This is a genomic window from Flavobacterium sp. AK-301 (assembly GCF_058310215.1).
Window position 1 is genome coordinate 440289 of record NZ_JBZEES010000003.1, and the last position, 47131, is coordinate 487419.

The following is a 47131-nucleotide window of genomic DNA, read 5'->3' on the forward strand; positions in this document are numbered from 1 at the left end:
CTAAATTGGCAGGAAAAAAGGTAAACACTTTAATTTTTCCAAACCTGGAGTCTGCCAATATCACTTATAAAATGCTAAAAGAATTAAATAAAATAGATTCTATCGGTCCGATAATGATGGGAATGGACAAACCGGTTCATATTTTTCAGTTAAGAGCCAGTGTTGAAGAAATGGTAAATATGGTAGCTGTTGCCGTTGTTGATGCACAGGAAAAAGAAAAAAGAAAAAAGAAATAAACAGGGAGAAATTTTAACTTAAAATTTTATTCTATTTAACTAATGTTTGGGTTAATATATAATTATAATGATTACTGAAAGATTTTTGTTACTTTTGGGAATTCAGATAATTAAATAAATGATTGCACATATACAAGGTAGATTGATAGAGAAAACACCAACCGGAGTCGTAATTGACTGCGGTGGTGTTGGCTATCACATTAATATCTCACTACATACTTATTCATTACTTCCGGAATCTGAAAGTGTAAAACTCTTTACTTATCTTCAGATAAAAGAAGATTCTCATACTCTTTTCGGTTTTGTAGAAAAATCAGAGAGAGAAATTTTCAGATTATTAATATCCGTTTCCGGAATTGGAGCTAATATTGCAAGAACAATGTTGTCTTCCATTGCTCCACAACAAATTATACAGGCTATAGCAGTTGCTGATGTGGCTACAATTCAGTCTATAAAAGGGATTGGAAGTAAAACAGCTCAGCGTGTTATTCTTGATCTGAAAGATAAAGTATTAAAAGTATATGATTTGGATGAGACTTCAGTCCATCAGAATAATACAAATAAAGAAGAAGCATTATCAGCATTAGAAGTTTTAGGTTTCTTAAGAAAATCTGCTGAAAAAGTTATTGAGAAGATTGTTAGAGAAAATCCTAATGCGACAGTCGAAGAAATTATAAAACAAGCATTAAAAAACTTATAGCTTTTGGAAACATTTTATTTAAAAAGAATGAAGGGTATAAGCATTAGCAGTGTTTTTTTATTATCCCTTTTTTTTAATTTCAGTGTATTTGCTCAGGAAGAGGTTCAGGATAGCCTTAAGACCGGTTTTTCTGTTGGTAAATTAAAAGTAGAGAATCCTAAGAGTATACTTGAAGCTTATACCTATGATCCTGTAACGGACAGATATATATATACTAAAACATTTGATGGTTTTAATATCACCTATCCCATTATTCTCACACCAAAAGAATATGAGGAGTTGGCATTAAAAGAATCAATGCGAAATTATTATAAAGAAAAGCTGGACGCTATTGATGGTAAAAAAGAAGGTAGTGAAGAAAATAAGAGAAACTTATTACCGAGATATTATATTAATTCAGGTTTTTTTGAAACCATATTTGGCGGGAATACAATAGACGTTAAACCAACCGGTTCTGTAGAAATGGATCTTGGAGTCCGATTCACTAAACAGGATAATCCTTCATTTTCACCAAGAAATAGGAAGAGTATTACTTTTGATTTTGATCAGAGAATTAGTTTAGGGCTACAGGGTAAAGTAGGAACACGATTAGATGTTAATGCTAATTATGATACAGAGTCTACATTTGCTTTTCAGAATATAATGAAACTGGAATATGAACCAACTGATGATGCTATTGTACGTAAAGTAGAAGTTGGTAATGTAAGCTTACCATTAAATAGTTCATTGATCAGAGGAGTACAGAGTTTATTTGGTGTAAAAGCTCAGTTTCAGTTTGGAAAAACAACTGTTACAGGTGTTTTCTCTGAACAGAAATCGCAAACCAGAACAGTAGCAGCAGAAGGGGGAGGGGCAATTCAAGATTTTGACTTGTTTGCATTGGACTATGATTCAGACAGACACTATTTCCTTTCCCAGTATTTCAGAAACAAATACGATGAAGCATTAGAGAGTTATCCATATTTAAATACAAGAGTACAGATTACGAGAATAGAGGTTTGGATAACTAACAGACAGAATAGAGTCAATACTACGGATAATAGCCTTAGAAATATTGTAGCATTACAAGATTTAGGGGAAGAAAGATCAAGTAAAGTAGATGTATCCCAAATAATTGGTTTGGGAGCTATTCCGGCGGGATTCTTTACCGGACAGGTTGATGCACCTTCAAATAATACTAATAATAAATTTAATCCTGCTCTGATAGGTAATGGTGGTCTGCTGAATAGTAATATCAGACAGATATCTACAGCGAGTACAGGTTTCACAGGAGTTACTGTTAGTGAAGGGATAGATTATGCAAAACTGGAGAATGCTAGAAAACTGGCTTCCAGTGAATACACCTATCATCCACAATTGGGATATATCTCTTTAAATCAGAAATTAGGAAATGATGAAGTTATTGCTGTTGCCTATCAATATACTGTTGGAGGGCAAGTGTATCAGGTGGGGGAATTCGGTACAGATGGTGTTGAAGGTACAGTTGTAGATAATGGAGGTCAGCAGGATCAAACTGTTATTACTCAAAGTCTAGTCTTAAAATTATTGAAGAGTAATTTAACGAATGTAAATAAACCGATATGGAATCTGATGATGAAAAATATTTATCAGATTCCCGGAGGTTATCAATTAGAACAGGAGGGATTCAGATTTAATATTGTTTATTCGGACCCTTCCCCTTTAAATTATATTAATCCGGTTGCAGGAACTCAGTTACCAGATGATGTAGCACAAACACCGTTGTTAAAAGTCTTCAATGTAGATCGATTAAATTATAATAATGATCCTCAAAAAGGAGGAGACGGTTTTTTTGATTTTATTCCGGGAGTAACAGTAGATGTACAAAATGGTAGATTGATCTTTACAACAGTAGAGCCTTTTGGTAAACATTTATTCAAAAAATTATCGCCTCCTAATGCAGTAGGTGAAGATTATGATAATACAGCTTCTTATAACCCAAATCAGAAGAAGTATGTATTCAGGCAAATGTATAGAACTACTCAGACCGCAGCATTACAGGATACGGATAAGAATAAATTTGAATTAAAAGGAAAATTCAAATCTACTAATGGTGATGGTATTGCTATTGGTGCATTCAATGTGCCACAAGGATCAGTAAGAGTAACAGCAGGAGGAAGAGTTTTACTAGAAGGTGTTGATTATACAGTCAATTATCAGTTGGGTAGGGTACAGATCATTGATCCGGCGCTTCAGGGATCAAATACACCAATTGAGATTTCTCTTGAGAATAACTCTGTTTTTGGACAACAAGTCAGAAGATTTGCTGGGATTAATATTGAACATAAATTTTCAGATAAATTTTTAGTAGGAGCTACTTTTCTTAAAATGACTGAAAAACCTCTTACTCAGAAATCAAATTACGGACAAGAATCTGTTAATAATAGTATTTATGGTTTTAATACTAACTTCTCGACGGAAGTACCCTTCTTTACAAGATTGGTAAATAAGCTTCCTAATATGGATACAGATGTTCCTTCTAATTTTTCTTTTAGAGGAGAGATTGCTTATTTAAAACCCGATGTTCCAAAAGCAACCAAGTTTGACGGAGAGGCAACGATTTATGTAGATGATTTTGAAGGTTCACAAACCACTATTGATATGCGTTCTCCTTTTGCCTGGAGTTTAGCAAGTGCACCTATCGGTTTTGGAGGAGAAAAATCAGATGCAGATTTAGAATCCGGTTTTAAAAGAGCAAAATTATCATGGTATACAATTGATCCGACTTTCTATAGTCAGAGACCATCCGGTATTTCCACTGCTGATCTGTCTTATAACAGAACAAGGAGGATTTATAGTGAAGAGTTGTATCCTGTAACTGATATTGCTATTGGACAATCTACAGTAGTTCCTACTTTGGATTTAACGTATTATCCTAAAGAAAGAGGACCTTACAACTTTAATACGCTTGCAAACGGAAATGATTTGCCGACTATTGGTGTTGGTAATAACTGGGGAGGTATTATGAGATCAGTAAACTCAACCAATTTTGAGCAGTCCAATGTTGAGTATATTCAGTTTTGGGTAATGGATCCTTATTATGGAAACGAAAATGATCCTGATAATCCGGCAACTCCGAGCAGTCAGGGTGGTAAACTGGTTTTTAACTTAGGTCAGATATCCGAAGATGTTCTGAAAGACGGTAAGAAATTCTATGAAAACGGATTACCTGTAGACGGAACAAATCAAAATACAATTACAACACAGTGGGGTAAAGTGCCAATGTCTCAGTCTCTGATCTATGCATTTGATACCAATGAAGGTAACAGAGCGGCTCAGGATTTAGGTTTAAACGGACTTACAGACGCTGAAGAAGCACAGCTTTTCCCACAGTTTGCAGGATTAGCAGATCCCGCAGCAGATAATTATGAATATTTTTTAAGCGCTCAGGGAGATGTTATTCAGAGATATAAGAACTATAATGGATTACAGGGGAATTCACCTGTAAATGTTTCTAATAATAACAGAGGATCAACAACCTTGCCTGATGTGGAAGATATTAACAGAGATAATACGATGAATACTATTAATGCGTATTATAAATTTAGTGTTGATATTAAGCCGTCAATGGCAATAGGAGATAAGTATGTGTCCGATATCAGACTAACCTCTGCTAAAGCTCCGAATAGTGAAATTGTGCGTGCACGTTGGATTCAGTTCAAGATTCCGATCATGGATGCAACTGATGAAAATCGCGAAGGGGATATTTCCGATTTCCGATCTATTCAGTTTATGAGAATGTTTATGACTGGTTTTGAAGAACAGACCACTTTGCGTTTTGGTGCTTTAGATCTGGTTCGTGGAGAATGGAGAAGATATACAAATACATTAGATCCTTCAGATCAAAACGTAGCGGATGATAATACCGGTTTTGATGTTCTGTCTGTAAATATTCAAGAGAATGGGAACAGAGTTCCTATACGCTATGTGATGCCTCCGGGAGTTAGAAGAGAACAGTTATATAATAATAACAGCATTATTAATCAGAACGAACAGTCTTTGTCTTTAAGAGTTTACAAAAAAGAAGCAGTATTGCCGGGTCTCGGAGGTCTTGAACCAAATGATTCAAGAGCCGTGTTCAAAAGTCTGAATATGGATATGCGTCAGTTTAACCGTTTAAAGATGTTCCTGCACGCAGAATCTTTACCAATAATGTCTGCATCAAGTCCAAATGGAGAAACTTCTCCTTTACTGAATGATCAGATGATTGCTTTTATTCGATTTGGTAATGATTTTACACAAAACTTTTATCAGGTGGAGATTCCGTTAAAAGTTACTGCAGAAGGCGCAACTATAGATACTGATATATGGCCGGAAGATAATGAGATTGATTTGAAAATGTCTTTATTAACACAGATAAAGATTTTAGCAATGAGTGTTGATCCTACTACTTTACCGGCAGATGGAATTTTTTATAAGTATGAAGATGAATTAGATCGTTCTCTGGCTAATAAATCAAATAAACTGCGAATAGGTGTAAAAGGGAATCCTAATTTTGGCTATGTAAGAACCATGATGCTGGGTTTAAAAAACAATTACACAAAAGAAATTCGTGGAGAAGTCTGGTTTGATGAATTGCGTCTTGCCGGGATGAATAATAAAGGAGGTATGGCTGCAGTGGCGAATATGGATACAAATTTTGCAGATCTTGCAACTATTTCTGCTACCGGAAGAATGAGTACTATCGGTTTTGGTTCCATTGAGCAGGGACCAAATGAAAGAAGCAGGGAAGATGTAAAACAATATAATCTTGTTACAAATCTTAATATAGGGAAATTATTACCTAAAAAATGGGGGATCAACTTACCTTTTAATTATGGAATTGGTGAAGAAACGATAACACCTGAATATGATCCTTTTAATGAAGATATAAAGTTAAACCAGCTGATTAGTGTTACGGCAGATCCTGTAGAGAAAGCAAATCTGAAAGACAGAGCAATTGATTATACAAAAACAAAAAGTATTAACTTTATTGGGGTAAGAAAAGAAAGAGGAGCGGAACAGAAAACAAGAATTTATGACCCGGAAAATCTGACATTATCTTATTCATTCAATGAGATAGAACATCATGATTTTGAAGTAGAAAGCTTAGTAGATCAGCAATTACGTACTACTATTGATTATAGTTACAGTTTTGATCCAAAACCGATTGAGCCTTTTAGTAAGACAAAATTCATGAAGAAAAGTAGTTACTGGAAATTACTAAGTGATTTTAACTTTAATTATCTGCCTTCAAACCTTACATTCAATACGAATATTATAAGACAGTTTAATAAGCAGCAGTTCAGGCAGATTGATGTAGAAGGAATTGGATTAGCACCATTGTACAGAAGAAATTATATGTTCAACTATCAGTATGGATTCAATTATAACTTCTCTAAATCATTACGATTCAATTATACCGCTTCTACAAGCAATATCGTTCGTAATTATCTGGATGGTAATGGAGATCCGATAGATAGTTTTACAATCTGGGATGATTACTGGAACGTAGGAGATCCTAATCAGCATATGCAACAGCTGGTAATGAATTATGATATTCCTATCAATAAGATACCTGCGTTGGCTTTTGTTAAATCAACCTATTCTTATACTTCAGATTATAACTGGCAACGTTCTTCTTTACAAATGTCTAATATTAAGGGGTCAGATGGTATTTTTTATAATTTAGGAAATACAATTCAGAATGCTAATTCTCACAGATTGAATACCTCTTTAAATATGGATATATTCTATAAATACATAGGTTTGATCAAACAAAAGAAATCCCGTAGTTTCCGGAAAGATGCGAATAAAAACGCACAACCTTTACCAGGACAACGAATAGCAAAAAATAATGCTCAGCAGGATACTGAAGGGAATGTATTTTTCAATGGTCTGATCGGAGTAGTAACAAGTATTAAGAATATTCAGGTTAACTATACGGAGAATAACGGTACTGTTTTACCGGGATATTTGCCAAGTATCGGTTTTTTAGGGTCTTCTAAGCCGTCATTAGGTTTCATATTCGGTAGTCAGTCAGATGTTCGATATGAGGCAGCTAAAAAAGGATGGCTGACAAATTATCCGGATTTTAACCAGAACTTTACTAAGGTTACCAACAAATTGCTGAATGTAACTGCTCAGGTGGATTTATTTCCTGATCTAAAAATAGATTTGTCTGCCGACAGAAATTATTCAGAGAGCTTCTCTGAGCAGTATGATATAACAAATGGGGTGTATAACTCAAGAGCTCCTTACACTTCCGGAAATTTCTCTATTTCAACAGTTTTAATAAAAACCTCTTTTAGTAAAAGTGACCAGAATTCTTCCGCTGCTTTTGATGAAATGAGAAGTAACAGACTGACTATCGCAAATCGTTTAGCAACTAATCATTATGGAACAACTGCTTTCCCGGTTGATGCACAGGGATTCCCGGTAGGATTCGGTAAGAACAGTCAGGCGGTTCTGTTACCTTCTTTCTTAGCTGCTTATTCAGGGTCAAGCGCTTCCGGTATTTCATTAGGAGCTTTCAGAAATGTACCGATACCAAACTGGAGTATAAAATATACCGGATTAATGAGGTATCAGTTCTTTAAAGATATTTTTAAACGTTTTTCTTTACAACATGATTACAGAGCATCTTATACAATTAATCAGTTCAGGTCTAATCTGGATTATGATCAGAATCCAAATGGATTAGATGCAGGAGGAAATTTTCTGAATAAAACGATTATTTCAAATATTAATCTGGTAGAACAGTTTAATCCTTTATTAAGAGTGGATTTTGAAATGAAGAATTCCTTTAAATTTTTAGCGGAGCTCAAGAAAGATCGTGCTTTATCAATGAGTTTTGATAATAATCTTTTAACAGAAGTAAAAGGATTTGAATATGTAGTTGGTGTGGGATATCGATTTAAAGATGTAGTTATTAATTCTACATTAGCAGATAATCCGACAAATACGATTAAAAGTGATATTAATATAAGAGGAGATTTGTCATTAAGAAAAAGTGAGACAATAGTAAGGTATTTAGATTATGATAATAATCAGCTAGGAGGCGGACAAAATATATGGTCATTAAAAATAACAGCGGACTATTCATTTAGTAAAAATTTAACTGCAATTTTCTACTATGATCATTCATTCTCTAAAGCTGTAATATCTACTTCGTTTCCGATAACGAATATCAGGGGAGGATTTACACTGAGGTATAACTTTGGAAATTAATCAATAAAGATTTTAGATTTAAGAAAGTAAGATATATATTTGCTAAAATTAAGTAAACAACCAAAAAAATGAATATACCAGCCAATTTAAAATACACAAAAGACCACGAGTGGGTTAGTATTGAAGGAGACATTGCAACTGTCGGAATTACAGATTTCGCACAGAAAGAATTAGGAGATATTGTTTATGTTGAAGTGGAAACACTTGATCAGACATTAGCTAAAGACGAAGTTTTCGGAACAGTAGAAGCTGTAAAAACAGTTTCTGATTTATTCTTACCTCTTTCAGGTGAAATAGTTGAGTTTAATGATAGTCTGGAAAGTGATCCTGAAAAAGTAAATTCAGATGCTTATGGAGAAGGTTGGATGATAAAAGTAAAAATCTCCGAATCTTCAGAACTAGAAGGACTTTTATCTAGTGAAGCTTATAAAGAATTGATTGGTGCTTAAAAAAAGATATTTTTGGATAGCTATATTCTGGACAATTGTTATTACAATTCTAAGTCTAATAAGCTCTAGCGATGTTCCAAGTGTCGGAATTCCAAATATTGATAAATTAGTACATTTTATTTTTTATTTTTTATTTACAATTACCTGGTATTTGTGTTTTAGAACCAGTAATTCAAAAGGATTGAATAAAAAAGCGCTTTTTATTTCATGTATAGCAGCCATTTTTTATGGTATAACGATGGAGTTTTTCCAGTTGTTATGTACAACAAGCAGATCAGGAGATATTAAAGATGTTATTGCAAATACAACAGGCAGCATATGTGCCGTGTTGTTAATAATAGGTTATTATAACTGGAAGAAATCAAAGTAGAAAATTTAAAGTTAAAGAAGTGATCTTTGTGCCCATTTCTTTAACTTTAAAATAAATTCAAAATAAATGGATCCTGCATTCTGTGGGATTTTTAATTTTACAACTATGGAAATAAAACAATATTTAGACTCGACTTATCTAAAGACAGCAGAACAGGCTGGTTTAACTTATGATGAGAATAAGAAAGTAGTAACAGGCTTTATCAAAGAAGCCATAGAAGAGGATTTTAAATTAATTATGATCCGACCGGATATGGTATCTACGGGAAAAAAAATGATAACTGAAGCAAATTCAAAAGTTGTCGTTGGGACGGTTATAGATTTTCCGGAAGGAAAATCAGATGTAAAAGAGAAGATAGCAGAAGCAGAACAAGCGATCAAAGATGGTGTAGATGAGTTAGATTATGTTGTGGACTATGAAGCTTTTAAAAAAGGAGAAATTGATAAGGTAAAAAATGAAGTTTTACTTTGTACACAATTCGGTTTGTCCAATAATAAAGTTGTTAAATGGATTATTGAAGTGGCAGCATTGACTGACCATGAAATTGTTCAGTTAACTTCTCTTATAAAAAATGTAGTTGTTGCAAACTTCAAAGAAGAATCCTATAAAGATGTTTTTGTAAAATCATCAACAGGGTTTTATAAAACAGAAGGAGGTCTGCCAAATGGAGCTACAGTTCCAACAATCGTTCTGATGCTGGAAAATTCTTTTCCTTTACCTGTAAAAGCAGCCGGAGGAGTAAGAACTTATGAAGAAGCAGTAGAAATGATTAAATTAGGAGTAAAAAGAATAGGAACATCTTCAGCTAAAGAGATTGCTAACGGAGGAATTGCTGCCGGAGGTTATTAATTTTTAAAAGTTTAATGTGTGAATTACTTTAAGAGAGTTTTGAAAAAAACTTTTTTAGAGTATCTTTGCACGAGTTTTTAAAAATCTAATGAAAACAGCATTGAATACTTCTGTAAATACTTTTTCTCTAAAAACGATCTTCACTGATTTTAAAGAAATCACTAAGGCCAGACTGGCTGTTAGTGTTGTTTTTTCATCTATTGCAGGTTATTTGCTAGGTGTTTATGATTTGTCAGGCTTAAATTGGAAGATTTTACTGATGCTTGCTATTGGTGGTTATTGTATGGTAGGAGCATCAAATGTATTTAATCAGATTATTGAAAGAGATTTAGATAAATTGATGGATAGAACCAAAAATCGTCCAATCCCTTCAAAAAAAGTATCGCCAACAAATGCATTTATTTTAGCTTGTATATTGACTGTTACAGGTCTTGTTATTTTATATAATATCAATCCTAAAACAGCAATGTTCGGTGCTATTTCGATTTTTTTATATACAAGTGTTTACACGCCTTTAAAAACAGTTACGCCATTATCTGTTTTTGTTGGAGCTATTCCAGGAGCTATTCCATTTATGTTAGGTTGGGTAGCTGCTACCAATGATTTTGGTATTGAGGCAGGAACATTGTTTATGATACAGTTTTTCTGGCAGTTTCCTCACTTTTGGGCTATAGGCTGGTTTCTGTATAATGATTATGAGAAAGCAGGGTTTTTCATGCTACCAACAGGGAAAAAGGATAAAGTAACAGCGTTACAGATCATTCTGTATACTATCTGGTTAATTGTTGTTTCTGTATTTCCTGTATTTGGGTATACAGCAAGGTTATATATTACACCGATTTCTGCAGTAATTGTTTTTTTACTGGGGTTATGGATGCTTTATTACGGTACAAGACTATATAGGTTAAGAACAGCTAAAGCAGCAAGAACACTGATGTTAGTAAGTGTTTCTTATATTACATTATTACAAATAGTATATGTGTTGGATAAATTTTTAAGATAATTATGGAGATGGAAATTAGTGCAGATCAACAGTATAAAGAAAAAACAGAAAGATCATATAAGATGATTCTATTGTTTGCTATGATTAGTATAGCAATGATGTTTGCAGGTTTAACAAGTGCTTATGTTGTGAGTAAATCCAGACCGGATTGGCTGAATGATTTTAAACTACCATCCGCATTTGTTATCAGTACTTTTGTGATTCTTGCTAGTAGTTTTACTTTTCACATGGCAAAAAAAATGATCAGAAAAGATGAAAGAAATAAAACAACTTTGTTTTTATTACTTACATTAGTACTCGGGATAATTTTCGTTGTGTTACAGTTTGTCGGGTTTGGACAGGTTGTAGAACAGAATTATTTTTTTACAGGAAGTGAAAGTACAGTTACAACTTCATTTCTTTATATAGTAGTGTTAATGCACTTAGCCCATCTTTTCGGAGGCTTAATATCTATTCTGATTATAATTTATAATCATTTTAAACAAAAATATAATTCAACACAAAACCTTGGAATTGAGTTAGGTGCGATGTTTTGGCACTTTCTTGATTTTTTATGGGTTTATTTGTTTTTGTTTTTATATTTCTTTAGATAAGAAAAAAACGTAAATTTGAGAACTTTTTAACTAATATACTTTTATGGGAGCTACAGTTACTAATACAGGTACTGAAAATAAGACTTGGGGCGGCGGAACCGAGCCAATGGGAACAAGTTATGGTAAGCTGATGATGTGGATTTTCATCTTGTCAGATGCTCTGACCTTTTCCGGATTTTTAGCTGGTTATGGTTTTTCAAGGTTTAAATTTGCTGAGATTTGGCCAATCGCCGATGAGGTATTTAACCACTTTCCTTTTATGCATGGAGTAGACGCTCCAATGTATTATGTTGCGTTTATGACATTTATTTTGATTTTTTCTTCAGTAACAATGGTATTGGCAGTTGATGCCGGTCATCAGATGAAGAAAAGCAAAGTGACAATCTATTTATTTCTGACAATTTTAGGAGGTTTAATATTCTTGGGTTCTCAGGCTTGGGAGTGGAAAAATTTCATTAAAGGTGAATATGGTGCAGTAGAAACAAAAGGAGGAAGCATTCTTCAGTTTGTTACTACAGACGGGACAAGAGTTGCTTTAGGAGACTTTGCTGCTTCAATCCCTCATGAACGTGTTAATGATTCAAGAAACAAAGGAATCTGGTTTACAAAAACAGCCCCGGTAGCATCTTATACTATTGAAGAAGTAGTAGAAGGTTTCAAAGCTCATCCTGAGGTTTTAGTAAGAACAGAGTTCTTAACAAAAGATAAAACAAAAACAATACTTACAAGAGAAGAATCTCTAAAAAGATTACAGGATGTTACTTATGTTGTAGAAGGGGCAAATCTTGTGAGAAACGAATACGGAAATAAATTATTCGCTGATTTCTTTTTCTTTATTACAGGTTTCCACGGTTTTCACGTAACAATCGGAGTAATATTAAATATTGTCATTTTCTTTAATGTACTTATAGGTACTTATGAAAGAAGAAAAAGTTATGAAATGATTGAAAAAGTAGGGCTATACTGGCACTTTGTCGATTTAGTTTGGGTGTTCGTATTTACATTCTTCTACTTAGTATAATTTATTCTTTTTAAAACATATATTATGGAACATACAGCACATGAATCTAATGCCAAAAGAATTTGGTTTGTTTTTGGACTATTATCAATAATCACTATCGTTGAAGTGATTTTTGGTATATTTAAACCGGATTTTTTATTCTTACACTCATTTTTACATTTGAGTTTATTAAACTGGTTATTTATTATATTGACAATTGTTAAAGCATATTATATTGTATGGGCTTTTATGCACATGGAAGGAGAAAGATCAAGCCTGAAATGGATGATCGTCGCGACATCAGTATTCTTAATTATTTATCTGGTATTTATTTTATTACTAGAAGGTACTTATGTTTTTGATGTATTAAATACTTCAACAATAAAATGGATTTTCTAATTCCATGTTAAAACATCAATAAAAAGACGGTATACTACCGTCTTTTTTTATTTTTGTAATTTATTAAAGACATCTGAAAAAATGAAAAAATTTATTGTTCTTGCTTCGTTATTTATATTGCCTATTGTTGCTTATATTTTCTTTGCTTCAGGAGTGAATCATTTTGTAAGACTGCCTATTGTTACTCCCGATTTAAAAGATATAGATGAATGGACTTCTTTAGATGGTAGGAAAGTAACACTGAATGATAAGATCACTATTCTCGGTTTTATGGGGACTGATTTACTTGAGAATAGAGGGAATGCTTTTAACTTGAATCAGAAGATATATAAAAGATATTATGAATTTAATGATTTTCAGTTTGTAATGATCGCACCATTAGGGACAGAAGAGCAGGCAAGACAGCTTTTAGCTAAATTAGAAGGTTTTACAGATGTTTCCCGTTGGTTGTTTGTGTTTGCTACACCAGAAGAGATACAGGTTTATTATGACGATCTTAAACTAGTAGGTAAGCTGAATGATAGGAAAGCAACTCCTAATGTTTTTATTGTTGATAAAGAACGAAACCTGAGAGGACGAAAAGGAGAGAAACAATATAATGAAGGTTATAATACCACTTCTCCGGCAGATTTGAACAATATAATGATGGATGATGTGAAAATTATTTTAGCAGAATATCGTTTAGCTTTAAAAGGGCATAAAAAGAGAGAAATATAGTTTTTGTTTCTTCTTTTAATTATAAAAACTACAGTAATGAAAAATAAATCATATATAGGAATATCATTTATCGTTTTGATCTTTGGAATATGGGTAGTTCCAAAAATTGTTGTAAAATTTCAGAAATCAGATCTTTTTGAAGTAGGACCTGCACCAAAGTTTGAACTGACCGACCAGAATAATAAAACTATTTCTAATAAAAATTATCTGGGCAAAGTATATGTTGTAGAATTTTTCTTTTCTACCTGTCCTTCTATTTGCCCGATTATGAATAAGAATATGATTCTTCTTCAGAGTCATTTTTATGGAAACCCAAAATTCGGAATAGCTTCCTTTACCATTAATCCGGAGTACGATACTCCTGAGGTATTAAAAAAACACGCGGATGATCTGGGAGTAAAATCTTATAATTGGCATTTTCTGACAGGAGATAAAAATTATATTTATAACCTTGCAATGCAAGGGTTCAATCTGTATGCAGGAGAGAACAGTAAAGCAGAAGGAGGATTTGAACATTCAGGATTATTTGCTTTAGTTGATAAAAAAGGTAATATTCGCTGTCGATTTGATGAGAATGGTAATCCGATAGTATATTACGATGGATTAGAAGATAAAGGAATTGAAATGTTAAAACAGGATATTAAAATTTTATTAGAAGAATAGTTATGGAAAGTAATGCATTAGAAAAAAAATATAATAAATGGATTGTTGTGTTATCCGTTGTGATTCCCTTAGCCGTAGCGGTTTTATTTAAAGTAAAACTAAATGATTTTGGTTTTAATGTTAAACCGTTATCTTTTTTACCTCCAATTTATGCTACAATAAATGGGATTACGGCAGTTCTTCTGATAATGGCATTATGGGCAGTAAAGAACAAAAAGTTAAAGCTACATGAAAATCTAATGAAAACAGCAATCGCACTTTCTGTAGCCTTTTTGGTAATGTATGTTGCCTATCATATGACATCTGATTCTACTACTTTTGGAGGAGAAGGAGTAATACGATATGTTTATTTCTTTATTTTAATTACACATATTGTTTTATCTGTCATAATCATTCCTTTTGTCTTGATTACTTATGTTAAAGCACTTGCGAAAAACTTTGAAAAACATCGTAAAATAGCCAGAATTACTTTTCCTTTATGGCTTTATGTTGCAATAACAGGAGTGATAGTTTATCTTATGATTTCTCCATATTATGTATAAGAAAAGATAAGATGTTATCTTAACTTAAATAAAAATACAATGAAATATTTAGTATCAGTAATAATTTTCCTTGTTACATTAAACGCAAATGCACAGTGTGCGATGTGTCGTGCTGTTCTAGAAACAGAAGAGGGAGGGATTAAAGGAGAAGCAGTTAATGACGGAATCGTTTATTTAATGGCGATCCCTTATATATTAGTTGCAGCTATTGGATATACGATCTACAGAATGAGAAAAAACAAATGATTTCTATAAGCAACTTAATGATAAAGATTCTATCCGGTGAAATTGAACTGCGCGATGACAGAATCAATAAAAAATGGATAGTAAAGATTAATCCTTTCATGATCAGTAGATATCTTGTAACTCAAAAAATCTATTATGAGATAATGAACGAAAACCCAAGTGGGTTTTATGGAGAAAACCTGCCTGTTGAAAATGTAACCTGGAAAGAGTCTGTTCTTTTCTGTAATAAATTATCCAAATTAAATGGATTAGATGAATGCTATTTTTTTGGAGAAGATAAAGATATAACCTTTGATATTACAAAGAACGGTTTTAGATTGCCAACAGAGGCAGAATGGGAATTTGCATGTAAAACAGGAAAAACAGGAATAAGATATGGGGAAATAGATAAAATAGCCTGGTATAAAGTTAATTCAGAACAAAGAACTCATGAAGTCGGAACAAAAGAACCAAATTCTTGGGGACTTTATGATATGTTAGGAAATGTTTGGGAATGGTGTTCAGACGTTTATGATGAAACAGTATATGGCTCTTATCGAATTCTTAGAGGTGGGGGATGGAGTGATGATGAACGGGGTATTATGTCAACGAATAGAAGAAGAAGTCATCCTTTAAATTTTAGAATAGATGATTTGGGTTTTAGAATTGCAAAAAACATCTGAGACTATAGATAAAGTGATTTGTTACATTTTATTGATAACAGCTTATAATAACGTTACCTTTAATCTGAGCATGCCAATATAATCAACTGTTTGCAATGAAGAAGTATAGATTGTGTATAATGTGGGTTTGACCATTATGAATTTATTGACCTGAAAACTCATAAAAACTTCCGTAGCATTTTCAAAATGTTTATTTATACTATTTTTATTCATTTCCTGAAAGTGTAATCGGGTTAACGCTATACCAGTCTTATCTGTCTCCACTTTTAGAAAGAAAACCATTTGCAATTAATCCTAAACTAAAATAATTATATCCTAAGTTTCTGTTTTTCGGAGTAAATGATGCTTGTGCAAATACGCCTGCATTTTTGTTCTGATTTCTGTAAAAATCTTTTTCTCCGTACATATAAAAACAATAGTTTTCACTGTAAGTTCCTTCACCATATATCGCTTTAAAATTCTGACTATGAAAGGCAAAACCCAACCCATAGGTAGCCGATGTTATTTCTTCTTTTTTTGCCGTATATTTTATTTCTGTTATGGATAAAATGCCATCATTACGGGGACTTAATCTCCATTTTAAGTTATGACGATCGTTTTCCAGATTTGAAACTCTACCGTTAAAAACAGAACTCAGTATCGTTAGATTTTTGATGGGTTCATAAGTTATAGATAATCCTAATCCTGCTATCGGATAGTTTGCCAGAGGCTAATTAAGTGATAAAGTAGGGAATAAACCAAAAGAGCTGCTAGAAAAAACATCTGTGAAAGGCTGGTTCATTCATAATCCATTTTTATTATAAATATATTTCCCAAAAGGCAAATATGTTTTGGAAAATAATATATAAACTTAACTGTTTTTATGCAAAATATCTAATAAATAGGGTGCTTGTAAAATCTGAGAAGTAAAAAGTGAAAGGGTTGCTAACAGGTCAAAAGTTTTAAAGTCTTAAAATTGCAAAGGTTCAAAGCAATAAAGGTTCACAGTTATTAGCAGAGTGACTAACTAAGTCGAAAGTCTGAAAGTTAGCGGAGTAATTCAATAATCAACTACCAACAACTATTCTCTGACATCGCATTTTACAAAATACATTTTACTTCTCACACAAACTATTAATTAAATTACAATCCGTCAATAGTAACTTTTACATTTCCTTTTACATTTAAAAAAGCGACAATAGCTCTGTTTGTTAACTGAATTCTCTGAAATTCTATATCTTCTATCGCTCCGTTAATAAATACTCCTGGCATGGGAGAATAATTATTAAGATAAGGAAGCATATTTTGTTTCCCTTCTTCTAAATTTGGTACTATAGAATAGCGGCAGCTTTCCTGTATTTTTCTCAGAATATAACCTTGAGCCAGCCAGTTAGCTGTTTTGATTAGTTTGTTTTTAGTGTCAAGTACATAATCCAGCTGATCGAAATAAATCTCTTTGGTTTCATTATTATACTGAGGAAAACCTGCTAAATAAATAGTTCCGTTCAGACTTCCTGTAAGATCCAGAGCAATGATCATTTTTCCGTCTTTTTGCCATATATCCACCTTTTGAACTGTTACTTTTTTACCTCCGGAACCGAATACCTGCCCCTGAAAATTTTTGTTTATGATTTTAGAAGCATCCGCATAAGTAGAAACGGCTGCAATATTAGCATTAATTTTGTCCGGCATTTTATTTACAGGTTTCAGAAGTATTTTATTCCGGTTAAAGCCGTTTCGGGGTTCTTTTCCGATATAGGTTTCCATACTACATTTTAGCCCCATGTTCATATAGATCATATCTTTTTTAAGTTCTGCATTTGTTGCATACACTTCAATTGGAACAATTCTTAACCAGGTATCATAAGCTTCACTCATCTGAACCGGAGTACTTACTTTTTCTAGAGCATCAAGTACATTTGGTTTAAAGTCCATTGATTTCTTAATGGCATCATCAATACTCTTTTCTATTTTAGATTTGAACAATCGTATTGCAGGGTTAATCAGATACGTAATCATTACATTTTGTCCTGCAATGTTAACGGAAGGGCTCTCCTGCCAGTCAAGAGATTTTAAATTAGTAGTAGTATGTAATTGCCAGTTTGTAAGTCCGATATCGCTTAATAAAGTAACTGTTCCGTTCATTGTTATTTCCCGGGTGTCATACATTGATATTCCTAAAGCAGAGGTTCCGTATCGAACCTTTGCAAGAATTTTAAGAGGTAGTGTTGTTTTTATTTTTCCCTTTTCTTCATTAATAACAACAGGTCCTTGTTTCCAGATTTTCATTTCTATATTATCATCTGTAATATTATTATCCTCATAGATCAAACCATTTAAAATTCGGTTGGTTTGGGTAGCAATATCTTTTAATTTAATAGATATCGGCATACTTATAAAAGATGTTTTTGATTCAAAAGCATAAGGAGTAACATCTTCCGGTTCCGGTTTTAAAGTAGCTATTTTTTGACTTGTAGAACAACTGGATAAGATGATGAACGAACTTATTGTCAGTAGAGTATACTTTAATTTCATTATAATATTAGATAGAATTTTATATAGTAAAAGTAATAAAAATAAGGATTGTTCACTACTATGTATATTCTTTATTAAAAGAGTTTTTCTGATAGTAAGAAGCTAGAAAAATAAGGAAACTTTATAATTAACAGAAACGGAACGTATAAATCATATTAAAATTTAATATAAACTGTAACAAATTGATATATTTAGAGTCTAATTATTAATATGCTGAGAGAAATGCACAAATGAACCTCAGTAATTGATATTTCTGAATGTTATTGTTTTTAAATACTAAAATTATGATAGAAATAAATGATCTGCAAAAATCCTATAAGACAGGGAAAACAGAGTTGAAGGTTCTTAAAGGAATTAATTTTAAGGTAAAAGAAGGAGAATTAGTTTCTATTATGGGATCTTCGGGTTCCGGAAAGTCAACTTTGTTAAACATATTAGGGATATTGGACGAAGCTAATTCCGGAAGTTATATTTTAGATGGAGTACCCATAAAAAATCTAAATGAAACGATCGCTTCCCGTTATCGAAATCAATTTTTAGGATTTATATTCCAGTCATTTAATTTGATTAATTATAAAAGTGCATTAGATAATGTCGGAATGCCTCTTTATTATCAGGGAATAAAAAGAAAAGAACGAAATGAAATCGCAATGCATTATCTTGAAAAAGTAGGATTAGCTCCATGGTCCCACCATTTACCTAATGAGATGTCAGGAGGACAGAAACAGCGTGTAGCAATAGCCAGAGCATTGGCTTCAAATCCTAAAGTATTACTGGCAGATGAGCCAACAGGAGCTCTTGATACTAAAACCTCATATGAGGTAATGGAGCTGATTCAGGGAATTAACGATGAAGGAAAAACAATTTTGATTGTGACTCATGAACCTGATATTGCTGAAATGACAAAACGTATCGTAAATCTGAAAGACGGATTAATCATAGATGACAGAGCTGTAAACCAAGTTAGAGCTTCAGACTATGTTTAATTTAGAAAGATGGCAGGAGATATTTGAAGCGATATCCAAAAATAAACTCCGAACAGTTTTGACCGGGATTTCAGTAGCATCCGGGATTTTTATTCTCGTGATTTTATTAGGAGCAGGAAGAGGTTTGCAAAATGGTATTGAAAATCAGTTTGCGAATGATGCTGCGAATTTAGTCATGGTCTGGACCTCCCCGACAAGCAAAGCCTATAAAGGTTTAAATGCAGGAAGAGAAATTCAGTTTCGTAATCAGGATTATGATAGGTCTGTCAGAATGTTTTCGGACAATTTGGATTTAAAATCGCCTATATATGGCGTGTGGAGTGGAATCACTTCTTATGGTAAAGAAACGGGAACATACAGGGTAGATGGTATTTATCCTGATTATCTGTTTATAGAAAGCGCCAAGCTGGTAGAAGGACGATTTCTTAATTTGTCTGATATACAGAATTTTGAAAAAAGAGCGGTAATAGGGAATAAAGTAAAAATGGATCTTTTTAAACATGGAGAAGATCCAATCGGAAAACTGATTACTGTTGCCGGAGTAATTTATAAAGTAGTAGGGGTATTCTCCGATCCTGGAGGGGAACGGGAGGAAGCAAAGATTTTCCTTCCGATAACAACTACACAAAGAGCGTTTAGTGCCGCAGATAAAGTAAGGACTCTGACCTATACTTTAAAAAAAAGAGAAGCATTTGAGGATGTTGTTGCAGAATCTGAGTATTTTAAAAAAGGATTGGGTGATATGCTCAGACAGACACATACCATTGCTCCGGATGACGAAGGAGGGATCTTTATTTACAATTCTTTAGAAGAGGTAAAAAAGTTCTATGATCTTAATAATATGATCCGGTGGTTTTTCTGGGGTGTTGGGATATGTACTATTATTGCTGGAGTTGTGGGGGTTAGTAACATTATGCTGATCATTGTTAAAGAGCGTACAAAGGAAATTGGAATCCGAAAAGCCTTAGGAGCTCCTCCTATTTCTATTATTACAATGATTTTGCATGAATCTATCTTTGTAACCACTGTTGCCGGATTTTTTGGTCTGATTATGAGTTTATTATTACTTGAACTGATAGGACCGCAGATTCAGAGTGAGTTTTTTACTAATCCGGAAGTTGATTTCAATGTAGCGGTTACTACACTTATTATTTTGATTGTGGCAGGAGCCTTAGCGGGTTTCTTCCCGGCATATCGAGCAGCAAAAATTAAACCTATAATTGCATTAAGAGACGAATAATATGTTGGATAGAGATAAATGGTCAGAAATATTTGAAGCGTTATCAGCAAATCCTTTTAGGACGGCATTAACTGCTTTTGGAGTGTTATGGGGGATTTTTATTCTGGTAATTCTGCTTGCAGCAAGTAGCGGACTGGAGAACGGTGTAAAAAGAGGATTCTCAGGAATGTCGACTAATTCGATGTTTATGTGGACCAGCTCAACATCAAAACCCTATAAAGGATTACCGCAGGGAAGACGATTTAATTTTAGTAATGGAGATGTAGAAGCAATTAGACGAGAAATTCCGAATTTAAAGTATGTATCTCCCCGCAATGAGCTTGAAGGGAATTATCAGGGTACAAATAACATAGTAAGAGGGATTAAAACAGGTGCCTATACTATTTTAGGAGATTATCCGGAATATATATTGCAGCAACCTATGACAATATTGGAAGGGAGGTTTATCAATCATACAGACATAGAGCAGAAGAGAAAAGTAATTGTTATTGGAGAAGGTATTGTTCAGGGATTATATAATAAGAACGAATCCGTATTAGGAACCTATGTAAAAGTAAGTGGAGTAAATTTTATGGTGGTTGGTGTTTTTCGTAATAATTCTAAAATGGGAGGAAACCCCGAAGAGAATAAAAAACAGGCTTACACTCCTTTTACAACTTTTCAGCAGGCTTTCAATTATGGAGAAAAAGTAGGGTGGATGGCAATTACAGCAGCGGACGGTACTTCGATAACTGATATTAAAAAAGATATTGTTGCATTGATGAAACTGAGGAATAATGTACATCCGGAAGATGAGAGAGCAATCGGTAATTTCGATTTGTATGAAGAGTTTAATAAAGTAAATGGATTATTTGCTATACTAAAAGCAATTGCTTATTTCGTAGGTGTTCTCGTTCTGTTATCAGGAATTATCGGTATAACTAATATTATGCTGATTGTAGTAAAAGAACGAACAAACGAAATCGGGATTCGCAGGGCATTAGGAGCCACTCCGTGGGCTATAAGATCACAAATATTAATGGAATCTATTGTACTAACGATAATTGCCGGTATGATCGGAATTGTGTTAGCAACTGGCGTTTTATGGATCGTCAATTATAAATTAGCTAAAATAGATACAGCAGGAGATATGATGTTTGTAAATCCGAGTGTCGATTTGGGAGTAGTGTTTACAGCTTTGTTTATTTTGATATTGTCAGGATTGTTTGCTGGTTTTATACCTGCACAAACCGCTATTAAAATAAAACCGGTTGATGCTTTAAGAACAGAATAATTAAGAACAGAAAAACAGAAATAAATCATTCAATCATAAGTTTATGAAAAAAGGAGTTACTATCACGATTTTGATTTTATTAGTGCTTGTTTTCACAGGCGCTTTATATTATTTGTATAAGAAAAACAAACAATCTCCGATTGTTTATGAAACTGAAAAAGCAGAAATTAAATCTATTACTAAAAATACAGTAGCCACAGGGAGTATTGTACCAAAAGAGGAAGTGTTGATTAAACCGAATATTTCAGGTATTGTAGAAGAAGTATATGTTGAGGCAGGAGGATATGTAAAAGCCGGAGATATGCTGGCGAGGATTAGAGTAGTGCCAAATATATCTAACCTCAGTAATGCTCAGAATCAGGTAGAAAGTGCGCGTATTGAACTGGAGAACCAGAAAAAACTATACAGTCGTCAGAAAACATTATTTGATAAAGGGGTTATTTCTGCCAATGAGTTTGAGGGAACAGAAGTAAAATATAAACAGGCTGTTCAGAGTTATAATTCAGCATTGCAGAACTCTGAGATTGTCAAAACGGGAACTTCCAAGGGGCTTTCCAGTGCTGCGAATACGCTAATAAAGTCCACGGTTTCCGGAATGGTTCTGGATGTTCCGATAAAAGTGGGGAATCAGGTGATTGAAAGTAATAACTTTAATGAAGGTACAACCATTGCTAGTTTAGCCGATGTGAATAAAATGATATTTAAAGGAAAGCTAGATGAGTCAGAAGTTGGTAAAATTAAGTTAAATTTGCCGTTAGAGATTACAGTCGGTGCCATAGAGAATAAAAAATTTGATGCGGTATTAGATTATATTGCTCCAAAAGGAGTTGCAGAGAACGGAGCGGTTCAGTTTGAAATAAAAGGAAGTCTGACAAACAGCGATAATACATTTATTCGTGCTGGACTCAGCGCAAATGCATCTGTTATATTAGCAAAAGTGGATAATGTACTGGCAATAAAAGAAGCACTGATTCAGTTTGATGAAAAAACGCAAAAACCTTTTGTGGAAATTATGAAAGGGGAGCAGCAGTTTGAAAAAAGACCGGTAGAGTTAGGTGTTAGTGATGGAATCTATGTCGAAATAAAGAAAGGAATTTCTAAAGAGGACAAGATTAAGGTGTGGAATCAGGTAAAACCGATTGAAGCTAAAAAATAAAATAATTTTTCACTGATATACCATTAGTGTCTATCAATAATAAGAAACAGCAATGAACAGAATTTATATAGTAAGAACCGTTTTTATACTAACAATGTTAACTGGTTTAGCTTCGTTTGGACAACAAAAAAAATGGACACTTCAGGAATGTGTTAACTATGCATTAGAGAAGAATATTTCAATCAGACAGACAGCTTTAGATAATGAAACGGCAAAAATTGATAAAAGAGGTGCGATAGGCAGTTTTATGCCTTCAGCAACTATAAGTGGTTCCCATTCCTGGAATATCGGTTTGAATCAGGATATTACTACCGGTATTTTAAAAAACGAAACGACTCAATTTACCTCTTTAGGAGGGTCTGCGGGAATTGATATTTATAAAGGACTGCAAAATCAGAATGCTTTGCGAAAAGCAAATTTACAGATTGTTGCTAATCAGTATAAGTTATTGAAAATGGAAGAGGATGTCGCTCTTAACATAGTAAATGCTTTTTTACAAGTATTATTTAATAAAGAGAATTTAAAAGTACAGACGGAACAATTGGCAATTGATAATAAGCAGATTAAACGTACAACCGAATTAGTAAATGCAGGAGTGGTACCAAGAGGTGATCTGTTAGACATAAAAGCGACCGTTGCAGGAGATGAACAGAAAGTTATTAATGCAGAAAACGTATTGTTGATTTCAAAACTAAGTTTAGCGCAGTTATTACAGCTGGATGATTTTAAAGATTTTGATATTATCGATGAGATTCATTCTATAGAACAAAGCCCTGCAATGCAGGAAACACCCTCTTCAATATATGCCAAAGCAAAAGAAGAGCGAACAGAATTAAAAGTAGCAAAATCAAATCTGGAAATAGCGGAAAAAGAAGTTTCAATTTCTAAAGGAGCTTACCAGCCAACTTTACAGGGGTTTTATAATTTCAATAGCCGTATTTCTTATGCGAATGGTTTAGTTCGCAATAATGATGGTTCTTTTACAAATACCGGAGTGACTCCTTTCTGGACACAGTTTAATAATAATAAAGGGCATTCTTTTGGATTACAATTACAAATTCCTATTTTTAACGGATTTAATGTAAGGAACAATGTTGACCGTTCCAAAGTTGCTTTAGAAAGATCCAAAATTGCCTATGAACAGTCAGAGCTGGATTTAGAGCGAAACGTTTATACTGCTTTTACTGATGCAAAAGGAGCTTTAAAAGCGTATGATGCAGCTATATCTGCTGTTGAAGCACGTGGAGAAGCATTTCGTTATGCAAAAGAAAGATATGAAGTAGGAATGATGAATGCATTTGATTATAATCAATCACAGACTTTGTTTGTTAATGCACAGTCAGAAGAATTAAGAACAAAATACGATTACATTTTCAAAGTAAAAATATTAGAGTTTTACTTTGGAATACCAATTATTCAAAAATAATAATTATGTCTAAAAAAACAGTTTATATTTTACTCGGAGTAGCAATAGTTTTAATTGTAGGTTTACTGACTCTTTCTAAAAAAGGAGTAATAGGGAATAAAAATAAAGGCAAAGAAGTTGAAATTGCTACAGTTAATGAAATGACGATTATTGAAACGGTTTCTGCTACCGGTAAAATACAGCCTGAAGTTGAGATTAAAATTTCATCGGAAGTTTCAGGAGAAATTATAGAATTACCGATAAAAGAAGGACAAGCTGTTAAAAAAGGAGATTTGCTGGTTCGTGTTAACCCGGATTTATATCAGTCAGGACTAAATCGCTCTATGGCTAGTCTGTCAAATAGTAAAGCGGGTTTAAGTCAGGCAGATGCCCAGTTAAAAGAAGCAAAAGCAAACTATGACCGAAATAAAACACTGTATGACAAAGGTATTATTTCAAAATCAGAATGGGATAAGGTGGTTTCTACTTATGAAGTAGCTGTTGCGGCAAAACAAGCTTCTTATTTTAATGTACAAAGTGCCTCAGCTACCGTAAGTGAAGCTCAGGATAATTTACGAAGAACAACAATCTATGCTCCTGTTGACGGGACGATCTCAAAACTAGATGCAGAATTAGGAGAAAGAGTAGTAGGAACACAACAAATGACCGGTACAGAAATATTAAGAGTTGCCAATCTTAATAATATGGAAGTTGAGGTTGATGTTAATGAAAATGATATCGTAAAAGTACATATAGGCAATGAGGCAATCGTTGAGGTAGATGCTTATTTAAAAAAACAGTTTAAAGGAACAGTAACCAGTATTTCAAATTCTGCTACTAGCCTTACAGCCGATCAGGTAACGAATTTTAAAGTAAAAGTCAGAATTCTGAAAGAATCTTATGAAGATTTGATTCAGGGAAAACCGGCAGATTATTCTCCGTTCAGACCCGGTATGACTGCTACTGTGGATATTATGACAAAAAGAAAAGAGAATGTACTCGCAGTGCCTATTAGTGCTATTGTTATAAAATCAGATACTACTTCAGTAGCAAATAAAAATAGTATTACTGAGGCAGTTGTAAAAGTAAAAAAAGATCAGAAACTGGAATGTGTTTTCCTGAAAGAAGGAGATAAAGTAAAACTCAGAGTCGTTAAAACAGGAATACAGGATGATACTAATATTGAAGTAACAGAAGGGGTTAAAAAAGGAGATGTTATTGTTGTTGGTCCTTATACTACTGTTACAAAAGAATTAAATTCTGATGATGCCGTTTTTGTAAAAAGTGAAAAAGATAAATCAGCTAAAAAATAATGTCCTATATTCTTAATATTGAAACCGCTACAAAAAATTGTTCTGTAACGATTGCTGAGAAGGGAGTGCCGTTACTCTGCAAAGAAATAGCAGAACAGGGATATTCTCATGCTGAAAAATTACATGTTTTTATTGAAGAAGTATTACAGAAATTAAAATTAACCTATAAAGACCTGTCTGCTGTTGCAGTAAGCCAGGGACCGGGATCTTATACAGGACTCCGTATCGGTGTTTCTGCTGCTAAAGGATTATGTTACGCTTTGGATATTCCGCTGATCGCAGTAGATACTCTAGCTGTTCTGGCTGCTCAGGTCAAAGAAGATAAAGGGTTGATTATACCAATGATAGATGCGAGAAGAATGGAGGTGTATAGTGCTGTTTTTACTATTAAACAGGAAAAAATAAGAAACATTCAGGCAGAAGTGATTACTCCGGAATCTTTCTCCGATATTAGTGCAGATGAAATGGTTTATTGTATTGGCGATGGGGCTTCAAAATGTAAAGAAATTTTAAAGAAAGATAATTTCATTTTCTTAGATTCTATAGTTTATCCTTCATCACGCGAAATGAGTCAACTCAGCTATGAACAGTTTAAAAGAAATAACTTTGTAGATGTTGCTTATTTTGAACCATATTATTTAAAAGATTTTATGATAACTACCAAGAAAAAATAAGGGTTTTGTCTAACGTTTCTAATGCCCAAAGTTGAACGATTGCTCTACTCTACGAAGTCAGAGACTTTGCAGAACAGAATAATCGAATAATCCAAAAATCGAATAATCAGTTTTTAAGAAATGCAGCAAGTTTTACGATTTCAGCATCCTCTTTAAAAGTGATTTTTTCTTTTTTGATAAAATCTTTGATTTCTTTCTCTTTTTCAGGATACAGTTTAACCAACTCCTTTATTTTCAGAGGAAAAGGAGTAACGCCTGTTGCAGTAGTTTCAATATAATATTCTGGTTTCTGAGCCTTATACTGAGCCGGTTTAGAAGTTTCATATCCTGTTTTTGCAATTACTTCCGGAATGAGATTTATTCTTTCTTTTTTCAGCAGAGAATAGTTTTCATTTTCGTTTAATACTTCCAGATAACCATTAGTAAAAACGCCTCCGGCATCCGTATAACTATGTATTTTGTATGTTTTTTTAGGGGCAATAAAGTCGATTTGTAAATCTTTAAGACCTTTGTTGATATAATAAACGACACCATTATTTTCTTTATACTCCATTTCATCTTGAGCAGCATTATAACGTATTCCAACTGTATTGCTGTTCAGACTCGTCTTAGCAGGATAAAATTGGATATCAAAATAAGGACTTCCACTTATTGTTTTGTCCATTTCTACCGTTTTAACCAAGTAGCCGGCATGATCGTTAAGTCCTCCATTAGAACTTTGAGAATATCCAATACTGAATACAGTACTTAAGAAAAAAAGTAGCGTGATTTTCATTTTTAGTAAGTTAGTTAGGATAGGCAAATTAGTGAATTTAAATGAAATAGAATTTAATTATTTTAATTTAAAAAAACCACAACCTATTTAGAATATATTCTAAATTTTTTTATTACTTTTAACAAGAGTTAAGTTAAAACTAAACAAAAGGGTTTCTAAAAATAGTATTTTCCTCTTTTTAGAAACCCTTTTTTATTAAATATCTTTATTATAATGAATATTTTCTATTTTAGAAAGTCGATCTTTCAAAAATTATTTTTTTTCAGTTTTCTTTTGATCCATTGGATAGTATCCGCTCAGGTTTATCCGGTTCAGGTTAATGCGTTTATACGTGCACCATACTCAGATCTTATATCTGAATATGGAACAAGCGTGGGGCAGAAGTTTACCGTACAGCTGATTCCTACGGATATAAAACTTTTTAACAGGCAGGTTCAAATTAAAATATATTTAGAAGGTAATTGTATTCAGGCAATGTCTACCTCTTATGTTCCTTCAACGCCAATTTATCTGACCACAGGTATGCCGGTTATATTGACTAATCTTGATCTTGCTAATCATTTCAAATTGCAGAATCTAAAGGGAATTTCACCACAGCAATATGGGGACAATCTACCTAAAGGCATGTATAAACTCTGCTTTGAGGTGTATGATGCAATCACTGATCTGCCATTGTCCCAAAAATCTTGTGCAAATTTCTATCTGATGTTAAATAATTCTCCGATTTTGAATACGCCTGCAAAAAAAGAAAACATAGTGGCTTACGCCTTTCCAAACATACATTTTACCTGGACACCTTGTCAAGCTGGGGAGGAAAATGTATCGTATGTTTTTCAGCTAAGAGAAATTATTGATCCCAATATTGATTCGCAGATCGAATTTCTGATAGCACCTTTATTATATGAAGAAAATCTATACAGCACTACTTTATTGTATGATTTGAGTAAGCCTGCTCTTATTCCGGGTAAACGATATGCCTGGTGTGTAAGAGCAATTTCTAAAAGGGATTTATCCGATAACTCCGTTTTTAAAAATGACGGTTACAGCAAAATCTTTCATTTTAAATATACCAAAGACTGTATTGCTCCTCTTTTTGCCTTTAGCAAAGAGCAGGATACAAAAAAAGTAAAAATAAGCTGGAAGGGAAATCCAAAAAGTTTACGTTATCATCTGCAATATCGTAAGAAAAATGCAAAAAAAGCCTATTGGTTTGATCTGTATACAAAAAATAATCAGATTTTACTCTATCTGTTGGAAGCAGGGGTTCCCTATGAATTTCGTTTAGGTACTACCTGCGATAATAAGTTGTCCGATATGCAGGAGTATACCTATACCGGGATCAAGTATTTTACCATGTCTGAGGAAAATGCCAACCCAGTGTCAGTTGTAAAATCATATCCTAAAATTAAAATCCTAAAAAAAAATTAATTTTGAACTTAGAGATAGGCGAAATCTTTGTTACAAGTGATTTTCTGGTTACTATTCCGGAATTATAAGGTAGTGTCTTTAGTTGTTTTTAATACGAATTTCTGATTGAGGAAATGGAATATCGATTCCTGCAGCATCATAAGCCATTTTAATTTCCTGGAGAACATCCGAAGACATTGTTCCAAAGTCTGAAGTTTTAGACCAGGGTCTGATACCAAGATTAATAGAGCTGTCAGCCAGTTCTGTAACTACTACAACCGGTTCGGGAGTATCCAGTACCAGAGGGCTGTCTTTCATTACTTTTAGAGCAATTTCCTTTGCCTGTTGTATATTAGAATCATAGCCTATACCAACTGTTAAATCGGCTCTTCTTTTATCTTCTACAGAAAAATTGATTATAGTTCCGTTGGACAGAGGACCATTAGGAATAAATACAATCTGATTATTTCCTGTTCGGAGTTTTGTAGCGAATACATCAATATCAATAACAGTTCCTGTAATATTTTGTGTCTGTATAGTATCACCGATTCGGAAGGGTTTAAAGAAAACGATAAGGATTCTTCCTGTAATATTAGACAATGAATTCTGAAGTGATAAACCGATAGCCAGACCAGCAGCTCCCAAAATGGCTACAAAGGAAGTTGTTTCGATACCTAATTTTGAAATAAACGTAACAAATAGCAGTATTCTTAATGCCCAGACAACAATGTCCATTAAAAAATTAGCAACTGTAATTTCTACATTACGTTTTACCAGTATTTTAGAGACAATTTTTTTAATGAATCGTGTAAGCCATAAGCCAATAAATAAAGTTACAAAGGCAGATATTACTTTAGGGGAATATTCTATAATATCAATTAAGAATCGGTTGATATAATTATCCAATTTATTCATGAGATAGTTAGTTTATTAGTTGAATTAAAGCTTCATCAAAAGTAGTAACGGGCAAATTACAGTTTCTGTTCTGACAAACGAAAAACAGTGTTTTATCTTTAGTAAATCGATTTTTTAAGAACGGTAATGCTGATTCTTTATTGCTTCCGGATAGTACTACATGAGGTAAATACTGTTTGTTAAGTAAGTTGATATATTTCAGGCTTTCTTTACCACAGACCGCAATTTCTTTATTTTGTTCTGATAGATTTAAAAAGACAACAAGCCAGTTTGAAAAAGCAGAAGGATAATCCATTTCCGGAATACAGAGCCGGAGCATTCTGGTAAAAACAGTTTCATAAAATGAATTATGGAAATAAATACTTAATTTAAATAAGTTGTTTGCCATAACAGAATTAGAAGCCGGGATTACATTATCTTCAATTTCAAAATGTTTTGTAATCAGCGCGGTATCTAAATTAGAAGTAAAAGAAAAAAAGAGGTTTCTTTCATCATAAAAATGTTCAAAACAATAATCCGTTAACTGTTTTGCCTGCTGTAGCCATTTCTCGTCAAGTGTCACTTCATATAGGGCAATAAAAGCATCAATAGTAAAGGCATAATCTTCCAGATAACCGTTAATAGTGCTTTTTCCGTCTTTATAATTATGTAGTAAATTACCGTTATCGGTCCATAAATTATCTAGTATAAAATGTGCATTTTTTAAGGCTGTTTCCAGATACTTTTTATCTTCCAAAGCTTTATAAGCATCTACATAACCTTTCAGCATAATTGTATTCCAGGAAGTCAGGCATTTATCGTCCAGTCTTGGGCGTTTTCTTTTTTCCCTTTCTTTGAAAAGAATTGCTTCCCAGTTTTTCTTTCTGGATTCTAATTCAGCTATAGAAATATCATTAGTATGGCTTATAATTTCTAATGATTTGTTTTGTATCAGTACGTAGTTGTCATCTTCCCAGTGACCAAAGGAATTGATGCTGAATAGCTCAGAGAAAAGAGGATAGTCCTCTTTCAGTATATCTTTTAGCTCATCAGAAGTCCAGACGTAAAAAGCTCCTTCTTCCAGATGGTCTTTCGTATTTAAACTATCAGCATCTAAGGCACTGTAAAATCCACCTTTATCATTCGTTAATTCTCCGGAAACAAAAGAAAGTGTTTTCTCAATGATGGTTTTGTATAATGGGTTTTTGGTGCGTTTATAAGCTTCGGAATACAGGCTGACCAGTTGTCCGTTATCATAAAGCATTTTTTCAAAGTGAGGGATATGCCATTTCATGTCTACAGAATATCTTGAAAAACCACCGCCTACTGTATCAAAGATTCCGCCATATGCCATTTTTGTTAACGTTAGATCCACAAAATCCAGTATCTTTTTATTCTGTTTCTGGAAACCATAACGCATTAAAAAAAGATAATTATTAGGCATCATAAATTTTGGCGCTCTGGCAGATCCTCCATATTCCCAGTCAAAACTTTTAGACCATTTTTCAACAAGTATATCAATTTTTTTCTGATTCAGGCTCTCTTCTATACCATTGGTGTTTACTAAAGCTATTCCTTTAAGTCCTTCATGGAGTTTTTCAGCATAGTCATATATCTTTTCGGGATTAGTGCTGTATAGTTCCTGAAGCTGTGTTAAAGAATCTATCCAGTCTGTTTTTCTGAAATAGGTACCGCCCCAAATTGGTCTTCCATCAGGCAGGGTCACAATATTAAGAGGCCAGCCTCCTTGTTTTGTCATTATCTGGACTGCTTTCATATAAACGGCATCGACATCTGGTCGCTCCTCCCGGTCTACTTTAATATTGATGAAATGTTCATTCATAACTTCAGCAACAGTAGTATCCTCAAAACTTTCATGTTCCATAACGTGACACCAGTGACAGGCAGAGTAGCCAATGCTGATAATAATCAGTTTGTTTTCTTTCCTTGCTTCTACCAGTGAATTTTCGTTCCATGCCTGCCAGTGTACTGGATTTTTTGCATGTTGAAGTAGGTAAGGACTAGTTTCTAAATGAAGTTTATTTTCTGTTGCCATAGTGTAAAAATAGAGAAAAGCGATTTAACTTAAAAATCGGATAAAAATAAAGATAAATTTATCAGGGCTTTTTAAAAGAATTTGATTTTTTTGGTAAAAAACAGGAAAAGAAAAAAAACAGAAAATATAGTAAATTGGGATAAATACTTAGTATTTATGTAATTTCGTTATCACTATTTGCAAACACAAAACAAACTATTTGTAAGATAAGTCTCTGTAATTCAAGTCTTAAAATACAAAAATTCCCACAGTTTATAACTTTTTCACACTCTTAACACAAGCAAATATTAATTATTTACTTTGTTAAAAATAAGAGAAAACATATTAAAAAAAGAAAAGTATTTATGTAATCTATAATCATAAATAAAATGCTTTGTAATACTTGAATTTTTTAACAATACTGTTTTGTGTTTAAGTTAAAAATAACGTTTTTTTGTTGAGAAATAGTTTATAAATTTGCCGAATTGTTGTGATAAACTAAATAAACAACAATAATTAGTTTAATAATCTTATACAATAAATCTTGTATAATTGAGTTTATTCTGAAGACTGGGGGATATGGTCATTAGAGTAAATAGTAATTAAACTAGTAGTATGGAGTTGATGGCAGATGGCTTATTTAGAGCAATTATGTATGAAGATAAAATTACCACTTATTATTATCAGATAAGTTAAGTAGATTTCCTATTCCTGAAATTTTAATTCCCCCCTATTTTTTTGATCTTTTTAAGAAGTATTCTTAAAAGGAACAATAATGTATGCAATATAGAAATTGTTATACAACAATTTCCGGATTGTATATGAAAAACAGAATTAGTTCAAAATGAGATTATATTTTAAATAAATTGCTTTACAAATGAATAAAAATACTTTGCTGATTTTTAATAAGATGATGATCAGACGTGGGTTACAGATAATGTTATTATTTTGTTTATTTCCTTTAGCAGCATTTGGGCAAATAACAATCAGTGCGGAAACGACACCTTCGGATTGTTTGAATACCGGAACGCTGGAGATTAAAATTAATGGTACAGGTATCCCTAATCCAATTATTTATGGTATTGTAGAGGCTCCTTATGATGAGGGGCGTATTCATAGTCAGAACGGAAATCCTTTGTTTGAGAACTTACATCCAGGGGATTATTTCTATGGCTATTATCAGGGTAATACATTTATCAAATCTGATAAAAGTATTGAAATTAAAACGTCATCGAATTTTCCTGTATTTGATTTAGAAAATTCAGGAGGGGTAATTTGTGATGCAACAGCAACAGGAAATATTATTGTTATCGTTAATAATACAACTGATACCAAAACTTATTTTATTAAAAAAAGTACAGAAGCTAATTTTCCGGCTAAAGGACAAGTGGATCCTATTTTTACAAGATTAGAAGAGGGTTCTTATGATATAAAAGTGGTTGCCGGCTGTCATGAAGCAGTACAGACTTTTCAGTTGAACCGTGCTGAAAATTTGGATAATATTATTGTAGGGGAGACTCATTTTTGCGTCGGAGAGACTTTGGATTTATCCTTAATATCTTTAGGTCCGTTAGTCAGAGTAAAATGGTTTTTACCAGGTGGTTCTGAATTTATCGGACCTCGTCTAAAGAATGAAAGTTTAACTACGTCAGATAATGGAAATTATCGGGTTGAGATAATTACAGCAACAGGATGTTTTATAAAAGGAGATATTAATATTAAAGTAAATAAGGCTGCAGAAGAACAGGTTTCTGTAGAATTATGTAGTAATAGTGTTGTTTTAGAGGCAGATAAGAAGTACGATTTTTTTTCATGGACAAGAACTCCGGGCGGTCCTGTATTAAGCACTGCTAATTCTTTTAAAGCTACTGCTCCCGGAACTTATATTGTGGTTTGTAAGTCAGCCAAAGATTGTTCAAGACTCACAAGGACATTTACGGTTATCAATTTTAAGAATGAACTTGAAAATCCATTAAAACCATTTGCTAATCAGATAGTAACATGTCCTAATGATGGAGAAGAACTAGCGGAAATTATTTTATGTGGAGCAAATGCAGAAAAAAGAATTTCAATAAAAATACAGGGAATATTATCATTGGTCTGGGAAAAGCTGGATGAGTCCAGTTGTGTTGCTCAGGATCAGGAAAGTTGTGCTAATAAAAACGCTAAGTGTGTTTGGAATACGGTTAGAACTGGGTCACGTTTTACTGCGAAAGATGAGGGGCAGTATCGTTTGACAATTAATTATCCAGGTGGATGCTTCAGACATTTTTATTTTAATGTTTACAAAAATGTATTAAATGCAGTCGTTAATAAAAAAAATATAATATGTAATACTCCGGGAGAGATTAGAATTACTGGAGTACCTACTTCCGGATATGAATTCAGTTTGGATAATATTGCGGGACCTTATACAAAAAACCCGGTTTTTCCTATTACAGCTTTAGGAAATTATACTGTTTATGTAAAACGAACTACAGGAATAGTGGGTGATTGTATTTTTGAAATACCAAATATTGTAATTTTAGAAGAAGACCTGAAAGTTAAAGTTTCTGAGGGAAATATTTCCTGTTTAGATGGTAAAGGAGATATTATTGTAGATATTACAGGAGTAACAACTTCAGATTTACAATATAAGTATGATTTGTATCAGAATAATATCCTTATCAGCTCTTCAGGAATAGTATCAGGGACAGGTAGTAACAGATGGATTTTCCCTAAACAAAATGTAGGGAAATATGAAGTAAGAGTTTCTGTTGATAATGGAGTTTGTAGTTTTACAGAACAAGCAGAACTGGTGGCTTTAGAACCTTTAAGTATCAGTCTGGATGTAGAGCCGTTAATGTGTAACAAAGGTAGTATTGAGATAACAGCAAAAGGCGGTTCACAACAATATACTTACTATGTAAATGGAATAAAACAACTTAGTAATATTGTTTCAATTACCACTTCCGGATTATACAAAATCGAAGTAAAAGATTCAAATGGATGTACTGTTACAACAGAAAGAACTGTTTTTCCTGAAGTATTTCCTACTTATACTGTAAAAAAATATGATATTAATTGTTATGGAGACAAAGGGTCAATTGAAATAGAGAATATTGACTCTAAAGGATATACATTAAGTTACAGTATTAACGGAACAAATTATCAGACCTCTCCTATTTTTACAGGACTATTTGGAGATTCTTATACACTTAGAGTGCGTTATAGTTTAACCATGATTTCAGGGAAGATTATAGAATGTGATATGGCACCACAAACCATCATTCTGGAACAACCTGATGAGGCGCTTGAAGCTTCTGTAGGTATTGCCGAAGATGTAAGTTGTGACCCTACAGGAGCAAACAGAGCAAGGGTACGGGTAACAAATACTGTTGGAGGAACTGCTCCATATGTGTATAGTTTCAATGGAGGAGCTTATACGGATAATATGGAAGCGTATCTGTTAGCAGGTGTAGATCTACCAATAAGTATAAAGGATGCTAAAGGTTGTATTTTTAATATGAAGGTTACAATAAATCCGCCTCCTCCGGTTCCTGTTGTAACACCCGGCATTAAATATTTATGTGCAGGTAATGCAGATATTACTGTAGGTACAAGTATTTCGGATTATGATTATACCTATACACTGACAGATAAAAATGGTACTGTTACAGGGCCACAAGCCTCTAATGTTTTTAAAAACACCCCTCCGGGAGATTATATAGTGGGATCATATTATAATTCTATGGCCCATATGACACCAAGTATTTTATTACAGGATGATTTTGGAGCAGGAGAAGATGCGTCCAGTCCTGAAATTAAAGGTTATAAATTTATTGATCAGAAAAAAAATCCTTATCACTCCCTTGCAGATGGGGAATATACTATAACTAAAAGAATAGAATATCCTCATCCGACATGGTTACAGATTCCTGATCATACAGGGAATTTTGAGGGAAGAATGTTAGTTGTTAATGTAGGAAACAGAACGGGGCAGGATAATCTTATTTATGAAAAAGTAATTAAAGATATTATCCCTAACCAGGATTTAAATATTACAATGTGGGGATTAAATTTATTTAAAGCAACCCATGTTGGAGATGCAGACCCTAATATTACGGTTGAATTAGTTTCTACTATAGATGACCAGGTAATTGCAACACAAAATACCGGAAATATTAAAAGAACCGGTCGCTGGAATTTAATTTCACTTAAACTGAACCCAAAGAATAATGACAAATTGTATCTGAGAATTCGTACAATATCATTAGCATTAGAGGGGAATGATTTAGGACTGGATGATATACAGGTATCTCAGATTCCAATAATTTGTGCTTTTAAGGTTGAAGTGCCAATTGTTGTAAATGACAGGAAATTTACAGCTGTTTTAGATTCCAAAACAAATGTAACTTGTTTCAGTTCAGATGGTAGCGCTACTATTAGAGTAAATGATTTTGCTCCCTATCAGTACAGTATTAATAATGGTGTTTCATGGATAAATGCTGTAGTAAATGCTGCTTCCCAATTTACAGTAAATGGTCTTTCACCTGGTAAACATACTATTCTGGTGAGAAGTTCAAATGGTTCTTGCACAATTTCTGTTGAAGTAACTATTGATAAGGCTGAAGAATTAAAACTTTCTGTATTGAAACAGACTTTGATCAGTTGTAACGTTGTTACTGTAGAGTTGAAAGCAGAAGGTGGATCAGGTCAGAATAAATATGAATTAGAACTTCCTGACGGTACTAAATTACCAGCTCAGACCAGTCCTGTATTTGCTAATCTGAGCCAAAAAGGAAAATATAAAGCCACAGTTACTGATATTAATGGTTGTCCGGCTGTTGTTTCATTTAATCTTATAGAATCAGCACCAATAGTTGCAACGATTGATCCTGCTTCAAATCTTTGTTATACAGGGGCTAATAAAGCAAAGATCGTTCTTGCTATATCAGGAGGTAAAGCACCATATTCATATAGTCTGAATAATGGAGTGACCTGGTCTTCAACAGCCTCTTCACCTTTGTTTACAATATCTAATGCAGTACCGGGAACTTATAATTTTCTGGTTCGTGATCAGTTAGGTTGTACCACAACCATAAGTCAGATAATAAACAAAGAGTTAATTGCTTCAGCAGTAGTAGAAAAAGAACTGGACTGTACAACAAGTCCTAAAGCAAATATAAAAATAACTGTACAAGGAGGTATTGCTCCTTTTCAATACCAGGCATACAAAAACGGAGCGCCTATAGGTGGTTCAGTTAATCTGATAGGATCTTCAGCAGATTTTATAACCGCAGATGCGGGGAATTATACGTTTAAAATTACAGATGGCAAAGGTTGTGAGTTAATCACAGCTGTAGCTATAATTGAACCATTAGTGCCTCCTGTTGTAACAGCAACTCCAGCAGCAGTTATTAATTGTCACGGTTCAGAAACCGGAGTGATTAATGTAAAAGTTACCCAGGGGAAAGCTCCTTATGTAATTACAGTTGTTAATACAGATACTAGTAAAGATTATGGAACTCAGACTACAGGTTTACCTGCCGGGAATTATAAAGTAACTGTTGTTGACGATAATAAGTGTAGTGCTTTTGTAACCGTAAAAATAAACGAAAAAGATCCGGTTCATTTCTCTCATACTGAAGAAAATATCTTATGTGGACCAGGAGGAGTAGAACCTACCATTAAAGGTAAGATTCATATCCATGCAGTTACAGGAGGAACCGCACCTTATACATATTATTTAAGAAGTAATAATGGTGTTTTACTTGAAACATATGGTCCTGTTACAGATGTAAATTATACTTTTGATATTCTGGAATTCGGGTTTTATGAAGTTCAGGTTATCGACGCAAATGGTTGTCTGTTTTTTGAACGTAACATTAAGATTGCTTCACCACCGGATGATCTGGATATTACTGTATTGCCGGCAGCCGGAGATTGTACAACTCCTGGTTCAGCTATAATTACTGTTGATGGAGATTTGTTAGGTTCAGGACCCTATTTTTTCGCCATTTATTATAAAGATATTCCACCTTATACTCCGGGGCATCCCGATTATCAGTCGGCAGACAGCGTAGATGGTTTGTCTACCACTTTTAATAATCTTATTCCCGGTATTACGTATAGTTTTATTGTTTATGATGGTACCACACGTTGTTATTATTATAAAACGGCAGATTCAGCTATTCCTACGTTATCGACTCTGACTTCTGTAATTACGCCTAAAAATGTAACCTGTACAGGAGCAAAAGATGGAAAAGTAAGTTTTAGTTTTGATAATTATAAAGCAGGTACGACTTCAGTAACCTATCAGGTTTATAGTGCTCTAAATAATTCACCTATAGGAATAGAAGGAAGTATTGCTGTAACCGGAGGATCTGTTACAGTAAACGATTTGGGACCTTTAGTTCCCGGTAACTATTTTATTCTGTTTACAGAAAAAACAGGAACGGTTAACGGTTGTACTCAGGTTTCTAAAGATTTTGTTATTTCTGAGGCTATAAGAATGTTGAGTGTTTCTGCAAAGGTTACTAAAAATGAGAATTGTAATGCGAAAGGGCAGATTACAGTAACAGCAACAGACGGAACCGGTAAATATCAGTATTTTATTCAGCCAGATACCGGAGCAACAGTTCCTCCTGCAGCAAATGCAGCAGGTTGGGTTAAAAACTCTGTTCTTTTCAGTGCAGCAGGTAATTTTATTGTTTATGCCAAAGATGAGAATGACTGTATCAAAGAAGTTAAAATTACTTTACCAAAAGATCCGAAACCTAAATTTACTGCAGCTCTTGTTGATGCTTGTGCGGCAGAAGGTAAATTTAGTATTAAAGTAGACAGAACCGTTATTACTAATGAAGTAGGTCCGTTTACCTATAGTCTGAACGGAAGTGCGTTTGTTTCAAAAACAGATCATTTTACCTATTCAAATTTAAATTCGATAAAACAGACCCTTATAATTAAAGATGGTAACGGTTGTACATTCGAACATATAATCACGATATTAAAACCACTGGATCTGACTGCAATCGTTGTGAAACAACCGATGTGTGATACTAATAATGGAGAGGTTGAGGCAACCGCTTCAGAAGGTTCCGGAAATTATACTTATAGTTTATTAAATAATACAGGAACCGAAATACGTCCGTCACAACCTTTATCCATATTTACCGGATTAGGGCATGGAGACTATATTATTCGTGTCAAAGATGCTGGGACACTTTGTTCTAAGGATTTCCCAATAACATTAGACAAGCCGAGCCCTGTAGTTTTTGATGCTATACCAACTCCTGCTACTTGTTTTAATGGGAATGATGGTATGATTACCGTTACTTTAGATGCAACGAATATCAATCCTCCGTATCAGTATAGTATTGATGGCGGTACTCTTCAGAGTTCAAATATTTTTAGAAATCTGACTGCAGGAAGTTATCTTATTAAAGTAGTTTCGGAAAGAGGCTGTGATCTTGAAAAAACGGTTATAGTAGGTCAGCCTGCTATTATTGATGTAACCGGGATTCCGGTTGTAAAACAGTTTGGCTGTACTATGGGTAATGCTACAAATAGCGCTGTTATTACTGTTGATCCTTCAAAAGTTAAAGGTGGAAACGGGAAGTATCTTTTTGAATTAAAAAATGCTGCCGGAAATAGTATAACTTCTATTGATAATACAATACAACCGGTTAAACCAGTACGTTGGAACATTATCAATACAGCAGGAGGTACTTATACAGTGAATGTATATGATACTAATGGCTGTATAGGGTCAACAACCGTTACCATAGCTCCTTTTTATGAATTAGTGAGTGCCACGGTTAAGGTTACCGAAAAAATAAGCTGTATCAATGCAGGAGAAGACGTTGAGATCATAGTAATGACCTCAGAGAGTACCGTTATTCCGGCTGATCCGAATGCATTTGAATACAGTATTGATAGTGGAAAAACATGGCAAAACACACCGATCTTTACAGATCTTCCGGTAGGTTCTTATATTTTTACAATAAAGAATAAAACCACTGGTTGTGTAATTCGTACGCCTCATACTGTGGTAGAACCAAATGACATAAAGGTTGCTCTTTCTAAAACAAATGAGGTGGTTTGTAAGGGAACCACAACAGGCACGGTTACTTTTTCAATAAAGAGTGCCGGTTATTCAGGAGCATTTAAGTGGGATATCTTGGTTTTTGGTACCACAACTTCGGTTATGTCAGGTACGTATACGACCGGACAAACAAATCCGATTGTTAATTTAGGTTCTGGGAAATATACCCTTACAGTAGAGCAACAGAATTTTCCAAACTGTCCAAAATCAATAGATTTTGAGGTTTTTGAACCAGAAGCTGCTCTGGCATTAAGCGTAAAAGAAACTGCTGGTGTAACTTGTGATCTTAACAAAGGAGAGATCAGAGCAACAGCAACAGGAGGTTGGGGGCAATATCAATATCAGTTGTTTAATAAATCGACTAACAGTATAGTTAAAGCTTTCTCAGGAATATGGATCTTTAATAATTTATCTCCGGGAGATTATGAAATTACAGTAAAAGACCGTAATGGTTGCGAAGTAACAGAGAAGATCAAACTAAAGGAGCCTGTTCCAATAACAGGAACTATTGTTACAGATAAAACAGAACTATCCTGCTTTGGAGACAAAAACGCTGCTATTACAGTAGCTGCTGCAGGTGGAAAGGGTGTTTATACCTATGTTTTACATTATGAGAACGGTACAACATCAGTACCTCAGTTAAGCAATGTATTTTCAGGTTTAGGAGCCGGAAAATATTATGTAACGATTCGAGATAACTGGAACTGTAAAGAAGTGACCAATACTATTGAAATTAAACAACCAAATCCTGTTATTGCTACTTTATCTGTTGTAAGTACACTTACCTGTGAAGACGGAGCTGTACTGGAAATGACAGTAACAGGAGGAACTGCACCGTATCAGTATAGTACAGACGGAACGAATTTTTTCCCGCTTGTCAAAATAGAGGTACAGGCAGGTTCTTATAAATATTATGTAAGAGATGCTAACGACTGTAAAGCGGTAGTGACTAATACAGTTGATATCACTGCAATTATACCGTTAACAGTAGATTTAGACCTTTCAGGTGATTTCGTAGGCTGTAATATAGGGAATACCGATGCCGAAATAATAGCAATAGCTAAAGGAGGTTTAGGGAATTATAAATATACATTAGTAGATGCAGGAGGAGCAATGGTTCGTCCGGAACAAGATTCAGGTATTTTCAGTAACCTTGGACCGGGTACTTATAAAGTAAAAGTAAAAAGTGGGGATTGTTATGGAGTTTCCAAAGAGATTATTATAAAAGAACCGAGTCCTCTTGTTGTAGACAAAACTCCAACAGAAGTGAGTTGTTATGAAAAAACAGATGGAAAAATCAGTCTTTCGGTTACCGGAGGCTCAGGAGAGTATCAATATGCGATATCCCCTGATCTGAATAAATTCAGTTCAAAAAGCACTTTTGATAATTTAGGTGCAGGTACATATGATATTATTGTTCAGGATAAGGAGACTGGATGTTATGAACTGTTGTCTGTTACAATCACAGAACCGGAGGAATTAAAAGCAACCGGTATTACAACCCAGGAGTTATGTAAAGGAGATGGTAAAGGAAGTATAACAGTAACTCCAACAGGAGGAACCGCACCGTATTTTACCAGTTTAAATAATATAAAAGGACCCTATGTTGAAGGACAGGTTGAATTCACGGATTTAGAAGGAGGTAAAGATTATTCTATTTATGTAAAAGATGCCAAAGGTTGCTTTACCGAAACGTATTTCTTTTTAGATAAACCGGTAGACTTTCAGGGAAGTTATAAATTAAAACCGGTATGTGACAATAATGTACCGACTAATACAGTGGTGGTAACGATAAATCCGGAGCTTGATCCTGCTGATGTTACCTATTCAATGGACGGAATAGCATATCAGTCCAGTAATACTTTTACCGGAATTACGAACGGACAACATATTGTCTGGATGAAGCATACTAACGGTTGTATTCAAACAATAGAGGAATTCACAACAGATAATCAGCCGATCGTTGCTACTGCGATATCAAATGTAATACTCTGCGGAGGTCAGTCAACAGGAGTTATTGATATAACCGCAACGGGTGGTACAGGAATATTGCAATATGCAATTTCAACTGATCCGGATGTATTTCAATTGGCACCGAAATTTGAAAAATTACCAGCAGGTTCTTATACCGTTTATGTAAAAGATGAAATAGGCTGTATTGTAGCAATTTCGATTGATGTAGTAGAAATACCAAAACTTGAAATAACCGCAGAAAAAGTAGTTGAACTTTGTTACGGAGATAAAGACGGTATAATTGAGGTTAAGATTAAAAATGGAACAGCACCTTATTCTACGAGTATCAATTCTGGTAGAGACATAGATTTTGTTCCGAATCGTGTTGTATTCGAGAATTTGATAAGTGGTGTGACATATACGATTTATGTAAAAGACGCTAATGGATGTATTGTTTCTGAGGATGTAGATATGCCAGCTGCGATCAATATTAATCCTGTGGCAGAGGTTACCTACAATTGCGATCAGCAGAACGTAAGAGGAAATCAGGTAATAATACATGTAAATGCTGAAGCAGAAAATGAGGTCTTGTATTCTCTTGACGGAGGTACCCCGCAACTGTCAAATACCTTTACTAATCTGAGTCTTGGAACACATAAAGTAGAAGTGTCACATGATAGCGGCTGTAGTAAAGAGACGACTCCATTTGAAGTTGTTACCATAGTCCCGTTAGATCTGACCCTTTCAGTAGGCGGACTAAATGAAATAATAGCAAAAGGAAGCGGTGGAACAGGTACATATCGTTATTATTTTAATGCGAAGGATTATGGAAGTCGTAATACATATAAAGTAAAAACAACAGGTATTCATACCGTTACCCTTGTTGACGAAGGTGGTTGTCAGGTAACAAGAGATATATATATGGAGTTTCTGGATATAAAGATACCGAATTTCTTTACGCCGAATACTGATGGACATAATGATACCTGGACACCAAAAAACATTGATGATTTCCCGAATATCAAAACCTATATTTTTGACCGTTACGGAAGAGAAATGGAAAGGTTAAAACTAGGAGATTCATGGGACGGAAAATATAAAGGGACTTCATTACCGGCAGGAGATTACTGGTACGTTATTAAGTTAAACGGAGATGAGGACAGTAGAGAATTTGTTGGAAATTTCACTCTTTACAGATAAACGAAAAGGTATTCAGTCAGTTATTCACAATAACTGACTGAATACTATTTTCTTCCAATTCCCTTTCGATAAATTAAAATTTTTTTGATAAAAAATAATAATGAAAAAAATAATAATGCATTTTATAGTCGCATCCGGCTTTATAACAAATCTATATTCACAGGAATTAACGATTCCCGCCCAGACACAATATCTGGCGGATAATCCATTTAGCATAGCAGCGACTTACGCCGGTATCGGCGATAATGCAAAAGTCAGAATAAACGGATTAACACAATGGGTAGGAATTAAAGATGCTCCGGAAAATCAGTCGCTGGCAGCAGATTTCAGAGTTGCTAATCGTTCCGGTCTGGGATTGTTTCTGTACAATGATAAAAATGGATATACAAAACAACAAGGAGGTAAAATAGCCTTTGCACATCATCTTATATTAGATAAATATACAGAGAAGTATCTGTCCTTCGGATTGTCGTATAATTTCAATCAGTTTAAAATTGATATTGATAAATTTGATCCTAATATTACTGATCCGGGGGTATACGATAATCGTGCGATTACGAATCATAACTTTGATGTGAGTATGCTGTACAGAGAGAAGAGTTTCTATGCCAATTTTAGTATTGCTAATATTCTGAATAAAAATATAGATGATTTTACAGGGATTGAACCGATTGCATTAAGAACCTATCAGCTTTATACCGGTTATGTATGGAAAGAAGATCGATTAAGTAATTTTGAGATTGAGCCTTCCGCTTTCTTTCAGTATTATGAAAGTGACGGACGTTCAAGTACAGATTTAAATTTAAAGTTTCGTTTTTTAGAATATGAAGATTATTTCTGGGCAGGAATCACCTATCGTTTTTTAAACGATCAGATGTTAAAGCCTTTAACTATCGGACCGATGGCAGGACTGAAGAAGTCAAATTTCTATTTTGCTTATTCATATCAAGTAACTACTAATGGTATTATGGGCTATAACTCAGGAACACATATGGTCACTCTGGGACTTGACCTGTTCCAGGGAATAAGCGATTGTCCTTGTATGGTGACAGCTCTTCCTTAAAAATGTAAGAGGTTTTTTGTGAAATGTAATTAAAGTAAAATGTTTTTTGTAAAAAGTTAGCAGAGCTATGAATAACCTCTCACTTTTTACAAAAAACATTTTTTTTACAAAAAGAGTAGTATCGTAATCATATACTTTTTAATTTCCTACAGAATATCCAAAGACATTATTCTGAAATCTAAAGTTTTAGATCCACTATTAAACTTACTCTTCCCGTATTCTCTATAGAAAATTGATTATACTGCAACTTCAGATACCACAATAAAAGAAGAAGTTTTAATACCTGATTTTCAAATAAAAGTATCAATAGTAAAAGCACAATCTTTCGGATAGCCGTTAGTTGTGCTTTTTTGTTATTATAATTATATAATAGAATATCGTTTTTAGCTCATAACTTGTTAATTAATAAGGTAAAAACAGATTGACATTCAGTTTTGTATTTTTATTTGATTCTTCTGTGTTAAATAAACATATTTAAACCTTGTTTTTTACGGGATATTTAATTTATTATCTATATTTCAAACAGTTTTTTGATGATAAAGCCACATAAGCACAATATTTAAACATATACACAATATTAATGTTTATAATTATAAATATAGTTTATAAATTTGCCAATTAATTATAATAGTTTTATAAATTTATAAAAAACGAAAAAAATCAATTGATTTCATTTTGACGCATAGAGAAGTCTTAGTTATGGATTAGGTTTATGTTTCAATCAAGGTTGATATATTCGATAGTGTAAATGTTTAATTAAAATAGGTAGCAGGAAGTTTCTTTTTCTGTATGAATTTATAGATTTTTCTATTCTTAAATTTTTAGGTTCTTCCCTGTTTTTATTTTTTAAATAAATTGATTCATGATGAATAAAAATACTTTTTTTATTTTCAATAGTGTGGCAAATAGTAGACTGTTTATTTTTTTATTATTTTTTTGTTTGTTTCCTTTAATAGGGTTTGGACAAGTAACTATTAAAGCAAAAGCAACACCTTCAGACTGTTTAAGTACTGGAATGCTTGAAATTGAGATTATCGGTACCGATATTCCTAATCCTATTGTTTATGGTATTGTAGAAGCCCCTTATGATGAATTGAATATTCAGATTCAGAGAGGTAATCCTTCGTTTAAAAATTTAAAGCCTGGAGACTATTTTTATGGCTATTATCAGGGAGCTACATTTATTAAATCTGATGAAAGTATAGAAGTTATAAATAATTATGATCCATCTTCTCCGACTTTATCCGGATCTACTTATCATTATGCTTATTGTAAAGGTGTAACAAATCCTTTAGGAATGGTGAATGCTAGTTGGTCAGGAGGAAATAAACCGTATGTTATTTCTTTACTGGATCAAAATGGAGGTGTGGTTCAGGAAGTAGCAGGGGATTATAAATTTGCTAGTTTTCAAAATGTTCCGGCAGGGAAATATAAATTAAGAGGTGTAGATGCTTGCGGAACAGTTTTTTATGGTATTACTTTAGATAAAGAAGATTACTATATTGTAAAACCAAATGTTATTTATAAAGATTTTACATTAAGCCTCCCCCCCTTTAATCCGGGTACAAGTGGTTTTCACGTAGAGTATAATGAAATAGATGATGTTTGTTCCGGTATTAAAAAGGCAAGTATAATAAACCCATGGTCGGTGGTATTTAGTGGTAATTCTGCTGATGCTATAAAGGATATTACTAGTGTTACCGGAGGACCTCTTTTTTATGGAGATAAACTCAAACAGGCAGTGTTCAAACTGGAGATTCAAAATGAATCAGGAGGTTTTGATGTGTATGATAATCTGAAGTATAGTGATGTAACATCAGGAAATGATTATCCATTACCTACAGACAGAGCTAAATGGGGGATTGTAAAATTAACGGTTACGATTTGTGATATCACAAAATCGAATACATTTGATTTAGCAAACTTCACTGCTTTTAGACAAACTCTTCCGGAACGGAAAAGCATTACTATTAGTGATGATCCGGACGGATCCAGTTGTGAGGTTACTAAAAAGGTATTGGCAGTTTTTGACAGCATGTCGGATTATCCGGCACTAAGTGGCTGTTATCCTTTTGTTATTGAAGTTACAGAAAAAGGAACGCAAAATGTACAAAGAGATACTGTCTCCAGGGAAAGACGCACCGCAAAATATTTATTAGATATAGGAAAAACATATACTTTTAAAATTGTTGATGGTAATGGTAATGAACTAAAAAAATATCACTTTCTAAACCAGACTTCGTCTACTTCATCAAAACCAAGACAAGACGATCCGTTAAACGTGTATATTGACCCACAGTATTTTGAGCCTAAATTTGATAAGTTAAATTTTGTCGATGGTCCCGCTTTACATAATATAGGAAAGTCAGCTCTTATAATAGAAGGAGTATTAAGTTCTTCAGGATTAGTTTTTCCGTTGAAAATTACAGCAACAGAAGGACCTTCTCCAATTAATGTAACGGCACGTGCAACTCCTAGTGGATTCGTAGGTTTAGGAAATAATTTAGAACCGGGAACGTATAAAATAAGAGTTAAAGATGCCGGTTGTTTTGATCGGGAATATACGGTTGTTTTAGCAAGTTATATTTCGAATATTAGTTTAGATGAAGTACGTTATAAATCAAGCCCAAGCAGTTGTAATCGTTTTATTATTTACGGAAAGATTAAAGTAGTTGCTGTTGGGAAAGGAGTAAGTACACAAATTAATTTTATTTATGGTAATGCATATGCTTATCCTCGCCTTATTTCCGGACCATCAGGTTTAGATTATTTTAATGCGAACGGGATCAAAATTTCAGGAAATGGACTTTTCTCATTTTCTTTTTCCGCTAATATTCCCGGTGAGTATAAAGTGGCTTTAAGCGGAAAGGACGGACCTAATAAATTTGTGACTCAAGAAGAGCTTCTTAAGGGCACAAATATTATTTCGACAACAGTATTGACAAGCTTCCCTTCGTTTGATTTAGCAAATTCAGGAGGCGTTATCTGTGGTAAAGATACAAAAGAAGGAAATATCTCTGTTGTTGTTAATAACGTATCCGGTATTAAAGAGTATTTTATTAAAAAAAGTTCAGAAGCAAATTTTCCGGCTAAAGGACAAACAGTACCTGTTTTTACAGGATTAGAAGAAGGTTCTTATGATGTAAAAGTAGTAGCGAATTGTTATGAGATAGTACATACTTTTAAGCTGGGACGTGTTGAAGTTTTGGATAATATTATTAGAGGAGAAACCCAATTTTGCATTGGAGAGACTTTAAGTTTAAACTTAATCCCTTTAGGACCGTTAGCCAGAGTAAAATGGATTTTACCAGATGGTTCTGAATTTACCGGACTTCGTTTAGCTAAAGAAAATTTAACTCCTGCAGATAGTGGGGAGTATCGGGTTGAGGTAATCACAGCAGGAGGATGTTATATAAAAAACTCGGTTAATGTTAAGGTAAATCAGGCTGTAGAAGAAAAGGTCTCTGTAGAATTATGTGGAGACAATGTTCTATTAGAGGC

32 protein-coding genes (1 of these 32 running past the window's edge) are annotated in these 47131 nt (G+C 33.7%); 26 read left to right on the plus strand and 6 right to left on the minus strand.

Translation table 11 applies throughout. From position 1 onward, the window contains the following. The 15 genes from AC4FQX_RS07805 to AC4FQX_RS07875 form a co-directional block, all read left to right on the plus strand. A protein-coding gene (locus AC4FQX_RS07805; protein WP_491167120.1) for an NADP-dependent malic enzyme crosses the window boundary here: on the plus strand, positions 1-236 show its final stretch. 2047 nt of this gene lie to the left of the window's left edge; only the last 236 of its 2283 coding nucleotides appear in the window; its start codon lies off the left edge, out of view; its stop codon occupies positions 234-236. Between the two features lie 118 nt (positions 237-354). After that, positions 355-936, plus strand: a complete 582-nt coding sequence (gene ruvA, locus AC4FQX_RS07810) for a Holliday junction branch migration protein RuvA (protein ID WP_491167121.1) — start codon at positions 355-357, stop codon at positions 934-936. 27 nt (positions 937-963) lie between these two features. Further along, positions 964-8163 carry a T9SS outer membrane translocon Sov/SprA gene (gene sov, locus AC4FQX_RS07815; RefSeq protein ID WP_491167122.1) on the plus strand — a complete coding sequence of 2400 codons (7200 nt, stop codon included), beginning with the start codon at positions 964-966 and terminating at the stop codon, positions 8161-8163. A gap of 68 nt (positions 8164-8231) precedes the next feature. Further along, complete coding sequence (gcvH, locus tag AC4FQX_RS07820) at positions 8232-8612, plus strand: glycine cleavage system protein GcvH (RefSeq protein ID WP_491167123.1); 381 nt, start codon at positions 8232-8234, stop codon at positions 8610-8612. After that, a complete protein-coding gene (locus tag AC4FQX_RS07825; protein WP_491167124.1) occupies positions 8605-8982 on the plus strand; it encodes a VanZ family protein in 378 nt (125 codons plus the stop codon). Before gcvH ends, AC4FQX_RS07825 begins: the two co-directional genes overlap by 8 nt. A 105-nt stretch (positions 8983-9087) precedes the next feature. Then, positions 9088-9831 (plus strand): deoxyribose-phosphate aldolase, encoded by a 744-nt coding sequence (deoC, locus tag AC4FQX_RS07830; RefSeq protein WP_491167155.1) that lies wholly within the window; start codon positions 9088-9090, stop codon positions 9829-9831. A 100-nt stretch (positions 9832-9931) separates the two neighbouring features. Next, positions 9932-10834, plus strand: coding sequence for a heme o synthase (gene cyoE / locus AC4FQX_RS07835; RefSeq protein WP_491167156.1), 903 nt, complete (start codon positions 9932-9934; stop codon positions 10832-10834). 8 nt (positions 10835-10842) lie between these two features. Beyond that, positions 10843-11427, plus strand: a complete 585-nt coding sequence (locus tag AC4FQX_RS07840; RefSeq protein ID WP_491167125.1) for a cytochrome c oxidase subunit 3 — start codon at positions 10843-10845, stop codon at positions 11425-11427. 43 nt (positions 11428-11470) lie between these two features. After that, positions 11471-12448, plus strand: a complete 978-nt coding sequence (locus AC4FQX_RS07845) for a cytochrome c oxidase subunit 3 (RefSeq protein WP_491167126.1) — start codon at positions 11471-11473, stop codon at positions 12446-12448. Positions 12449-12472: 24 nt separating this feature from the next. Then, positions 12473-12826, plus strand: coding sequence for a cytochrome C oxidase subunit IV family protein (locus tag AC4FQX_RS07850; protein WP_491167127.1), 354 nt, complete (start codon positions 12473-12475; stop codon positions 12824-12826). An 81-nt stretch (positions 12827-12907) separates the two neighbouring features. After that, positions 12908-13543, plus strand: a complete 636-nt coding sequence (locus AC4FQX_RS07855) for a hypothetical protein (protein WP_491167128.1) — start codon at positions 12908-12910, stop codon at positions 13541-13543. 36 nt (positions 13544-13579) lie between these two features. After that, a complete protein-coding gene (locus AC4FQX_RS07860; RefSeq protein ID WP_491167129.1) occupies positions 13580-14206 on the plus strand; it encodes an SCO family protein in 627 nt (208 codons plus the stop codon). 2 nt (positions 14207-14208) lie between these two features. Further along, positions 14209-14748, plus strand: coding sequence for a DUF420 domain-containing protein (locus tag AC4FQX_RS07865; protein ID WP_491167130.1), 540 nt, complete (start codon positions 14209-14211; stop codon positions 14746-14748). A 39-nt stretch (positions 14749-14787) separates the two neighbouring features. After that, positions 14788-14994, plus strand: coding sequence for a hypothetical protein (locus AC4FQX_RS07870; RefSeq protein ID WP_491167131.1), 207 nt, complete (start codon positions 14788-14790; stop codon positions 14992-14994). 17 nt (positions 14995-15011) lie between these two features. Continuing rightward, positions 15012-15656 (plus strand): formylglycine-generating enzyme family protein, encoded by a 645-nt coding sequence (locus tag AC4FQX_RS07875; protein ID WP_491167132.1) that lies wholly within the window; start codon positions 15012-15014, stop codon positions 15654-15656. Positions 15657-15698: 42 nt separating this feature from the next. On the opposite strand, the gene AC4FQX_RS07880 is transcribed toward AC4FQX_RS07875, so the two are convergent. The 3 genes from AC4FQX_RS07880 to AC4FQX_RS07890 form a co-directional block, all read right to left on the minus strand. Continuing rightward, a complete protein-coding gene (locus AC4FQX_RS07880) occupies positions 15699-15920 on the minus strand; it encodes a hypothetical protein (protein ID WP_491167133.1) in 222 nt (73 codons plus the stop codon). Beyond that, the gene (locus AC4FQX_RS07885) at positions 15907-16362 is read right to left on the minus strand and encodes a carbohydrate porin (RefSeq protein ID WP_491167157.1); all 456 of its coding nucleotides are present in this window, start codon (positions 16360-16362) and stop codon (positions 15907-15909) included. The genes AC4FQX_RS07880 and AC4FQX_RS07885 overlap by 14 nt, the downstream gene beginning before the upstream one ends. A gap of 416 nt (positions 16363-16778) precedes the next feature. Beyond that, positions 16779-18170: a DUF4403 family protein gene (locus AC4FQX_RS07890; protein WP_491167134.1), complete on the minus strand. Its 1392-nt coding sequence runs from the start codon at positions 18168-18170 to the stop codon at positions 16779-16781. Between the two features lie 284 nt (positions 18171-18454). Here AC4FQX_RS07890 and AC4FQX_RS07895 point away from each other — a divergent pair, with 284 nt between their 5' ends. From AC4FQX_RS07895 to tsaB, 7 genes are read left to right on the plus strand one after another with little or no spacing between them, the layout of a single operon-like run. After that, entirely contained in the window at positions 18455-19156 is a 702-nt protein-coding gene (locus AC4FQX_RS07895; protein WP_491167135.1) for an ABC transporter ATP-binding protein, read from the plus strand. Beyond that, a complete protein-coding gene (locus AC4FQX_RS07900) occupies positions 19149-20396 on the plus strand; it encodes an ABC transporter permease (RefSeq protein ID WP_491167136.1) in 1248 nt (415 codons plus the stop codon). The genes AC4FQX_RS07895 and AC4FQX_RS07900 overlap by 8 nt, the downstream gene beginning before the upstream one ends. Before the next feature lies 1 nt (position 20397). Next, a complete protein-coding gene (locus AC4FQX_RS07905) occupies positions 20398-21669 on the plus strand; it encodes an ABC transporter permease (RefSeq protein WP_491167137.1) in 1272 nt (423 codons plus the stop codon). 43 nt (positions 21670-21712) lie between these two features. Next, a complete protein-coding gene (locus AC4FQX_RS07910; protein ID WP_491167138.1) occupies positions 21713-22825 on the plus strand; it encodes an efflux RND transporter periplasmic adaptor subunit in 1113 nt (370 codons plus the stop codon). Positions 22826-22877: 52 nt separating this feature from the next. After that, positions 22878-24251 (plus strand): TolC family protein, encoded by a 1374-nt coding sequence (locus tag AC4FQX_RS07915; RefSeq protein ID WP_491167139.1) that lies wholly within the window; start codon positions 22878-22880, stop codon positions 24249-24251. Positions 24252-24256: 5 nt separating this feature from the next. After that, positions 24257-25543 carry an efflux RND transporter periplasmic adaptor subunit gene (locus tag AC4FQX_RS07920; protein ID WP_491167140.1) on the plus strand — a complete coding sequence of 429 codons (1287 nt, stop codon included), beginning with the start codon at positions 24257-24259 and terminating at the stop codon, positions 25541-25543. Continuing rightward, complete coding sequence (gene tsaB / locus AC4FQX_RS07925) at positions 25543-26217, plus strand: tRNA (adenosine(37)-N6)-threonylcarbamoyltransferase complex dimerization subunit type 1 TsaB (RefSeq protein ID WP_491167141.1); 675 nt, start codon at positions 25543-25545, stop codon at positions 26215-26217. Before AC4FQX_RS07920 ends, tsaB begins: the two co-directional genes overlap by 1 nt. 106 nt (positions 26218-26323) lie before the next feature. Here the strand turns inward: tsaB and AC4FQX_RS07930 are convergent, their stop codons facing one another. Continuing rightward, complete coding sequence (locus AC4FQX_RS07930; RefSeq protein WP_491167142.1) at positions 26324-26992, minus strand: hypothetical protein; 669 nt, start codon at positions 26990-26992, stop codon at positions 26324-26326. A 273-nt stretch (positions 26993-27265) separates the two neighbouring features. Between AC4FQX_RS07930 and AC4FQX_RS07935 the strand changes: the two genes are divergently transcribed. Continuing rightward, positions 27266-28420: a hypothetical protein gene (locus tag AC4FQX_RS07935; RefSeq protein ID WP_491167143.1), complete on the plus strand. Its 1155-nt coding sequence runs from the start codon at positions 27266-27268 to the stop codon at positions 28418-28420. A 78-nt stretch (positions 28421-28498) separates the two neighbouring features. Here AC4FQX_RS07935 and AC4FQX_RS07940 read toward each other — a convergent pair whose 3' ends face one another. Both AC4FQX_RS07940 and AC4FQX_RS07945 read right to left on the minus strand, forming a co-directional pair. Then, complete coding sequence (locus AC4FQX_RS07940; RefSeq protein ID WP_491167144.1) at positions 28499-29314, minus strand: mechanosensitive ion channel family protein; 816 nt, start codon at positions 29312-29314, stop codon at positions 28499-28501. Between the two features lie 7 nt (positions 29315-29321). Continuing rightward, positions 29322-31349: a thioredoxin domain-containing protein gene (locus AC4FQX_RS07945; protein ID WP_491167145.1), complete on the minus strand. Its 2028-nt coding sequence runs from the start codon at positions 31347-31349 to the stop codon at positions 29322-29324. An 856-nt stretch (positions 31350-32205) separates the two neighbouring features. On the opposite strand from AC4FQX_RS07945, the gene AC4FQX_RS07950 reads away from it, so the two are divergent. The 3 genes from AC4FQX_RS07950 to AC4FQX_RS07960 form a co-directional block, all read left to right on the plus strand. Beyond that, positions 32206-42567 (plus strand): T9SS type B sorting domain-containing protein, encoded by a 10362-nt coding sequence (locus tag AC4FQX_RS07950; protein WP_491167146.1) that lies wholly within the window; start codon positions 32206-32208, stop codon positions 42565-42567. A gap of 100 nt (positions 42568-42667) precedes the next feature. After that, complete coding sequence (locus tag AC4FQX_RS07955) at positions 42668-43630, plus strand: PorP/SprF family type IX secretion system membrane protein (protein WP_491167147.1); 963 nt, start codon at positions 42668-42670, stop codon at positions 43628-43630. A 940-nt stretch (positions 43631-44570) separates the two neighbouring features. Beyond that, positions 44571-47131: hypothetical protein (locus AC4FQX_RS07960; protein WP_491167148.1), on the plus strand; the 2561-nt coding region annotated here is incomplete at its 3' end.

Excerpts from the sequence above, each read along its gene's own strand:
- gcvH (WP_491167123.1), top strand. The coding sequence starts at position 8,232 with ATGAATATACCAGCCAATTTAAAATACACAAAAGACCACGAGTGGGTT.
- AC4FQX_RS07855 (WP_491167128.1), top strand. The coding sequence starts at position 12,908 with ATGAAAAAATTTATTGTTCTTGCTTCGTTATTTATATTGCCTATTGTT.
- AC4FQX_RS07875 (WP_491167132.1), top strand. The coding sequence starts at position 15,012 with ATGATAAAGATTCTATCCGGTGAAATTGAACTGCGCGATGACAGAATC.
- AC4FQX_RS07945 (WP_491167145.1), bottom strand. The coding sequence starts at position 31,349 with ATGGCAACAGAAAATAAACTTCATTTAGAAACTAGTCCTTACCTACTT.
- tsaB (WP_491167141.1), top strand. The coding sequence starts at position 25,543 with ATGTCCTATATTCTTAATATTGAAACCGCTACAAAAAATTGTTCTGTA.
- AC4FQX_RS07955 (WP_491167147.1), top strand. The coding sequence starts at position 42,668 with ATGAAAAAAATAATAATGCATTTTATAGTCGCATCCGGCTTTATAACA.
- AC4FQX_RS07910 (WP_491167138.1), top strand. The coding sequence starts at position 21,713 with ATGAAAAAAGGAGTTACTATCACGATTTTGATTTTATTAGTGCTTGTT.
- AC4FQX_RS07850 (WP_491167127.1), top strand. The coding sequence starts at position 12,473 with ATGGAACATACAGCACATGAATCTAATGCCAAAAGAATTTGGTTTGTT.
- AC4FQX_RS07890 (WP_491167134.1), bottom strand. The coding sequence starts at position 18,170 with ATGAAATTAAAGTATACTCTACTGACAATAAGTTCGTTCATCATCTTA.
- deoC (WP_491167155.1), top strand. The coding sequence starts at position 9,088 with ATGGAAATAAAACAATATTTAGACTCGACTTATCTAAAGACAGCAGAA.
- AC4FQX_RS07840 (WP_491167125.1), top strand. The coding sequence starts at position 10,843 with ATGGAAATTAGTGCAGATCAACAGTATAAAGAAAAAACAGAAAGATCA.
- AC4FQX_RS07915 (WP_491167139.1), top strand. The coding sequence starts at position 22,878 with ATGAACAGAATTTATATAGTAAGAACCGTTTTTATACTAACAATGTTA.
- AC4FQX_RS07940 (WP_491167144.1), bottom strand. The coding sequence starts at position 29,314 with ATGAATAAATTGGATAATTATATCAACCGATTCTTAATTGATATTATA.
- AC4FQX_RS07860 (WP_491167129.1), top strand. The coding sequence starts at position 13,580 with ATGAAAAATAAATCATATATAGGAATATCATTTATCGTTTTGATCTTT.
- AC4FQX_RS07930 (WP_491167142.1), bottom strand. The coding sequence starts at position 26,992 with ATGAAAATCACGCTACTTTTTTTCTTAAGTACTGTATTCAGTATTGGA.
- AC4FQX_RS07895 (WP_491167135.1), top strand. The coding sequence starts at position 18,455 with ATGATAGAAATAAATGATCTGCAAAAATCCTATAAGACAGGGAAAACA.
- AC4FQX_RS07950 (WP_491167146.1), top strand. The coding sequence starts at position 32,206 with ATGAATAAAAATACTTTGCTGATTTTTAATAAGATGATGATCAGACGT.
- AC4FQX_RS07870 (WP_491167131.1), top strand. The coding sequence starts at position 14,788 with ATGAAATATTTAGTATCAGTAATAATTTTCCTTGTTACATTAAACGCA.
- ruvA (WP_491167121.1), top strand. The coding sequence starts at position 355 with ATGATTGCACATATACAAGGTAGATTGATAGAGAAAACACCAACCGGA.
- AC4FQX_RS07865 (WP_491167130.1), top strand. The coding sequence starts at position 14,209 with ATGGAAAGTAATGCATTAGAAAAAAAATATAATAAATGGATTGTTGTG.
- AC4FQX_RS07905 (WP_491167137.1), top strand. The coding sequence starts at position 20,398 with ATGTTGGATAGAGATAAATGGTCAGAAATATTTGAAGCGTTATCAGCA.
- sov (WP_491167122.1), top strand. The coding sequence starts at position 964 with ATGAAGGGTATAAGCATTAGCAGTGTTTTTTTATTATCCCTTTTTTTT.
- AC4FQX_RS07845 (WP_491167126.1), top strand. The coding sequence starts at position 11,471 with ATGGGAGCTACAGTTACTAATACAGGTACTGAAAATAAGACTTGGGGC.
- AC4FQX_RS07920 (WP_491167140.1), top strand. The coding sequence starts at position 24,257 with ATGTCTAAAAAAACAGTTTATATTTTACTCGGAGTAGCAATAGTTTTA.
- AC4FQX_RS07900 (WP_491167136.1), top strand. The coding sequence starts at position 19,149 with ATGTTTAATTTAGAAAGATGGCAGGAGATATTTGAAGCGATATCCAAA.